46 protein-coding genes and 2 tRNA genes (2 of these 48 running past the window's edge) are annotated in these 57,671 nt (G+C 72.5%); 38 read left to right on the top strand and 10 right to left on the bottom strand.

Going from position 1 to position 57,671, the window contains the following annotated elements:
• Together ACIQ6R_RS05525 and ACIQ6R_RS05520 are read right to left on the bottom strand one after the other, a co-directional pair.
• Window positions 1-2,869 carry the 5' portion of a CDP-glycerol glycerophosphotransferase family protein gene (locus ACIQ6R_RS05525; RefSeq protein WP_404218917.1) on the bottom strand. 695 nt of this gene lie to the left of the window's left edge, so only the first 2,869 of its 3,564 coding nucleotides appear in the window; its start codon is at window positions 2,867-2,869; its stop codon lies beyond the left edge, outside the window.
• Window positions 2,870-2,892: 23 nt separating this feature from the next.
• Window positions 2,893-5,124, bottom strand: coding sequence for a CDP-glycerol glycerophosphotransferase family protein (locus ACIQ6R_RS05520; protein WP_404218915.1), 2,232 nt, complete (start codon window positions 5,122-5,124; stop codon window positions 2,893-2,895).
• Between the two features lie 344 nt (window positions 5,125-5,468).
• Between ACIQ6R_RS05520 and galE the strand changes: the two genes are divergently transcribed.
• A complete protein-coding gene (gene galE, locus ACIQ6R_RS05515; protein ID WP_404218912.1) occupies window positions 5,469-6,440 on the top strand; it encodes a UDP-glucose 4-epimerase GalE in 972 nt (323 codons plus the stop codon).
• Between the two features lie 262 nt (window positions 6,441-6,702).
• Here the strand turns inward: galE and ACIQ6R_RS05510 are convergent, their stop codons facing one another.
• Window positions 6,703-8,745 (bottom strand): hypothetical protein, encoded by a 2,043-nt coding sequence (locus tag ACIQ6R_RS05510; protein ID WP_404177693.1) that lies wholly within the window; start codon window positions 8,743-8,745, stop codon window positions 6,703-6,705.
• A 341-nt stretch (window positions 8,746-9,086) separates the two neighbouring features.
• Here ACIQ6R_RS05510 and proB point away from each other — a divergent pair, with 341 nt between their 5' ends.
• The 5 genes from proB (at window position 9,087) to ACIQ6R_RS05485 (ending at window position 14,124) form a co-directional block, all read left to right on the top strand.
• Window positions 9,087-10,211, top strand: a complete 1,125-nt coding sequence (proB, locus tag ACIQ6R_RS05505) for a glutamate 5-kinase (RefSeq protein ID WP_404177696.1) — start codon at window positions 9,087-9,089, stop codon at window positions 10,209-10,211.
• 144 nt (window positions 10,212-10,355) lie between these two features.
• Window positions 10,356-10,832 carry a hypothetical protein gene (locus ACIQ6R_RS05500; RefSeq protein WP_404178009.1) on the top strand — a complete coding sequence of 159 codons (477 nt, stop codon included), beginning with the start codon at window positions 10,356-10,358 and terminating at the stop codon, window positions 10,830-10,832.
• A 109-nt stretch (window positions 10,833-10,941) separates the two neighbouring features.
• Entirely contained in the window at window positions 10,942-12,228 is a 1,287-nt protein-coding gene (locus ACIQ6R_RS05495; RefSeq protein ID WP_404177699.1) for a glutamate-5-semialdehyde dehydrogenase, read from the top strand.
• 170 nt (window positions 12,229-12,398) lie between these two features.
• Entirely contained in the window at window positions 12,399-12,968 is a 570-nt protein-coding gene (locus ACIQ6R_RS05490; RefSeq protein ID WP_404218910.1) for a hypothetical protein, read from the top strand.
• A gap of 85 nt (window positions 12,969-13,053) precedes the next feature.
• The gene (locus ACIQ6R_RS05485; RefSeq protein WP_404218907.1) at window positions 13,054-14,124 is read left to right on the top strand and encodes a hypothetical protein; all 1,071 of its coding nucleotides are present in this window, start codon (window positions 13,054-13,056) and stop codon (window positions 14,122-14,124) included.
• 89 nt (window positions 14,125-14,213) lie between these two features.
• Here ACIQ6R_RS05485 and ACIQ6R_RS05480 read toward each other — a convergent pair whose 3' ends face one another.
• Window positions 14,214-15,392 (bottom strand): M48 family metallopeptidase, encoded by a 1,179-nt coding sequence (locus ACIQ6R_RS05480; RefSeq protein ID WP_404218904.1) that lies wholly within the window; start codon window positions 15,390-15,392, stop codon window positions 14,214-14,216.
• A gap of 142 nt (window positions 15,393-15,534) precedes the next feature.
• Here ACIQ6R_RS05480 and ACIQ6R_RS05475 point away from each other — a divergent pair, with 142 nt between their 5' ends.
• The 10 genes from ACIQ6R_RS05475 (at window position 15,535) to ACIQ6R_RS05430 (ending at window position 20,805) form a co-directional block, all read left to right on the top strand.
• Window positions 15,535-15,696 carry a hypothetical protein gene (locus ACIQ6R_RS05475; protein WP_404218902.1) on the top strand — a complete coding sequence of 54 codons (162 nt, stop codon included), beginning with the start codon at window positions 15,535-15,537 and terminating at the stop codon, window positions 15,694-15,696.
• Window positions 15,697-15,838: 142 nt separating this feature from the next.
• Window positions 15,839-16,006, top strand: coding sequence for a hypothetical protein (locus ACIQ6R_RS05470; RefSeq protein WP_121746983.1), 168 nt, complete (start codon window positions 15,839-15,841; stop codon window positions 16,004-16,006).
• A 58-nt stretch (window positions 16,007-16,064) separates the two neighbouring features.
• Window positions 16,065-16,772 carry a nicotinate-nucleotide adenylyltransferase gene (nadD, locus tag ACIQ6R_RS05465; RefSeq protein WP_375915193.1) on the top strand — a complete coding sequence of 236 codons (708 nt, stop codon included), beginning with the start codon at window positions 16,065-16,067 and terminating at the stop codon, window positions 16,770-16,772.
• Between the two features lie 16 nt (window positions 16,773-16,788).
• A complete protein-coding gene (locus ACIQ6R_RS05460; RefSeq protein ID WP_404218900.1) occupies window positions 16,789-18,582 on the top strand; it encodes an LCP family protein in 1,794 nt (597 codons plus the stop codon).
• A gap of 98 nt (window positions 18,583-18,680) precedes the next feature.
• On the top strand, window positions 18,681-19,127 hold the full coding sequence (gene rsfS, locus ACIQ6R_RS05455; RefSeq protein ID WP_404218898.1) for a ribosome silencing factor: 447 nt from the start codon (window positions 18,681-18,683) through the stop codon (window positions 19,125-19,127).
• Complete coding sequence (locus tag ACIQ6R_RS05450; protein WP_404177717.1) at window positions 19,124-19,795, top strand: histidine phosphatase family protein; 672 nt, start codon at window positions 19,124-19,126, stop codon at window positions 19,793-19,795. Before rsfS ends, ACIQ6R_RS05450 begins: the two co-directional genes overlap by 4 nt.
• A gap of 120 nt (window positions 19,796-19,915) precedes the next feature.
• Window positions 19,916-19,988 (top strand) — tRNA-Ala (locus ACIQ6R_RS05445).
• Between the two features lie 201 nt (window positions 19,989-20,189).
• Window positions 20,190-20,363, top strand: coding sequence for a hypothetical protein (locus ACIQ6R_RS05440; RefSeq protein ID WP_404177720.1), 174 nt, complete (start codon window positions 20,190-20,192; stop codon window positions 20,361-20,363).
• A 3-nt stretch (window positions 20,364-20,366) separates the two neighbouring features.
• On the top strand, window positions 20,367-20,600 hold the full coding sequence (locus tag ACIQ6R_RS05435) for a hypothetical protein (RefSeq protein ID WP_003976229.1): 234 nt from the start codon (window positions 20,367-20,369) through the stop codon (window positions 20,598-20,600).
• Window positions 20,601-20,732: 132 nt separating this feature from the next.
• A tRNA-Ala gene (locus ACIQ6R_RS05430) sits at window positions 20,733-20,805 on the top strand.
• A gap of 79 nt (window positions 20,806-20,884) precedes the next feature.
• Here the strand turns inward: ACIQ6R_RS05430 and ACIQ6R_RS05425 are convergent.
• Window positions 20,885-22,498: an NADH-ubiquinone oxidoreductase-F iron-sulfur binding region domain-containing protein gene (locus ACIQ6R_RS05425; protein WP_404177723.1), complete on the bottom strand. Its 1,614-nt coding sequence runs from the start codon at window positions 22,496-22,498 to the stop codon at window positions 20,885-20,887.
• A complete protein-coding gene (locus tag ACIQ6R_RS05420; RefSeq protein WP_404218896.1) occupies window positions 22,499-23,752 on the bottom strand; it encodes a cytochrome b/b6 domain-containing protein in 1,254 nt (417 codons plus the stop codon).
• A 553-nt stretch (window positions 23,753-24,305) separates the two neighbouring features.
• On the opposite strand from ACIQ6R_RS05420, the gene leuS reads away from it, so the two are divergent.
• The 9 genes from leuS to holA all read left to right on the top strand — a co-directional run bounded on the left by leuS (window position 24,306) and on the right by holA (window position 36,465).
• Window positions 24,306-27,206, top strand: coding sequence for a leucine--tRNA ligase (gene leuS, locus ACIQ6R_RS05415; protein ID WP_404218894.1), 2,901 nt, complete (start codon window positions 24,306-24,308; stop codon window positions 27,204-27,206).
• 214 nt (window positions 27,207-27,420) lie between these two features.
• Window positions 27,421-28,218, top strand: a complete 798-nt coding sequence (locus tag ACIQ6R_RS05410; protein ID WP_404218892.1) for a hypothetical protein — start codon at window positions 27,421-27,423, stop codon at window positions 28,216-28,218.
• A 93-nt stretch (window positions 28,219-28,311) separates the two neighbouring features.
• Window positions 28,312-29,157, top strand: a complete 846-nt coding sequence (locus ACIQ6R_RS05405; protein WP_404218890.1) for a DegV family protein — start codon at window positions 28,312-28,314, stop codon at window positions 29,155-29,157.
• Window positions 29,158-29,276: 119 nt separating this feature from the next.
• Entirely contained in the window at window positions 29,277-30,479 is a 1,203-nt protein-coding gene (locus ACIQ6R_RS05400; RefSeq protein WP_404218888.1) for a helix-hairpin-helix domain-containing protein, read from the top strand.
• Window positions 30,476-33,202, top strand: a complete 2,727-nt coding sequence (locus tag ACIQ6R_RS05395) for a ComEC/Rec2 family competence protein (protein WP_404218886.1) — start codon at window positions 30,476-30,478, stop codon at window positions 33,200-33,202. Before ACIQ6R_RS05400 ends, ACIQ6R_RS05395 begins: the two co-directional genes overlap by 4 nt.
• A gap of 4 nt (window positions 33,203-33,206) precedes the next feature.
• Window positions 33,207-34,034, top strand: coding sequence for an arylamine N-acetyltransferase (locus ACIQ6R_RS05390; protein ID WP_404177768.1), 828 nt, complete (start codon window positions 33,207-33,209; stop codon window positions 34,032-34,034).
• Between the two features lie 185 nt (window positions 34,035-34,219).
• Window positions 34,220-35,101 carry a YceI family protein gene (locus ACIQ6R_RS05385; RefSeq protein ID WP_404219608.1) on the top strand — a complete coding sequence of 294 codons (882 nt, stop codon included), beginning with the start codon at window positions 34,220-34,222 and terminating at the stop codon, window positions 35,099-35,101.
• 53 nt (window positions 35,102-35,154) lie between these two features.
• Complete coding sequence (locus tag ACIQ6R_RS05380; RefSeq protein ID WP_404218883.1) at window positions 35,155-35,400, top strand: hypothetical protein; 246 nt, start codon at window positions 35,155-35,157, stop codon at window positions 35,398-35,400.
• A gap of 75 nt (window positions 35,401-35,475) precedes the next feature.
• Window positions 35,476-36,465, top strand: coding sequence for a DNA polymerase III subunit delta (holA, locus tag ACIQ6R_RS05375; protein WP_404218881.1), 990 nt, complete (start codon window positions 35,476-35,478; stop codon window positions 36,463-36,465).
• A gap of 197 nt (window positions 36,466-36,662) precedes the next feature.
• Here the strand turns inward: holA and rpsT are convergent, their stop codons facing one another.
• Entirely contained in the window at window positions 36,663-36,929 is a 267-nt protein-coding gene (gene rpsT, locus ACIQ6R_RS05370) for a 30S ribosomal protein S20 (protein WP_121746971.1), read from the bottom strand.
• 330 nt (window positions 36,930-37,259) lie between these two features.
• Between rpsT and lepA the strand changes: the two genes are divergently transcribed.
• The 4 genes from lepA to hemW all read left to right on the top strand — a co-directional run bounded on the left by lepA (window position 37,260) and on the right by hemW (window position 45,098).
• On the top strand, window positions 37,260-39,128 hold the full coding sequence (gene lepA / locus ACIQ6R_RS05365) for a translation elongation factor 4 (RefSeq protein ID WP_404177780.1): 1,869 nt from the start codon (window positions 37,260-37,262) through the stop codon (window positions 39,126-39,128).
• A gap of 309 nt (window positions 39,129-39,437) precedes the next feature.
• Window positions 39,438-41,315, top strand: a complete 1,878-nt coding sequence (locus ACIQ6R_RS05360) for an AMP-dependent synthetase/ligase (protein ID WP_404218879.1) — start codon at window positions 39,438-39,440, stop codon at window positions 41,313-41,315.
• A gap of 200 nt (window positions 41,316-41,515) precedes the next feature.
• Entirely contained in the window at window positions 41,516-43,687 is a 2,172-nt protein-coding gene (locus ACIQ6R_RS05355) for a SpoIIE family protein phosphatase (RefSeq protein ID WP_404218877.1), read from the top strand.
• Between the two features lie 178 nt (window positions 43,688-43,865).
• On the top strand, window positions 43,866-45,098 hold the full coding sequence (hemW, locus tag ACIQ6R_RS05350) for a radical SAM family heme chaperone HemW (RefSeq protein WP_404218875.1): 1,233 nt from the start codon (window positions 43,866-43,868) through the stop codon (window positions 45,096-45,098).
• A gap of 126 nt (window positions 45,099-45,224) precedes the next feature.
• Here the strand turns inward: hemW and ACIQ6R_RS05345 are convergent, their stop codons facing one another.
• Window positions 45,225-46,046, bottom strand: a complete 822-nt coding sequence (locus ACIQ6R_RS05345; protein ID WP_404218873.1) for a DUF3097 domain-containing protein — start codon at window positions 46,044-46,046, stop codon at window positions 45,225-45,227.
• A gap of 34 nt (window positions 46,047-46,080) precedes the next feature.
• The gene (locus tag ACIQ6R_RS05340; protein WP_404218871.1) at window positions 46,081-46,815 is read right to left on the bottom strand and encodes an MBL fold metallo-hydrolase; all 735 of its coding nucleotides are present in this window, start codon (window positions 46,813-46,815) and stop codon (window positions 46,081-46,083) included.
• Between the two features lie 181 nt (window positions 46,816-46,996).
• Between ACIQ6R_RS05340 and hrcA the strand changes: the two genes are divergently transcribed.
• The 4 genes from hrcA (at window position 46,997) to ACIQ6R_RS05320 (ending at window position 51,127) form a co-directional block, all read left to right on the top strand.
• The gene (gene hrcA / locus ACIQ6R_RS05335) at window positions 46,997-48,013 is read left to right on the top strand and encodes a heat-inducible transcriptional repressor HrcA (RefSeq protein WP_404177798.1); all 1,017 of its coding nucleotides are present in this window, start codon (window positions 46,997-46,999) and stop codon (window positions 48,011-48,013) included.
• The gene (gene dnaJ, locus ACIQ6R_RS05330; protein WP_121746964.1) at window positions 48,014-49,150 is read left to right on the top strand and encodes a molecular chaperone DnaJ; all 1,137 of its coding nucleotides are present in this window, start codon (window positions 48,014-48,016) and stop codon (window positions 49,148-49,150) included. It begins immediately after the preceding gene.
• Between the two features lie 100 nt (window positions 49,151-49,250).
• Entirely contained in the window at window positions 49,251-50,381 is a 1,131-nt protein-coding gene (locus ACIQ6R_RS05325; RefSeq protein WP_404218869.1) for a nitronate monooxygenase, read from the top strand.
• A complete protein-coding gene (locus ACIQ6R_RS05320; RefSeq protein ID WP_404218866.1) occupies window positions 50,378-51,127 on the top strand; it encodes a 16S rRNA (uracil(1498)-N(3))-methyltransferase in 750 nt (249 codons plus the stop codon). The genes ACIQ6R_RS05325 and ACIQ6R_RS05320 overlap by 4 nt, the downstream gene beginning before the upstream one ends.
• On the opposite strand, the gene ACIQ6R_RS05315 is transcribed toward ACIQ6R_RS05320, so the two are convergent.
• Window positions 51,037-51,504, bottom strand: a complete 468-nt coding sequence (locus ACIQ6R_RS05315) for a hypothetical protein (RefSeq protein ID WP_404218864.1) — start codon at window positions 51,502-51,504, stop codon at window positions 51,037-51,039. The genes ACIQ6R_RS05320 and ACIQ6R_RS05315 overlap by 91 nt on opposite strands.
• A gap of 71 nt (window positions 51,505-51,575) precedes the next feature.
• Between ACIQ6R_RS05315 and ACIQ6R_RS05310 the strand changes: the two genes are divergently transcribed.
• The 5 genes from ACIQ6R_RS05310 to ACIQ6R_RS05290 all read left to right on the top strand — a co-directional run.
• Window positions 51,576-52,097, top strand: a complete 522-nt coding sequence (locus ACIQ6R_RS05310; protein WP_404218862.1) for a hypothetical protein — start codon at window positions 51,576-51,578, stop codon at window positions 52,095-52,097.
• Between the two features lie 77 nt (window positions 52,098-52,174).
• The gene (locus tag ACIQ6R_RS05305; protein WP_404218860.1) at window positions 52,175-55,384 is read left to right on the top strand and encodes a S41 family peptidase; all 3,210 of its coding nucleotides are present in this window, start codon (window positions 52,175-52,177) and stop codon (window positions 55,382-55,384) included.
• Window positions 55,385-55,437: 53 nt separating this feature from the next.
• Window positions 55,438-55,791, top strand: coding sequence for a histidine triad nucleotide-binding protein (locus ACIQ6R_RS05300; RefSeq protein WP_376672997.1), 354 nt, complete (start codon window positions 55,438-55,440; stop codon window positions 55,789-55,791).
• 15 nt (window positions 55,792-55,806) lie between these two features.
• The gene (locus tag ACIQ6R_RS05295) at window positions 55,807-56,712 is read left to right on the top strand and encodes a ribonuclease Z (RefSeq protein WP_404218858.1); all 906 of its coding nucleotides are present in this window, start codon (window positions 55,807-55,809) and stop codon (window positions 56,710-56,712) included.
• 20 nt (window positions 56,713-56,732) lie between these two features.
• A protein-coding gene (locus ACIQ6R_RS05290) for an adenosine deaminase (protein ID WP_404218856.1) crosses the window boundary here: on the top strand, window positions 56,733-57,671 show its 5' portion. It continues 54 nt past the right edge of the window; only the first 939 of its 993 coding nucleotides appear in the window; it begins with the start codon at window positions 56,733-56,735; the stop codon falls past the right edge of the window.

The raw sequence follows: 57,671 nt of genomic DNA, 5'->3' as shown, positions 1-57,671 counted from the left end.
AGCGGTTGGAGGAGACGAGCAGGCTCCACTGCTTGGCCTCCAGCGCCAGCTTCTCCTGGTAGCGCCGGTCGAAGTGCAGCGTGTCGATGTCGTGCCCGATCTTCTTCAGCATCGTGCCGTGCCAGGTCTGCACGATGGACTGGCCGGGCCGGCGCTCGATCCAGTCGGGAAGGTGGGCGTTGGTGACGATGTAGCGGCTGGAGGCCAGCGCCTCGTACCACTCCCGGCCCCACATGCGGACCGGCTCGACACCCTCCGGCAGCGCGACCTGGCCGTCGCGGACCGCCCACAGGTGCTTCAGGTCCGAGTCGCGGCGCTTCAGCTCCTCGTACATCGCGCGCGGGCTGTCCGAGAACTGCTTGCCGTTGTAGCTCAGGTAGAAGACCTGGTCCTTCAGCGGCTGCTGGAACAGCGGCTCGTACACCTCCTTGCGCAGCTGACGCTGACGGAACGGGCCGCGCTCCAGGTCGCTCAGCTCGGAGCGGGCGTTGAGCTGCGGGAAGTCGCCCCAGCGGTTCTCCAGCCAGTAGCGGCGGCCGCCGAGTTCGGCCTGGACCGGGAAGGAGTCCGCGGCCAGGCGGTCGACCACGAAGGGCACGTCGGGGGTGCCCTCCTCCTCGGTCCGCAGGAAGAGGTTCCAGCGGCCGGCGCGCAGCGGGACGTCGCCGTTGCCGCCGAGCCGGGAGGGGTCGAAGGCCACCTCGAAGCGGCCGTCCTCCAGCCAGCGGGTCTCGACGAACCGCTCCTCGTAGCGGTTGCGCGGCTTGAGCAGGAAGCGGGAGCCGGCCAGCCGCGGGTCGGCGTGACCGGTGAGGCTGATCCGACCGTCGCGCACGGTGGCGGTGTCGATCACGGCACGGCGGGTGCGGCCGGAGAACTTCAGGAAGCCGGTGTGGCCGGCCACCACGGCGAGCTGGACCAGGTGGGCCTGGCTGCCGAGCGACGCGGGCAGCGGGAACTCGGCGTCGGACAGCCCCTCCTGCATCACGGTGCCGAACCGGCGCTCCTTGCCCTGCGGGTCGGTCGCGACCAGCACCGTGGACCAGGTGCGCTTCTCCGGCTGGGCCTTCTCGTCGACGCCCTCGTGGAAGACGAGCGCCACGTCGGCCACCGGCACCTCGACCGAGAACGCCTGTCCGCCGCCCTCGCGGGTCACGGTGACGGGGTACTCGAGGGTCTCGGCGCCCTTCTGGTTCTTGACCCGCAGGGTCACCTGCTCGTCCGAGGCGAGGGGCTCGCGGATCTCACCGGTGACCTTGACCCGGTCGCCCTCCAGGGCGCGGCCGGTGATCAGGGCGCGGACCTTCTCGATGCGCAGCTTCAGGGCGCCGCGCTCGACGGACGGCAGCAGCCGGAAGTCGGGGCTCAGCCAGTGGTACGGCGGGAAGTTGCAGGACGCGCCGCCGCTGGAGTGGACGGCGTGGCGCCGCACCAGGCCGGAGGAGAAGATGCCGAGGCCCACGTGCCACACGGCCTCCTGCCACTCGCCGCCCTTGCGGAGCCGGGCGGGGTCGATGGTGACCTCCCAGCCGGCCCAGTCGTAGTTGTAGCGGTCCTGGCCGGAGTCGGTGGTGACCTCGGGGCGCGGCACGTTGCGGGCCGGCAGCAGGATGCGGCGGCGGGAGCGGTCCTTGCGCAGCTGGAGCACCTTGACCGAGGCCTTGCGCGACGGCTGCTCGATCTTGTCGATCCAGGCGTTGCCGGACAGCAGGAGCTTGCCCCCGGACCAGCTCACCGCCTGGAGCGGCGCGCGCATGTTCAGGTGCTGGTCGATGCGCAGCGCCCCCTTGGGCAGGTGCAGATCCGCACCCTCCAGGGAGGGGAAGGAGGCGTACTTGCGGACCAGGCCGCTGACCTCGGGGGTCTCCCGGCGGCGCTGGCCGGCCAGCAGGGCGATCAGCTCCTCCATCTGGTGCTTGCGCACCAGCAGCCACTGCACGCGCAGTTCGGCCGGGAGGTCCATGACGACCTTGGGGTCGATGCTGTCGAGGAAGCGGTTCGCCGAGCGCAGGAACTCGGTCCGGTACTCCTCGTCGCCGTCCGGCACCACGTTGAGGAACAGCCGCAGGTCGTCGCGGAGGACGCGGGTGTCGTACTCGCGCTTGAGGCGGGCGTAGGTCTCGCCGGGCTGCTCGGCGAGGAAGGCGCTGATCTCCATCACGGAGGTGACGCGGTCGCGTACGCCGGCCGGGTCGGTGCGGCGCTGCGTGATCGACGGGGCGGACTCGCCCTCGCGCAGCCGCCAGTAGTAGCAGGGCTCCGAGATGACGTCGACGCTCTCGGCCAGGTAGTGGGCCCGCATGGTGACGGGGGTGTCCTCGTACAGCCGGCCCTCGGGGAAGGCGAAGCCGTTCTTCTCCCAGAAGGTGCGGCGGAAGACCTTGTTGCACGCGATGCGGTCGGCGACGAGCTTGGCGTAGCGGGATATGTGGGTGCCCACCCGTGCCTCGCCGGCCAGCATCCGCATCAGCGGGACCTGCCAGGACTTCTCGCCCCTGAGGTGGAAGACGTTGCCCGTGGCGAAGTCCGAGCCGCTCTCGTCGAGGCTGCCGACCATGAGCCGGTAGGCGTCCGGCGGTATCAGGTCGTCGCTGTCGACGAAGGTCAGGAACTCCGACTCCGGCGCCAGGTGGGCCATGCCGGTGTTGCGGGCGGCGCCGAGGCCACCGTTCTCCTTGCGTATGAGCTTGAAGCGCGAGTCGCGGGAGGCGTACTCCTCGGCGATGGCGGCGGAGCCGTCCGGTGAACCGTCGTCCACCATCAGGACCTCGAAGTCGCGGAAGGTCTGAGCCGCGAGCGAGTCCAGACAGGCGGGGAGGTAACGCTCCACGTCGTAGATGGGGACGATGACACTGAGCCGAGGGGCCATGGCTTGGTGATCTCCTTTCGGGGTCAGGCCCGCTCGACCAGTTCGAGCGCCTGGGCGGGGGTCGGGGCGTGAGGGCGTTCGTCGAACGGGACGATGGGCAGCAGGCTCTCTTCACCGAGGAAGACGCGTCGCACGACGCGTTCGGCTGCGTGTCCGTCGTCGAATTCGCAGAAACGCCGGCGGAAGGCGTCCCGGCGCTCGGTCGTGTCCCGGCTGTCGTACTCGCCCGAGGCGAGCAGCCGCAGCAGCTCCGCCTGCGTGGTGGCCACCGCGCCGGGCGGTTCCTGGAGCAGGTCGAAGTAGGTGCCGCGCACCGCCGAGTAGACGTCCCAGTCGGGGACGTAGCTGATGATCGGGCGGTCCAGTACGGCGTAGTCGAACATCGCCGAGGAGTAGTCCGTGATCAGGGCGTCCGCGGCGAGGTACAGCTCCTCCACCCGGGTGTGCCCGGAGACGTCGACGATGCGGCCGGTGCGGCGCAGTTCGGCGACGTGCGGGGAGCTGCCGTAGAAGTAGTGGCCGCGCACCAGCAGGGTCACGTCCGGGCCGAGTTCGTCGGCGAGCCGCGCCAGGTCCAGCGGCGGGGTGAAGCCCGGCTGGTACTCGCGGTGGGTCGGCATGTACAGGAACGCCTTGGCGCCGTCGGCCAGTCCCAGTGCCGCACGCGCCGCGCGCACGTCCTCGGAGGTGGCGTTCACGAGGGCGTCGTTGCGCGGGTAGCCGGTCTCCAGCGTGGTGTAGGAGCAGGGGTAGACCCGCTCCCAGACCACGGTCGAGAACTGGTTGGCGCTGATGCTGAAGTCCCAGCGGTCGCACCGCTCCAGGAGCTTCTCGAAGTCCATGTCGGTGGAGGCCGGGAACTTCTGCTGGTCCAGGCCCATGGTCTTCAGCGGGGTGCCGTGGTGGGTCTGCACATGGACCTGGCCGTCCCGCTTCACCACGGAGTCCGCGAAGTTCACGTTGTTCACGAGGTACTTGGCGCGGGCCAGGGCCGCCCAGTACTCGCGCGAGCCCACCCGCACGACCCGCACGCCCTTGGGCACCTGGGCCGCGTTCTCCGCGCGGACCGCCCACACGCGGCGCATGTGCGGGGCCAGCCGGGCCAGTTCGGCGTCGATGGCGGCCGGGTTGCAGGAGACGCTGCGGCTCCAGTAGGCGGAGAACAGCACCAGGTTGTCGTCCAGCGGCAGCCTGAGCTGGGACTGGTAGAAGGCGCCCATCGCGCTGCGCTTGGACCGGTTGAGCGCGGTACGGGTGCGGGTCTTGACCCGCTGGCGGAACTTCACCGCCGCCAGCGCGCTCACCATGGTCGTGTACGCGTCACGCTCCAGCATCCCGTACTTGTGCCCGCGACCGCCGGCCGGCCGCGTGAACCCCTTGGGCAGGCGGGCGCGGTAGTCGGCCGAGGCGCGGTGGAAGAACTCCGCCCGCGCGTCCTGCGGCAGGCGGCCCGGGCGCTCCAGAACGGTCAGGTAGTGGTCGGCCATCTTGCGGAACAACGGGCCGCGCCACTCGGCGAGTTCCTCGTGCGCGTCGAGGTAGTCGAAGACCCGCTGGTACTGGTCGAAGACGTCGAAGTGCTTGCGGCTGACCGTCTTGAGGATGTTGCCGCCCTCGCGGCGCTGCCGGTAGCGCACGCAGACCCGGTCCAGTACGGCGATCCGCTCGGCGCTGATCAGGGAGCAGAACGTCCAGGGGGCGTCCTCGTAGTACCCGGGCGGGAAGGTGAGCCCGGTCCGGGCGACGAAGTCGCGCCGGTAGGCCTTGTTCCAGACGATCTGCAGCAGGTCGAGCAGCTTGGGGCGCTCGGCGAGGGAGAAGACGTCCGGGCCGTCCTCCCTGAGGAGATCGGCCCGCAGGTTCGGGCGGACCCTGCCGTCCCAGTAGGTGCGGGCGTAGTCGAAGACCAGAATCTCGGGATTGTCCGTGGCGTCGAGCCGGTCGCAAATGGCCGACAAGGCACCGTCGGACAACGTGTCGTCACTGTCCAGGAACAACACGTAATCGCCCGTGGCCTTTTCCAGTCCCGCGTTGCGCGCACGCCCCAGGCCCACGTTTTCCGTGAGGTGAATCACATGAATCCGGGAGTCCCGTTTCGCGTACTCGTCGAGAATGGCCCCTGACCCGTCCGGCGAACAGTCGTCGACCGCGATGATCTCGAAGTCCGCGCAGTCCTGACCGAGTACGGAGTCGAGGCACTCGGGCAGATAGCCCTGCACCTTGTACACGGGGACCACGAGAGAGAGTTTGGGCATCCTTACAACCTGTTCCGAGAACTGACCACGGGACCGCGGACTGGGACCGGAACGCGTTCCGGGCGTCGTTGGGGCCTGGAGCGCGCCGCCGCATCAGCGTAAAGGATTCACGCGGAGTTTCCGCTGGCACGGTAGTCGGACCGTCTGTGCCCTGTCACAGCGGGAAATGGCCGGGACGGGAGGCCCGAATCCATCGCTTCGAAGCGGCTGGAGAACTTCCTCACATTCGGCCCCCCTGTCCTCTTTATTGACTTCCGTCGCCTTCCGCCCCATGTGCCCGACTCGATTTTCCGAGGCGCACGGACGAGTCTGCACCCAGTGACGAAGACCTGGGAGGCATGAGGATGAGCTGGCTGGTCACGGGCGGAGCCGGGTACATCGGTGCGCATGTGGTGCGTGCCCTGGCCGACGGCGGTGAACGCGTGGTCGTCTACGACGATCTGTCCACCGGCAGCACCGACCGCGTGCCCGACGGGGTGCCGCTGGTCGTCGGCAGCGTGCTGGACCGGGCGGCACTGGAGGACGCGATTCGTGACCATGCTGTGACAGGTGTGGTGCACATCGCGGCCAAGAAACAGGTCGGGGAGTCGGTGGAGCTGCCGCTCCACTACTACCGGGAGAACGTGACGGGCCTGGCGACCCTCCTGGAGGCCATGACGTCGACCGGCGTCGGCCGCCTCGTCTTCTCCTCCTCCGCCGCCGTCTACGGCATGCCCGATGTGGACCTCGTCACGGAGGACACCCCCTGCCTGCCGATGAGCCCCTACGGCGAGACCAAGCTGATCGGCGAGTGGCTGATCAACGCCGCCGCCCGGGCCCACGGCATCCGCGCCGCGTCCCTGCGCTACTTCAACGTCGCGGGCGCGGCCGCCCCCGAGCTGGCCGACTCCGGCGTCTTCAACCTCATCCCCATGGTCTTCGAGCGCCTGGAGGCGGGCGACGCCCCGCGCGTCTTCGGCGACGACTACGCGACGCCGGACGGCACCTGCGTACGGGACTACATCCACGTGAAGGACATCGCCTCCGCCCACCTCGCGGCGGCCCGGCGCTTGACGGACGCCCCCGAGGGCACGTCGCTCATCCTCAACATCGGGCGCGGTGAGGGCAGTTCGGTCCAGGAGATGGTGGACCGCATCCTCAAGGTCACCGGCAGGCAGGACGTCGCCCCGCACGTGACCGAACGCCGCCCCGGCGACCCGGCCCGTGTGGTCGCCTCCGCCGACCGCGCCCACGCGGAACTCGGCTGGTCGGCCGGCCACGACCTGGACGACACGATCGAGTCCGCCTGGCAGGGCTGGCGCCACCACCACGGCTGACGTCCGTCGGTTCCGCACCCCGGGTCGGGCCGGGTGAGGTGACGGGGGCGCGGTGTGCGGGGCGCGGGGGCCGACGTGACCGCCCGCGGTGTCCGTCCGGTGGCGAACGGGGCAGGGCACGAGGCGCGCCCCGCGTGCCCCTTCCGGCGCGGGCTGGGCGTTCGGCGCCTGCGGGCGCCCGCGCCCCCCTGCCTCCGGGAGCCTGCCCCGGCGGACCAGGTCCCGCCTGGATCAGGTCCCGCCTGGATCAGGTCCCGCGTGATCAGGTCCCGACGTGGGGCCCGCCGCGGCTGCCCGCGGGCAGTGGCGTGGGCTGCTGTCGTGGGCCGGGGAGTGCCAGTTCCGTGGCGAGGCGCTCCGCCCGCCGCGTCCGGTGCTGCCCCGCCGCCGCGCACAGCGCCCCCACCGCCTCGGCGAAGCGCTCCTGGGACGGTGGCTCGGCCGGCCCCAGCAGGCGCAGGGCCAGCGCGGCGCGCGCCTCGGCCAGCTCGTCGCGTTCCGGGTGCCGGACCGCGTCCAGCAGTTCCGGCACCCCGGCCGCGTCCGGCGTCAGCACGGTCGCCGCCGCCACCGTCGGGAACGACTTGCGGAACCCGTCCTCGGCCAGCCCGCTGGTGTTGGCCACCGCGTACGGCTTGCCGCTCGCCAGGAAGTCGCTGATCACGCTCGACACGTCGCTGATGAGCAGGTCGGCCCGGTTGAAGCAGGCGTACAGCGGCGGCCGGGCGTCCGTGACGACCCGGTGCTCCCACTCCGGCAGCGAGGCCCAGTACGCCTCCTCCCAGGCCGCCGTCGCCCGCGTCACCTCCCCGGCCCGCCCGGGCTCCGGCGCGGACCGGCGCAGCATCCGCTCCGCCTGATCGGCGCCCGACCGGAAACCCGCGGCGGTGAGCCGGTCCAGCTCCGCCGTCCGCCGGGCCAGCTCAGCGGCCGCCGACGCCCCCGGCCGGGGCCCGCTCCGCTCCCGGTTCGCCGCCCGCACCAGCTCCCGGATCCGCAGATCGGCGGCCCCGGCCCGCGGATCCACCGATCCCGTCAGCGGATGCGGCTTGTACAGCAACCGCACCCCCGGGTCCGCGAGCAGCGCCCGTACGAGGTTCTCGCCGGCCTCGACCACCGACGTGTTGCCGGGGTTGCCGTCCCAGCCCTCCCACGTCGGCGCGTACAGGACGGTTGTGAACGCCCCCGGGGCGGGCGGTCCCGCGTACGGCCGTACGGCTTCCAGCTGCGGGCGGCCGATCTCCACCACGTCCTTGTCCTCGACGCCGACCTCCGCCAGCGCGTACCGCTCGCGCGCCGCCGGACCGGCCACCCACACCTCGTCGTACGCCTTCGCGTACGGGTTGCACGAGGACAGCTTGTCGCTCTCCCCGTGGTTGACGAAGGCGTGCTTGATCGTGGGGATGCGCAGGACCTGCGAGGTCTTCCCGGAGTTGGAGGGGTGCAGGAGGACCCGGAGCGTGGAGTGCTCCAGACGCATCAGCGTGGACACCTTCGGCAGACACACGACGGGGATGTCCGTCGCCGCGATCCGCTGCACCATGAACCGCTCCCGCAGCACGATCACCGGCCGCCCCTCCAGCCGCGCGAGAGGCTCCAGCCACATGTTGGCCTGGTAGGCCGAGGACGCTCCGCCCGAGAAGTACAGGCCGACGGTGGGCCGGTACTCCGCGAGCCACGCCTCGAACCAGTCGAGCACCTCCTGCTCGCCCGCCGGCCGGCGCCCCGGCAGCAGCCGCAGCAGCAGCGCGCCGAGGCCGCCCACCGCCACCGACAGGGACAACGCGAGGCCGGCCGCGCCGTACACCGGCGCGTCGGTGGCCGCCGTGGCCAGCAGCCCCGCCGTCGCCGGCAGCCCGAAGGCCGCCAGCCGGTGCCCGGGGCGGCGCAGCAGCACCGGGGGCGCCGGGGTCAGCCGCAGCGCGGAGGTGTCGATGTTCCGGGTCACCACGGGCAGCGTCCGAGTGCGCCGGACCAGCACGGACACCGCCTGGATCGCCCAGTGCAGCCCGTAGAAGGCGAGCAGCCCGGCGACGAGGGGGGCGTACACCGTCTCCCGGTGCTGCTCGCCGAGCCGCAGCAGGCCCACCACGAGCAGCAGGTCCCGCAGCACGTGCCGCACCGTGACGTCGGCGTGCGACTTGGCGAACAGCGACACCATGCCCCGCTGCCAGCGGTACAGCACCGCCTCGGCGGCCAGTGAACCGGCGGTCGCGGCCAGCAGCAGCGGCACGTGCGGCAGCAGCGCCCCCACGGCCTGCGCGGCGAAGGCGGCCGCCAGCACACCGAGGACGAGCAGCTTCACGACGGTCCGCCGGCGGGGGAGCGCGAGGCGGGGGAGACACGGGCGAGGGAGGGTGAACCGGACGGGGCCCCTGCGGGGAGCCGGGCGGCGGGGAAGACTGCGGCGGGGCAGGGATAGGGGCACTGCGGTCGCTCCAGGCTTGCTCGTCGCGCATCGGACATCCGGGTTAACGGCGGCCGACCTCCGGACGACACGCGCGTGTTGACGGCCCCTCGACGCGGTGGGCGCCGCCGCCCCTGTCCGCAGCCTGGACCGCGGCGCGGGACGTGCCCCCGTTCGCGTAGATTGCCTGGCGAGCGCCCGGATCGGCGCGCGTCGACGGGAGAGGGCGGACGGCAACAGTGGCTGGGGCAAGGCAGGCCGTGGGCGAGGCCCGCAGGATCGTCGTCAAGGTCGGTTCCTCCTCGCTGACCACCGCGGCGGGCGGCCTGGACGCCGACCGGGTCGACGCGCTCGTCGACGTCCTGGCCAAGGTGCGGGGCGCGGACAAGGAGGTCGTCCTCGTCTCCTCCGGCGCCATCGCCGCCGGGCTCGCCCCGCTGGGCCTGCGCCGCCGTCCCAGGGACCTGGCCCGCCAGCAGGCCGCCGCCAGTGTCGGCCAGGGCCTGCTGGTCGCCCGCTACACCGCCTCCTTCGCCCGCTACGGCGTCCGCGTCGGCCAGGTGCTGCTGACCAGCGACGACATGAGCCGCCGCGCCCACCACCGCAACGCCTCCCGCACCCTCGACAAGCTGCTGGCGATGGGCGCGCTCCCCATCGTCAACGAGAACGACACCGTCGCCACCGACGAGATCCGCTTCGGCGACAACGACCGGCTCGCCGCCCTCGTCGCCCACCTGGTCCGCGCCGACCTGCTGGTGCTGCTGTCCGACGTGGACGGCGTGTACGACGGCGACCCGAGCAGGCCGGGCACCTCGCGGCTGGCGGAGGTGCGGGAGACCGCCGACCTCGCGGGCGTCGACATGGGCAGCGCGGGCAAGGCGGGCGTCGGCACCGGCGGCATGGTCACCAAGGTCGAGGCGGCCCGGATCGCCGCCGCCGCCGGCATCTCCGTGGTGCTGACCAGCGCGGTCCACGCGGCCGACGCCCTGGCCGGCAAGGACACCGGCACCTACTTCCACACCACCGGCAAGCGCTCCGCCGACCGGCTGCTGTGGCTCCAGCACGCCTCCACCCCGCAGGGGGCGCTCGTCCTCGACGACGGGGCGGTGCGCGCGGTCGTCGAGGGCCGCAAGTCGCTGCTGCCGGCCGGGATCGCCGGCGTCGAGGGCGACTTCGCCGCGGGTGATCCCGTCGAGCTGCGGGACGGCGCGGGGCGCCCGGTGGCCCGGGGGCTCGTCAGCTTCGACGCCAAGGAGCTTCCCCGGCTGCTCGGCCGCTCCACCCGGGAACTGGCGCGGGAACTCGGACCGGCGTACGAACGCGAGGTCGTACACAGGGACGATCTGGTGATCCTGCACCCGTAATGGGTCGAAACGTCCCCGAATCGGTGGTGGACGTTCCGCAAAACAGCCCCGCGATCTTGCGCGGCCTGCTCAACTTTCCTCAGGGACAAGCCCGGCCGACCACCGGGCCGAGCCGTGTGCGTGAAGGAGGCCGTCGTGAGCGGAGTGCGCCCTGGAACGGCGGCGTCCCGCGGCCGCCCCGGCAGCGGCTCCCGCAACGCGTCCCGCGCGGCCGGCGAGGAGCGCGCCCTGACCAGCGTCGCGGCCGGCGACCGGTTCCGGGGCGAAGAGCCCGAGCACACCCCCCGCCTGTGGCACGTCACCCTCAGCGTCTCCGGCGCCCGGGCCCCGCTCACCGAGGTCCGGCGCGCCCTCGAGCAGCTCGCCCACGACCACCCCTTCCTGCTGACCAGCCGGTACGCCGACGACCACGCGGAGATCCGGTACTGGGAGGAGGCCCGCGACCTGCACGACGCCGCCGCCGTCGCCCTGCGCCTGTGGGGCGAGCACCGGCAGACCGCGGGGCTGCCGCCCTGGGAGATCGTCGGCCTGGAGGTCATCGACCGGGCGACCTACCACCAGCGCATCGCCGCGGGGTACGGACCGGCCCCGGCGACACCGGTCGGGGTGCACCCCTTTTAGCCGCCACCCCTTTTGGTCCGGAGTTCACCCTCTTTGTTGCCGTCCGGGCCGTGTCTCGGGGTTTGGGACGACCGGTGAACGGCCCCGTCCGGCCTACTACGCTTTCCCCATGACCACGCTCTCGCCGTACGACTCGATGTCCCCGGTCACCCGGGCCGCCTACCGGGCCAAGTCCGCCGCGGCCGACCTCGCGCCGCTGCCGCGGGCGGCGAAGGACGACGCGCTGCTCGCCGTGGCGGACGCGCTGGAGGTCCGTACGAGCGAGATCGTCGAGGCCAACGCCCAGGACGTGGCCAAGGCCCGCGCCGCCGGGACCAGCGAGGCCATCATCGACCGGCTCACCCTGACCCCGGAGCGCGTCCGCGCCATCGCCTCGGACGTACGCGACGTCGTCGCGCTGCCCGACCCGGTCGGCGAGGTCGTGCGCGGCTCCACCCTCCCCAACGGCATCGACCTGCGTCAGGTCCGCGTGCCGCTCGGCGTGGTCGGCATCATCTACGAGGGCCGGCCCAACGTGACGGTCGACGCCGCCGCCCTGTGCCTGAAGTCCGGCAACGCCGTCCTGCTGCGCGGCTCCTCCTCCGCCTACCAGTCCAACACCGCCCTCGTCCGGGTCGTCCGCGACGCCGTGGGCGGGGCCGGGCTGCCCGCCGACGCCGTGCAGCTGGTGCCCGGCGAGAGCCGCGAGAGCGTGCGCGAGCTGATGCGGGCCCGCGGCCTGGTCGACGTGCTCATCCCGCGCGGCGGCGCCTCGCTGATCAACACGGTCGTCCAGGAGTCCACCGTCCCCGTCATCGAGACCGGCACCGGCAACTGCCACGTCTACGTCGACGCGCGGGCCGACCTCGACATGGCCGTCGACATCCTGATCAACTCCAAGGCGCAGCGCGTGAGCGTCTGCAACGCCGCCGAGACCCTCCTGGTCCATCAGGACATCGCCGCCGACTTCCTGCCCCGCGCGCTGGACGCCCTCGCGGAGGCCGGGGTCACCGTGCACGCCGACGAGCGGGTGATGGCGTACGCCGCGGACTCCAAGGTGACGGCCGTCGAGGCCACGCCGGAGGACTGGGAGACGGAGTACCTGTCGTACGACATCGCCGCGGCGGTCGTCGACTCGCTCGACAGGGCCGTCGAGCACATCCGGCTGTGGACCTCCGGCCACACCGAGGCCATCGTGACGACCTCGCAGCAGGCCGCCCGCCGCTTCACCCAGCTGGTCGACTCCACGACGGTGGCGGTGAACACGTCCACCCGTTTCACCGACGGCGGCCAGTTCGGTTTCGGTGCCGAGATCGGTATCTCCACGCAGAAGCTGCACGCCCGTGGCCCGATGGGGCTGCCGGAGCTGACCAGCACCAAGTACATCGTCACCGGTGACGGGCACGTGCGGCGCTGATGTGAGGGGCGCGCGCCGAGGGGGCGGGGCGCGCGCCGCGGTGCACGCCGGGGCATATGCGAACGGCACGCTTCCCCGGCCGCGCCCCTGAACCGATCGGGGCATCTCGCCCACCGGATGAATTTCCCCGCCGTCTGCCCAAATCGACCCACCAGGTCTACTCTGGACCCGTGCCGGAGGACGTGGGGGGTAGGCCGTTCCCTGACGGCTGGGAGCCCGACGACGATCACGACCGCGGGGTGTCGGACGAAGAGTTCGCCTCCGTGGTCTTCGACGAGGCCTTCGTACAGGCGGCCGCGGTGCACGAGCCGACCGCCGTCGAACGCCTCCTGGCCGCCGCCCAGGCCAGAGCCGAGGCCACCGAGGCGGAAGCGGCCCGCCGAGGCCGCGGCCGGGCCGAGCGCTTCGACGACGGGTACGGCGATTTCGGCCATGATCCCGACCTCGACGACCCGGACGACGACCGCGACCCGCTCGACCGCCCCTACGGCGCTCCCGCGGCGTACGGCAGACAGGTGCGCTGGCACCGGCCCGTCGCCTGGGCGCTCGCCCTGGTGATGGGCATCGGCATGGTCGCGCTGGCCTTCGTGGCCGTCTACCGGGGCGCGTCCTCGGGCGGCGGCACGCAGCGGGTGCCGCCACCCGCCTCGACCGGCCCCGAGCAGGGCGGCACCGTGACCCCCTCGGCCTCCGCCGACTACTCCCAGCCGGCCGTCTCGGTGATCCCGCGCAGCCCCTGACCTGCCGTCCTGCCGTCGGGAACCTGGCCCAACTTGACCTGCACCGGCGCGTTTACGCGACCTTCCGCAGACCTACCCTGAAGGTATGGCAGGGCTTGGCGATCCGCCCGGAGGAACGCCCGAGGGCGCGTCCGGAGGCGGTGAGGAAGAGTACCGATCCGTCGTCTTCGACGAGTCGTTCGTCCGCGCTGCCCGCCTTCAGGAGTTCTCCGCCCAGGAGCGCCTGACCGACCACGCGCCCGCGGTACGCCGCCGCACACCGCTGCGCCGGGCCGGACTGTCCCGTCAGGCGCTGGTCCTCGTCATGCTGATCGCGGTCGCCTTCGGCACCGCCATCTACATGGGCGTACGGCACCCGTACCCGAGCGCCGACGCGCAGCGGGCCGCGGAGCCGGTGCGCATGACCGTCGTCCCGCTCGCCCCCGAGGGCAGGGTGCCCGGCGCCGACGACGCCGTGCACCTGTACGAACACAGCCCCGCGGCGCACTTCCGGACCGCGGCCGAGGGTGTCCCGCTGCCGGGGGCCCGGCGCACCGCGCACTTCTCGGACGACCAGGTGCTGAACGCGCTGACCACCGCCAAGAACTACATCGTCCGCTCGGCACTCGACCCGGACGTGCTCGGCGGCGGAGAGGTCCGCTCGGTGCGGGTGCTGCTGGACCCGGCCCAGCTCGACCAGTTCGACAGGAGCTTCGAGAGGCCCGTCGCGGACGGCCGGCACGCGCCCACCGGATGGCTGGTGCGCTTCGACCCGGCCCGGGCCGAGCTGGCCGACGCCGAGATCAGGGTGCACGGCAGCCTGCGGGCCGTGGAGAGCGACGCGTCCACGCTGGAGGTCACCGCCGACCACACCATGGTGTACCCGCTGCGGCCCGCCGGCGACGAGGGGGCCGAGGCGTCGCTGTTCACCGTCCGGCGCGAGCTGCACTTCCGCTTCGACCGGGACGACCTGCGGCTGCACCAGACACAGCTCGTCGCCGCCTACGTCCAGGCCGGGCCGCTCTCCTGTGCCGAGGGCTCGGCGAACCACCTCCGCCCGCTGCTCGCGGGCCAGGCGGCCGGGACCGGCGCCCCCGCCGGCACCGACCCGTACACCACGGACAACGCCACGGCCCTGTGCGGCACCCTCGCGGCCGACGCCCAGCCGAGGGTGTGAGCAGCGGGGCGCCGCCCTGAGCAGCGGGGGAGCGCCCCGAGCAGAGGGCTGAGCAGCGGGGGCGCCGCCTTCCGGTCCGTCCCGGAGGCTCAGACGCCGTCGCGCGGCGGGCGGTCGTCCGGAGCGCCCGGGCCGCCGGAACCCTCCGGTCCGTCGTTCCCGCCGCCCGGGCCGCCGGCCCCGCCGGACCCCTCGGTCCCGTCCGCGTCCTTGGACGGCCTCGGCTGGGAGGCCGCGAAGCCGCCGAAGCCCCGCCGCATCCGGCCGCCGAGGTCACCGGCGCCGCCCGCGATGTCGTTGACCAGCTTCATCAGGGGGTCCTTGGAGCCGCGTACGTGCGTGGCGTAACTGGACGCCGACTCGCGGAAGGAGTCCCGGACCGAGGTGTCCTCGTCCTCGTCGCGCCGCGGGTAGTGGCCGTCCATGATCCGCTGGTAGTCCCGGGAGGCCGCCCACTTCTTCAGCTCGGCGGCCCGCACCGTCGTGAAGGGGTGGGAACGGGGCAGCACGTTCAGGATCTTCAGCACGGAGTCGCGCAGGTCGCCCCCGGCCTCGTACTCGTCGGCCTGCTCCAGGAACGCGTCCACGTTCATCTCGTGCAGGTGGTTGCCGCCCGCGATCTTCATCAGGCCCCGCATGGAGGCCTGCGGGTCCTGGCCGACCAGCAGACCCGCGCGGTCCGCGGACAGCTCCGACTTGCGGAACCACTCGCGCAGCGCGGTCACGATCGCCATGATCGCCACGTTGCCCAGCGGGATCCAGGCGACCCGGACGGCGAGGGACGTCAGGAAGAGCAGGACGGTCCGGTAGACCGAGTGCCCGGACAGCGCGTGCCCGACCTCGTGCCCGACGACCGCCCGCATCTCCTCCTCGTCCAGCAGCTCGACCAGGCCCGTGGTGACGACGATGATCGGCTCGTCCAGACCGATGCACATCGCGTTCGGCTTCGGGTCCTGGTTGACGTACATCGCAGGGACCTTCTCCAGGTCCAGGATGTAGCAGGCGTCGCGCAGCATCACGTTCAGGTGGGCGAACTGCCGGTCCGAGACGCGCACCGAGTCGGACAGGAACAGCAGCCTCAGACTCCGCTCGGGCAACAGGCCGCTCAGCGTCTTGAAGACCGTGTCGAAGCCGCTCAGCCTGCGCAGCGCCACCAGGGCGGAACGGTCGGCCGGATGCTCGTACGCACGCGAGGAGATTCCGGGGAAGCGCCTGCGCTGCCTGCTCGGCACGTTCTCGTGCCCGTTGTGCTGGTGGCCTTCGGACATGTCTTCCCCCATGTGCGTGTGTGTGGCCTGTGCGTGTGTCTGGCCCTTTGCGAACCCTTGTGCGGCCCTTCGCGCCCCCGAAGCCGAGCCCAGCCTAGGCGGAGATACCGTGGACGGGCAGTGCAACGAAGGAGTCCACGTCATGGCGCACACCCCCCACACCGACTGGCTCGCCACCGCGGCGACGGCGGCCGAGGAGCAAGGGCCGGGGAATCTGCTCCGGGTCGTGCTGATCGTGATGGTGGTGGGCTGCGTGCTGACCGCGTGGTTCCTGCTGCGGGGGTACAAGCGGAAGGACGACTGAGGAGATCCGAAGGTTCCCCGGACCCCTCCGACCGGTCGTCGGCCGGTCACCAACGGCGGAGTCGGCGTGATCGCCCGTGAGGCGCCCGCATACGATGAGCGGACGTCTTTATCCCGCCCACACCGGATAGGTCCTGCCGAAGATGAGCTTCCACAGCACCGCTGCCCAGTTTGTCACCCTCGCCTCCGAGGGCGGCGAGGAGCACAGCGGCAACCACGAGAGCCTCAGCCCCTACGTCACCGGCATCGGCGCGTTCGTCATCCTGATGCTCCTGCTGTGGATCACCACCCGGTTCAACCGCGACCGCTGAGCGCGGGGGCCGTGGGCCCGGCAGGAGCCCTCGGGCCGGGCCGGTAGGGTCTGCACGCATGGGAGAGCAGGACATGCCTACCGGTCCGGCGCACGACACGGCGCACGCGCCGGTGCGTGGCACGCAGAACCGCGCGGTGCCCGCCCGTGCCACCGGCCGGGGCAACGGCCCGTCGTCGGGCAAGCGCCGCCTCGGTGTCATGGGTGGCACCTTCGACCCGATCCACCACGGGCACCTCGTGGCGGCCAGTGAGGTCGCCGCGCAGTTCCACCTGGACGAAGTGGTGTTCGTGCCCACCGGGCAGCCGTGGCAGAAGAGCCACCGCACGGTCTCCGCGGCCGAGGACCGCTATCTGATGACGGTCGTGGCGACCGTCGAGAACCCGCAGTTCTCCGTGAGCCGCATCGACATCGACCGCGGCGGTCCCACCTACACCGTGGACACCCTGCGCGACCTGAGCGAGCTCAACCCGGACGCCGACCTGTTCTTCATCACCGGCGCCGACGCCCTCGCCCAGATCCTCACCTGGCGCGACAGCGAGGAACTGTTCTCCCTGGCGCACTTCATCGGCGTCACCCGGCCCGGCCACACGCTGACCGACGCCGGACTCCCCAAGGGCGGCGTCTCACTCGTCGAGGTCCCCGCCCTCGCCATCTCCTCCACGGACTGCCGTGCGAGAGTCGCCAAGGGCGATCCCGTCTGGTATCTGGTGCCGGACGGGGTCGTGCGCTATATCGACAAGCGCCAGCTGTACCGCGGCGAGTGAGCCGAGAGGGGCACCGGTGAACGACGGATACGACGCGGGGTACGGCGGCGACCCGTACGAACTCGTGGGCTACGACGAGTACGGCCGGCCGGTGTACCGCCAGGCCCAGGGCCAGGCCCCGGCCCAGCCCGACGACCAGCAGGCATACGACCCGTACGCGCAGCAGCAAAGTCAGCAGAACCAGCAGAACCAGCAGAACCAGCAGTACGGGCAGCAGGGCTACGGCTACGACCTGTACGCCACCGGCGGACATCAGCCCGCCCAGCAGTCGTACGACACCTATGACGCCTACGGCTCGCAGGGCGGCTACGACACCGGTCAGCAGCCGCCCGCCCCCGGCTACGGCTCCTACGACTCCTACGACGGCTACGCCGCCGACCCGCACGCGCAGCCGGCGTACGACCCGTACGGACAGGCGGCCACCAGCGGCCGGCAGCCCCGGGTGGCCGAGCAGACCGCCTACATCCCGCAGCAGGCGGGCCCGCCCGGCGAACCGGAGACGGCAGGCCCCGCGGAGGCCGCGGACTCCGACCGGGAGTACCGGACCGAGCAGTTCGCCTTCGTCGAGGAGCCCACCGACGACTCCGAGGACGTCATCGACTGGATGAAGTTCACGGAGAACCGCACCGAGCGCCGAGAGGAGGCCCGGCGGCGCGCACGCGCGCGTGTCGTCGCCCTGGTGGTCGTCCTGGCGCTGGTCGCGGTCGGCGGTGTCGGCTACCTCTGGTACGCCGGAAAGCTGCCCGGGCTGTCCTCCTCGGACGACCCGGCGGGCGGCACGACGGCGGCGGGCGCCCAGAAGCGTGACGTGATCGCCGTCCACCTGCACGACACCAAGGGCGGCGGCACCTCCACCGCGCTGCTGGTCGACAACACCACCACCAAGCAGGGCACCGCCGTGCTGGTGCCCAACTCCCTCTCCCTGACCGGCGACGACGGCAGCACCACCACGCTCGCCAAGTCCGTCGACGACGACGGCCCCGACGCCACCCGGACCGCGCTCGACTCGGCCCTCGGCACCGACATCGAGGGCACCTGGCGGCTGGACACGCCCTACCTCCAGATCCTCGTCGACCTGGTCGGCAACATCGAGGTGGACACCGACGCCGACGTCCCCGACCCCGAGGCCAAGGACAAGGGCGCCGCACCCCTCGTACGCGAGGGCGAGGGCCAGACCCTCAGCGGCAAGATGGCCGTCGCCTACGCCACCCACCGCGGCTCCGGCGAGGAGGCGGACGCTCAGCTGCGGCGCTTCGGGCAGGTCATGCAGGGAGTGCTGCGCAAGCTGTCCTCGGACCCCTCGGCCGCGACGACCACCGTCCAGACCCTCGGGCTGATCCTCGACCCGCCGCTGACCGAGAAGGACCTCGGCACCTTCCTCGCCGGGCTCTCCGACCGCGCCAAGGGCGGCGACTACAAGACCGCGCTGCTGCCCGTCCAGGACGACGGCAGGCTCAGCGCCGAGGCGAGTGACAGCGTCGTCAAGGAGGTCCTCGGCGGCACCGCCAAGAGCCCCGACAAGGACGCGGCCGTCAGCGTCTCCGTCCGCAACGCCACCGGCGTCGAGGACCGCACCGGCAAGGCCCGCGTCGTCCTCCTCAACGGCGGCTTCACCTTCCTGGAGGGCGGCACCGCGTCCGGCACCGAGGCGACGTCGAAGGTCGTCTACGCCGAGGCCGCCGACCAGGAGAACGCCGTCCAGGTCGCCAAGACCCTGGGCCTGCCCACCGGCTCCGTCACCCAGGGCAAGGTCTCCGCGAACGCGAGGGTCTCCGTCGTGCTCGGCCAGGACTACGAACCGGCCTCCTAGAGATCGGCCTCCTGGCGGGCGGGTGATTATCACGTGGGCCGCCGTCGGCGGTCGTGAGACCCTTGAGGTCAACCGACCGCCGACCCGAAAGCCAGGCAGTGACCGCGACCGACCGCTCCATCGAACTCATCAACACCGCCGCGCAGGCGGCGGCCGACAAGCTCGCGCACGACATCATCGCCTACGACGTCAGCGACGTGCTGTCGATCACGGACGTCTTCCTGCTGGCCTCCGCCCCCAACGACCGCCAGGTCAAGTCGATCGTCGACGAGATCGAGGAACGGCTCAGCAAGGAACTCGGCGCCAAGCCGGTACGCCGCGAGGGCGACCGCGAGGCCCGCTGGGTCCTGCTCGACTACGTCGACATCGTCGTCCACGTCCAGCACAGCGAGGAGCGCGTCTTCTACGCCCTGGAGCGGCTGTGGAAGGACTGCCCCGAGCTGGAGCTGCCCGCCGACGCCAAGGAGACCCGCGGCAAGGCGGAGGAGCACGCCAGGCTCCGGGCCGCCGAGGAGGCGACGGAGACCGACGGGGACTGGCGATGAGCGCCACCGGCGAGGTCACGGCCGGGCAGCCCGGCCGCGGCCGTCGGATCATCCTCTGGCGGCACGGCCAGACCTCGTGGAACGTGGAGCGCCGCTTCCAGGGCACCACGGACGTCGAGCTCACCGAGACCGGCGTCGCCCAGGCCCGCCGCGCCGCCCAGCTGCTGGTGCACCTGCGGCCCGACGCCATCGTCGCCTCCGACCTCGCGCGCGCCGCGAACACGGCCGCCGAGCTGGCCGCGCTCACCGGCCTCGACGTGACTCTGGAGGAGGGCCTGCGGGAGACCTACGCGGGCGTCTGGCAGGGGCTGACACACGACGAGATCATCGCCCGGCACGGCGAGGAGTACGCCGCGTGGAAGCGCGGTGAGCCGGTCCGCCGCGGCGGCGGCGAGCTGGAGACCGAGGTGGCCGACCGCGCCGCCCCCGTGGTGCTCCGGCACGCCGAGAAGCTCGCCGAGGACGGCACCCTCGTCGTGGTCAGCCACGGCGGCACGATCCGCACCACCATCGGCCGCCTGCTCGGGCTGGAACCGCACAGCTGGGAGAGCCTCGGCGGCCTCACCAACTGCTGCTGGTCCGTCCTCGGCGAAGGTGCCCGCGGCTGGCGTCTGCTGGAGCACAACGCCGGCACGCTGCCGGAACCGGTGCTCGGCGACGACGACTGAGGAGCGGCAGACCGGACCCGGTACCCGGATTTCACTTTCCGGCAGGTCGCAGGCTAAAGTTCTTCTTGTTCGCCCCGCCGAGCGGAGCGAAAGACCATGCGGCCCAGCCGCGTGGCACCAGGGGCTATAGCTCAGTTGGTAGAGCGCCTGCATGGCATGCAGGAGGTCAGGAGTTCAATTCTCCTTAGCTCCACAGCCCACGGACGAATCCCGTCCCCCTCGGGGGGCGGGATTTTTCGCATCCGCCCGCTTGAGCAACAGGAGTCCCACAGGCGTATACCCCTGTGGGACTCCGTGGCCGGACTGGTACTGAGGCGTCGCTGACCGTATTGGCCCGGTCGTGGCAGAATCAAACGGCCGGAAGGGGACCGCGACCCGACGGGAGGGAGTGGCGATGCCTGCGAGCATCCACGAGGAGGTCGGTCACCTCCTCGGCGGAGCGGTGACACGGAACACGGTCACCCGTCTCAGCTGCCCTTCCTGCGGTTCCGGGCACGTCGCCCAAGTCCTCGGCGACAACGGCGGGATCTCGTACGTGTGCACGGCCTGCGGCCACAGCTGGAGCTGATCGATGGGTGCACACAGGCGGAAGTGCGACTGGTGCGGCAGCGGCACACCGATCGTGCGAGACATGGAGCCGGTCAATCCGGACTACCAGTACTGGTGCGAGGAGTGCGCGCGGGCGCTGATCATAAAGGGCGACCCGATCGAGACGTACCGCGAACTCGAGGGCGAGCCGATCTACGGCCGGCTCCTCGAGGAGCACTGCACGCTCAAGCGGTTCTATTCGTTCGTCACGGCGTAGCGGCCCGGGCCGTCACGGCGCAGCAGTCCTCGCAGGGGGCAGAACGGGCAAACCGGAAACGATTTGGTGTTGTGCCCGGTCGACCGTGTAATGTTGGCGTCGCCGCCGGGGAAACCGGGCGACGGACAGCAAGGGGCTATAGCTCAGTTGGTAGAGCGCCTGCATGGCATGCAGGAGGTCAGGAGTTCAATTCTCCTTAGCTCCACAGGAACACGGGAAACCCCCGGATCATCGATCCGGGGGTTTCCTCGTGCTCGGCGGCCGATCGCTCGGTGGCCGTGTGTTCAGCGGCCGAGCGCGCGGCGGCCGCGGCCCTGGGACAGCACCGGCAGGTTGGTGCGCGAGGACGGGGCCTGGCCGCGGGTGTCCTCCTCGATGCGCAGGGCGAGCGCCGGGCAGCGGCGCACCGCGCGGACCGCCTTGGCCTCCGCGAAGCGCGGTACGTCGGCCTGCGCGACGGTCGGGAAGCCGTCGGCGCCGAGCTGGAAGACCTCCGGGAGGATGTCCGCGCACAGGCCGTGGCCTCGGCACAGCGTCCAGTCGACGTAGATCTTCTGGCGGCTGGGCCCGTTCTCCTCCCCGCCGCCGCCCGGGATGCCCGTAGGGGTCCCGCCGCCCTCCAGGAGCGGCAGAACGCCCTGCACGGGCCGGCCGCAGCCGTTGCCGAGCACATGGGCGGCGAGGTCGTCCGTGAACGCCTTGACGGTCGACTCCAGGAACATCGCCGAGCCGTCCGGGTGCGAGCAGGCGCCGCGCCGCTTCACGTTCCGCGCGACCTGCTTGACCGCCTCCAGGGCCGCCGGGCCGCCGCCGTTCAGGATGTCCTCCAGGCCGCGCGCGGCGGCCGGCAGGCCCAGATAGCAGGGGCCGCACTGGCCCGCGCTCTCCTCCGCCAGCCACTGCGCCACCCGCAGCGACTCGCCCAGCGGGCAGGTGTCCTGACTGATCGGCAGGATCGCGCCCGCGCCCAGCGAGCCGCCCACCTGCTGCAGGGAGTTGCGGGAGACGATCGCCTCGTCGACGGTCGCCGCGTCGATCCACTTGCCGTGGTAGCCGCCGGTCAGCACGCCCTGCGGCACCGGCGGGGCGCCGGCGAGCTGGAGGACGTAGCGCAGCGGCACGCCCGTCGGCACCTCGATGACCATGGGGCGGGCCACCGCGCCGGAGACGGTGAGCATGACGGTGCCCGGCTCGTCGTACAGGCCGGTGTTGCCGTAGCGCTCCGGGCCGATGCGGGCGGCGATCGCCAGTTGGGCGAACGTCTCGGCGTTGGAGAGCAGTGTCGGCGCGCCGCCGACGCCGCTCCTGGAAGCGCTGACCTTGCGGCCGGGCGGGATCGCCGGGCCGCCGTCGATGGAGCGGATCAGCGAGGCCGCCGCGCCGGTGACCATGCGGACCGGGTTGCGCTGCACGCGCGCGCGGAGGGCCGAGCGGCGTCCGTTGCTCAGTCCGCGTTCGGCGAGGGCGGCCTCCATGGAGCGCTGGGTGGAGTCACGGGTGACCCCGATGACGAGCGTGCGGGCGCCCATGGCCTCGGCGCACAGCAGCGCGCCGTCCAGGATCAGGTGCGGGGCTCGGTTGATGAGCACCGTGTCCTTGCGGCAGGCCGGCTCGTCCTCGCTGCCGTTGACGACCACGACGGGCCGTACGCCGCGCTTGATCGCCGCTTCGGCGACTGAGCGCAGCTTCTTGTGGAAGGGGAAGCCCGCGCCGCCGCGGCCCTTCAGGTTGATGCGTTCGGAGAGCTGCGCGAGCTGCTCGCCGCCCAACGGTTCGAGCGGACCGTGCACCTTGAGGTGCATCGGCAGATCCAGGCGCTCGACAAGGTCGAAGCCCGACGTGAGCTGGGGAAGTCCGACCACGCGGACCTCGGGGACGTCGGGCAGGGCCTCGTTCACTTAAAAGCCTCCGGAAGGCGTGTTCCAAGGTTCGCCCGAACCCGGTGCGTCGAAGTCGTACGACGCGTCGTAGGGCGACGCACCGGGGGACGTACCGGGGGTTGGTTCAGTGGCGGGACCGCTGTTGTACGTGTCGTTGGGGTAGTACGTGTCGTAGACGGTGTTCGTCTCATTGGTGTCGTACACGTCACTCGAGCCGTAGCCCGACGCGTCCGTATTGCCGTAGACCGGGATGGTGTGTCCGGTGTCGTTGAGCGGGTCGTAGGCCGACGGGGGTGCCTCGCCGACCGGTGGTGGCGACGGGATGGGCCAGCTGCCCGAGGTGCTGCCGCCGCCGTCCACGAGGGGCATCGCCTCGGTGGGGCGCATGTCCGGCGGCAGTTGGGTGGACGCGGTCGCCTCGGCCGTCAGTGGCCTCCGGCGCGTGCCGGAGGAGCCGGACACGGCACGGTAGGCCGCCGCGAAGCCGCCCGCGGGCTCCGGAGGCGTCAGGCGCTCCGCGGACTCGTACAGGGGTGTGGCCGGGGGCGCCGCGCGCCGTTGCGACGCTCCGGCGCTCTCGTAGCCCGGCAGCGCGGACGACGCCGTCGTGCGGGTCCGGCTCTCCTCCAGCTCCTCGCGGGCCATCCGCTTCCCGGTCCCGAGGAACCCGGCGATCTTGTCGGCGACCCTGCGCTTGACCGGGCGGGGCGCCGCGCGCAGCGCCAGGGCCGCCATGACGCCGAGCATGGACAGGCCGTACAGGATCAGGAAGACCGGCTTCGCCGCGCGACCCGCGTAGAGCCCGTGCAGCAGGGCCAGGCACCACGCCGGGTAGGCCAGCATGTGCATGGCCCGCCAGCGGGAGGCCACCGGGGAGGCGGACGCGAAGCGGTTGCGCAGGGCGCCGGTGACGCCCACGAAGATCATGAGCATGCTGGCCAGGGTGCCGAAGCCGATGAGGACGCTCCGGCCGCCGAACGACTCGTCGTCCGTGGCCAGGAGCCCGAACGGGACCACCGCGGCCACCCAGGTGGTGTGGTCCAGGGCCAGCTTGACCCCGATGTGCACCAGCAGGAACACGACCGCGGCGACCGCGGTGATCCGGTGCACCGCCTGGGCCAGGATCCGCTGGCGGGTGTCGAGGACGATCCGGTCCTGGGCGACGAGTCCCCAGATCACCGAGCAGCTGAGGAGGACGAGGGAGAGGACGCCGGCACCGAAGTTGAGGAACTCCGCGAAGGTGTCGTCCGCGGTGCTGTCGTTCGTCACCACGGCAGGCCTCCCCACGTCGCGGACGTGAGGGGAGAGGGCGAGCTGTTGCTGCGGGGGTGGATCGAGGGAGGATTCGAGGGGTTCATGGGGCAACTCCGGAGCGGTTCGGGGTAGCGGTCCCGGTGCCGCACTCTAGGTGGCGCCATACCCGTGGGTACGAGGTTTGAGTTATTGCGCTGTTATCAAACGACAATGCGTTCGCACTGATGTCCCTTAGCGGTCGTTACGCGAAGTAACCTTTGACCTTGGTTCAGGTTCACCGGCCGTGAGCGGGGTGCGGGAGGCGCGGTGTGTGAGCGCGGTGCGGGTGGCCGGAAGCCCGTATGCCCGTCGCGGCCCGCTCGACGACTGCGGTACCCTGACGCCATGCGTGCCGTACGCCTTCTGCTTAGCGAGCCGCGCTGATCAGTCCCGACCCCGGTCGTAGTCCGGTGGCCGGAATCGGCGCGGCGTCCCCTCCTGTGCGAGGGGATTTTTCATTTCCCGGCATCGCAGCCGCTGGTCATGAATGTCGCAGCCGCTGGCAGAGACGATCGATGGAGCTTTGAGGATCATGAGCGAGACGAACCCCGCGGCGACCGCCCCTGTGTCGGCGGACGCCGCGCCGCACCGCTACACGGCTGCCATGGCCGCCGAGATCGAGGCACGCTGGCAGGACTTCTGGGACGCCGAGGGGACGTACGCCGCGCCGAACCCCAAGGGCGACCTGGCGGGCGACCCGGAGCTGGTCGCCAGGCCCAAGAAGTTCATCATGGACATGTTCCCGTACCCCTCCGGTGCGGGCCTGCACGTCGGCCATCCCCTGGGCTACATCGCCACCGACGTCTTCGCCCGCTTCCAGCGGATGACCGGCCACAACGTCCTGCACACCCTGGGCTTCGACGCCTTCGGCCTGCCCGCGGAGCAGTACGCCGTGCAGACCGGCACGCACCCGCGCGTGTCCACCGAGGCCAACATGAAGAACATGCAGAGCCAGCTGCGCCGGCTGGGCCTGGGCCACGACAAGCGCCGGTCGTTCGCCACGATCGACCCCGAGTACTACAAGTGGACCCAGTGGATCTTCCTGCAGATCTTCAACTCCTGGTACGACGACGAGGCGCGCAAGGCCCGTCCGATCGCCGAGCTGGTCGCGCAGTTCGCCTCCGGTGAGCGGGCGGTCCCGGGCCACCCCGGGCGTGCGTGGAGCGCCCTGAGCGAGGCCGAGCGCGCCGACGTGCTGGGCGGCTTCCGCCTGGCCTACGCCTCCGACGCGCCCGTCAACTGGTGCCCCGGCCTGGGCACCGTGCTGGCCAACGAGGAGGTCACCGCCGACGGCCGCTCCGAGCGCGGCAACTTCCCCGTCTTCAAGTCCAAGCTGCGCCAGTGGAACATGCGCATCACCGCCTACGCCGACCGGCTGCTGGACGACCTGGACGAGCTGGACTGGCCCGAGGCCATCAAGCTGCAGCAGCGCAACTGGATCGGCCGCTCCGAGGGCGCCCGCGTCGACTTCCCCGTCGACGGCGAGCGCATCACCGTCTTCACCACCCGCCAGGACACCCTGTTCGGCGCGACCTACATGGTGCTGGCGCCCGAGCACCCCCTGGTCGAGAAGTTCACCCCGGCCGCCTGGCCCGAGGGCACGCACGACGTGTGGACCGGCGGTCACGCGACCCCGACCGAGGCCGTGGCGGCGTACCGCGCGCAGGCCGCGTCCAAGTCCGACGTCGAGCGGCAGGCCGAGGCCAAGGACAAGACGGGCGTCTTCATCGGCGCCTACGCGACCAACCCGGTCAACGGTGAGCAGGTCCCGGTCTTCATCGCCGACTACGTGCTGATGGGCTACGGCACCGGCGCGATCATGGCCGTCCCGGCGGGCGACCAGCGCGACTTCGAGTTCGCGCGCGCCTTCGAGCTGCCGATCCGCTGCGTCGTCGAGCCGACCGACGGCCGGGGGACCGACCCGGCGACGTGGGAGGACGCCTTCGGGTCGTACGACGCGAAGATCATGAACTCGTCGAACGACGAGATCAGCCTGGACGGCCTGCCCGTGGTCGAGGCCAAGGAGCGCATCACCGAGTGGCTGGAGCGGACCGGCGCCGGCGAGGGCACGGTCAACTTCCGCCTGCGCGACTGGCTGTTCAGCCGCCAGCGCTACTGGGGCGAGCCCTTCCCGATCGTCTACGACGAGGACGGCATCGCGCACGCCCTGCCCGAGTCGATGCTGCCGCTGGAGTTGCCCGAGGTCGAGGACTACTCCCCGCGCACCTTCGACCCGGACGACGCCGACACCCGGCCCGAGACCCCGCTGTCGCGCAACGAGGACTGGGTGAACGTCACCCTGGACCTGGGCGACGGCCGCGGCCCGCGCCGGTTCCGCCGCGAGACCAACACCATGCCCAACTGGGCCGGCTCCTGCTGGTACGAACTGCGCTATCTGGACCCGCACAACAGCGAGCGGCTGGTCGACCCGGAGATCGAGCAGTACTGGATGGGCCCGCGCGAGGGCCTGCCGCACGGCGGCGTCGACCTGTACGTCGGCGGCGCCGAGCACGCCGTGCTGCACCTGCTGTACGCACGCTTCTGGTCCAAGGTCCTGTTCGACCTGGGACACGTCTCCTCGGCCGAGCCGTTCCACAAGCTGTTCAACCAGGGCATGATCCAGGCCTACGTCTACCGGGACAGCCGCGGCATCGCGGTGCCGGCCGCCGAGGTGGAGGAGCGCGACGGCGCGTACTACTACCAGGGCGAGCAGGTCTCCCGGCTGCTGGGCAAGATGGGCAAGTCGCTGAAGAACGCGGTCACTCCCGACGAGATCTGCGCCGAGTACGGTGCCGACACCCTGCGCCTGTACGAGATGGCGATGGGCCCCCTGGACGTCTCCCGGCCGTGGGACACGCGCGCGGTGGTGGGCCAGTTCCGCCTGCTGCAGCGGCTGTGGCGCAACGTCGTCGACGAGAACACCGGCGAGGTGACGGTGGCGGACGTCGCGGACGCCGACGTCGACGCGGACACCCTGCGCGCCCTGCACAAGGCCATCGACGGCGTACGGCAGGACCTGGAGGGCATGCGGTTCAACACCGCCATCGCCAAGGTCACCGAGCTGAACAACCACCTGACGAAGGTGGGCGGCGTGGTCCCGCGCCCGGTCGCCGAGCGCCTGGTGCTGCTGGTCGCGCCGCTGGCCCCGCACGTCGCCGAGGAGCTGTGGCGCAAGCTGGGGCACACGGACTCGGTCGTCCACCAGGACTTCCCGGTCGCCGACCCGGCCTACGTCGTCGACGAGACCGTGACCTGCGTCGTGCAGATCAAGGGCAAGGTCAAGGCGCGGCTGGAGGTCGCCCCCTCCATCTCCGAGGGCGATCTGGAGAAGGCGGCGCTGGCCGACGAGAAGGTGGTGGCCGCGCTGGGCGGGGCCGGGATCCGCAAGGTGATCGTGCGGGCGCCGAAGCTGGTGAACATCGTTCCGGCGTAGGGCCGCGCCGCCGCGGTACCGCTGAGCTCGGGGTGGTCCCCTACGGGGAGGCTCGGGGTCCGGTACGGGCAGGTTCGGGGTTCGGTGCGGGCAGGTTCGGGGTTCTGCTGGAACCCTGGGCCTGCCCGTTGCGTTTACCGTGGAAGAGCGGCGCGGCGGGTGCCGTGCCGCGGCCCTGCCGGTCCGCGGGCCGGACGCTCGGAGGAGGAGCTTCGTGGAAGCAGTGATCGCAGTCCTCGGTCTGCTTTTCGTGCTCGCCCTCGTACTGGGCGCCTACGCCACGGTGAAAGCCGTCGGCGCGGCGAAACGCAGCGTGGACCGCGGCATCACCCAGGCCCGCCGCACGGTCGAGGACCACACACTGCGGGCCAAATCCCTCGTCCAGGTGGGTCCGGCGGGCGAGCTCGCCCAGCTGCGGCTGAGGCTGCGCACGTCGATGCGGGCCACGCAGGACGCGCTGCACGCGGGCGTGGCCGAGGACGAGTCCCTCAAGGAGTCCCTCGCCCTCTTCGAGCGGCTCAGCGCGCACGGGTTCGAACTGGACGGCGAGCTCAGGCGGCTGGAGTCCGAGCCGGACCGCGCCACGCTCGGGGGGCGCCTTCCCGCGCTGCGCGAGCGCACCGAGCGCATCGTTCATTCGGCGGAGTCCCTGCGCTGGGCGGCCCGTGACCGGGCCCACCGTTTCGCCGGCGACGACCTGGACTCGCTGAGCGCGCAGATCGATGTCGAGGCCGGTGCCCTGCGGCACTGGACGGAGACGGAGCCCGCCGCCGCGCCGCCGCCCTGGCCCGAGGCGCCGGCCACCGACGCCCCGGCCGCCCGGCAGAGTTGGCCGGAGACCCCGCAGTCCTCGCAGCCTCCGCAGGCCTCGCAGTCCCCCCAGTCCTCGCAGTCCTCGCAGTCCTCGCGGCAGGAGACGGCGGAGGAACCCGCGCGGCCCGCCATCACACCGCCCGGCCCGAGCCCCGTGTACCCCTGGCAGAAGAAGGCCCGTCCGGAGAACACGACCTGACCCGACCTGACCCGACCCGACCACGGCCCTGTGAACGCCCGGTCGTCGGGGCCGGGCTGCCGTATGGGCGCTACGGCAGGTAACCTCCAGCCCATGTCCCGTCATGTCGCTATCGTCACGGATTCAACGGCCTACCTCCCGGCCCGGACGATGGAGCGGCACGGCATCACCGCGGTCCCCCTGACCGTCGTCCTGGGCGACCGGGCGCTGGAGGAGGGCACCGAGATCTCGACCCGCTCGCTGGCCCAGGCCCTGCAGAAACGGCGGCCCGTCACCACGTCCCGCCCCAGCCCCGAGCTCTTCGCCGAGACCTACCGCAGGATCGCCGAGACCGGCGCGGAGGGCATCGTCTCCCTCCACCTCTCCGCCGAACTCTCCGGTACGCACGACGCGGCCGTGCTCGCCGCGCGGGAGGCGGCGGTTCCGGTGCGTGTAGTGGACACCGGGATGATCGCGATGGCCCTCGGATTCTGCGCGCTCTCCGCGGCGGAGGCGGCGGAGGCGGGCGGGACGGTGGACGAAGCGGTCACGGCCGCGGAGAAGCGGGCCGCGGGGACGTCCGCCTACTTCTACGTCGACACCCTCGACTATCTGCGGCGCGGCGGCCGGATCGGGGCGGCCCAGGCACTGTTCGGTTCCGCTCTCGCGGTGAAGCCTCTGCTGAGGCTGGACGGCGGCCGCATCGAGCCCCTGGAGAAGGTCCGGACGGCGTCCAAGGCCATCGCCCGGCTGGAGGAGATCGTCGCCGACCGGGCGGGGAGCGCACCCGTCGACATCGCCGTCCACCATCTCGCCGCCCCCGAACGGGCGTCGGCCCTGGCGGACCGTCTGCGGGACCGGATGCCCGGGCTGGCCGACCTGCACGTGAGCGAGGTCGGCGCGGTGATCGGTGCGCACACCGGGCCCGGGCTGCTGGGGGTCGTGGTCTCGTCGCGGTGAGGGGCGGTCGCTCTTGTGCGGCACCCGTGCGGGGGGCGGAGTTATCCACAACCCGGGGGTAGTCCCCGGGAATTGAGCATGATCGTCGCGGGTGTGCCGAGGTGCCCGATCCTCGTCGCATGGTTCTTCGATCAGGCTCACGCACAGCTGCCGCCACCAGCGGCCCGGGCCGCGGACCGGCCTCCGACGGCCGTCTCCGCCGCCACCGCCCGCCCCGCCCCCGCCGCCGAGCACGGCACAGGCGCCGTCCCACGCCGACGGAGGAGCTTCGACGGCGCGCGGAGGCGCTTCTCGCCGGGCGGGTCGGGCACGCCGGGCCCGGCGTGCCCACCGAACACGCCGGCCCCGTCGGGCCTGTCGGGCCTGTCGGACAGGGGAGCGAGTCGGGGAAGGGGCCGCCGCCGTCCTGGACCCACGGTGCCGCGCGCCCGCAGGGGCCCGGCGAGGGTGGCACGGCCCGGAGCGAGGTAGCGGGTGCGCATGGAGGGGGTGCGCGAGGAGGGAGTGCGCAAGAGGAGCGTGCTCAGGAAGGGGGAGTGCCATCGGACGCCGGCGATGGCACCGCGGCGACCTGGCGGGAACGGGCCGGGCAGGCGCTGCGGGAGCGGATGCCGGTATGGCTCCAGACGCGGTGCGGGCTGGAACGGCGCAGCGTGGCCGCGCTCACCGTGCTGCTCGTCGTCGCGGCGGTCTTCGCCGCGCAGCACTTCTGGACCGGCCGCACCCAGCCCGTGTCGGCACCGGAGATGGTGCGGGAGGCGGCGGCGTACGGCGCGGGGGGTGAGGGCGAGGCGGCGGGAGAGGGCCCGGGCCCCGCGGCCGGCGGGCGCGGGGGCGCGGCCGAGGGCACTGCCACGGCCACGGTCGGGGCCGAGATCGTGGTGGACGTCGGCGGCAAGGTCCGCAAGCCCGGAATCCACCGCCTTCCGGCAGGGTCACGTGTCGCGGACGCCCTGCGTGCCGCGGGAGGCGTCCGATCCGGTACCAAGACCGACGGGCTGAACCGGGCGCGCTTCCTGGTGGACGGCGAGCAGGTGATCGTCGGCGCTTTCGCGCCGGTCGCGGCGGCCGGCCCGGGCGGCAGCGCTCCCGGCGGGCCCGGCGCCCCGGCAGCGGGGGCCGCACCCGCGGCTCCGGTTCCCCTCAACACGGCGACCGCCGACCAGCTCGACACGCTGCCGGGCGTCGGCCCCGTGCTGGCGCAGCACATCATCGACTACCGCACCCGGCACGGCGGTTTCCGCTCGGTGGACGAACTGCGCGAGGTGAACGGCATCGGCGAGCGCCGCTTCGCCGACCTGCGCGACCTCGTGCGGCCATGAGCGTGCGGACGAGCCCGCCGGGCGGGCGGACGGAGCCCACCGACCGGGCGGCGCCGCCGCGCGCAGCCGTGCACGTCGCCTCCGGGCATCGGCTCGGTGCGGCGCATCCCCGGCAGGACGGGCCCGTGGACCTGCGGCTGGTGCCGCCCGCGCTCGCGGCCTGGGCGACGGCGGCGCTGATGCCGGACGTGCCGGCCGGGTGGGCCGTGGGCCTCCTGATCGGCGCTCTGACCCTGTCCGGCGTGCTGCTGCTGGGGGTGCGGAGGCAGCGCACGTCGCGCGGTCGGCACCGCGCGACGGTCGCCGCCCTGCTCCTCTGCGTCGCCGCGTCCGCCACCTCGGCCGCACTGCACGGTGCGGATCTGCACCGCGGGCCCGTGCCGGTGCTGGCACGGCAGTACGCCACCGTCACCGCCGAGTTGGAGATCACCGCCGACCCCCGCCTCACCCGGCCCCGCGTCCGGGGAAACCGGGCCGTGCCGCCCACCGTGCTGATCGAAGCAGACGTACGACGGGTGACGGAGGCGGGCGGAAGGGAGGTGACGACGCGGACGCCGGTGCTGTTGCTCGTGGACGTGGCCGGGGGCGAGGGCGGGGGCGGGGGCGAGAAGGAGAGGGCATCGGACGAGGGCGGGAGGGCGTCGGGCGAGGGCGCGAGGGCATCGGACGAGGGCGGGAGTGAGGGGGTATCGGGCCGGGCCTCCGCGGGGGACGGGGACGACGCGCGGCTCAGCCGTGCCGGGCCCGGCACCTCGCGCTGGCTGGGACTGCTGCCGACGACGCGGCTCCTCGTCACCGCCCGGTCGGAGCCTCCGAGGGCGAGCGGGGACCGGATCGCCGCCGTGCTGAGGGTACGGGGCGGTAGGGAGGCGCCGGAGGTGGTGGCCGAGCCGTCGGGGGCGCAGCGGCTGGCGGGACGACTGCGGGCCGGGCTGCGGGAGGCCACCGAGGGGCTGCCGGCGGACGCGCGGGCGCTGCTGCCGGGCCTGGTCGTCGGGGACACATCGCGTATCACGCCGGAACTGGAGGAGGCGTTCAAGGAGACCGACCTCGCGCACACGCTGGCCGTGTCCGGGGCCAACTTCACGATCGTGCTGGCCCTGCTGCTCGGGCCGCCCGGACTGGCCCAGCGCAGCGAGCGCCGGGGGCTGGCGCCCCGTCTCGGTATCTCGCTGCGGACGACCGCGGTGCTCGGCGGGGTGCTGGCACTCGGCTTCGTCATCGTGTGCCGGCCCGACCCGAGCGTGCTGCGGGCCGCCGCCTGCGGGGCCGTGGCCCTGCTCGCCCTGGCCACCGGTCGCCGCAGATCCCTGCTCCCGGCGCTGGCGACGGCCGTACTGCTCCTGGTGCTGTACGACCCGGGGCTGGCCCGCAGTTACGGCTTCCTGCTCTCCGTGCTGGCCACCGGAGCGCTGCTCACGCTGGCCCCGCACTGGAGTGTGGCGTTGCGCCGGCGCCGGGTTCCTCCCCGGCTTGCCGAGGCGCTGGCCGCCGCGGGTGCGGCCCAGGCCCTGTGCGCGCCGGTCGTCGCCGTGCTGTCGGCGCGGGTGAGCCTGGTGGGGGTGCCGTGCAACCTGCTCGTGGAGTTCGCGGTCGCGCCGGCCACGGTGCTGGGATTCGCGGCGCTGGCGACGGCACCGGTGGCGATGCCGGTGGCCGAAGGGCTGGCCTGGTGCGGAGGTTGGCCGGCCGAGTGGATCGCGTCGATCGCCCGCACCGGGGCCGCGCTACCCGGCGCGGGAGTGGACTGGCCGGGCAGCTGGGCCGGGGCGGCGCTGCTCGCCCTGGTCACGGTGGGCGTACTGCTCGTGGGCCGACGGTTGCTGAGGCATCCCTGGTGGTGCGGTGTGTGCGCGGTGCTGCTGGTGCTGGCGGTGGTGCGGCCACCGCCACTGGCCCGGGTGATCACGGGGTGGCCTCCGCCGGGCTGGCGGATGGTGATGTGCGACGTGGGACAGGGCGATGCCTTGGTACTCGCGGCGGGTGAGGGCGCGGGCGTCGTGGTGGACACCGGACCCGACCCGGCGCTGGTCGACCACTGTCTGCGCTCCCTCGGCATCACCCGCGTCCCGCTCGTGGTGCTGACCCACTTCCACGCCGACCATGTGGCGGGCTTGCCGGGGGTGTTGCGGGGGCGTTCGGTGGGCGCGATCGAGACGACCGCCCTCGAAGAGCCCGCGGGCCAGGCCCAATCCGTCGGCGGACAGGCGGCGGCACGGCGGATTCCCCTGCGCCACGCCTCCGCCGGGGAACAGCGGCGGTCCGGCCCACTGTCCTGGCAGGTGGTGTGGCCGCCCCCGAGCCCGCCGACGACGACCGCGGTGCCGGCCTCTCCGACGAGCCCGGCGAGCCCGGAAGGGCCCAACGACGCCAGCGTCACCCTCCTGGTGCGGACGGCGGGGCTGCGTCTGCTGCTGCTCGGGGACCTGGAACCCCCGGCACAGCGGGAGCTGGCGAGATCACCGGCGGGAGCGGCGCTGGAGGGGGTCGACGTGCTGAAGGTGGCCCATCACGGCTCCGCTCACCAGGATGCCGACCTCCTACGGAAGGTGGCCCCACGCCTGGCGCTCATCAGCTGCGGAGAGGACAACACCTACGGGCACCCGGCCCCCGGCACCGTCGAGGCGCTGCGGGCCCAGGGCGCGACGGTGCTGCGGACGGACCGGGACGGGGCGCTGGCGGTCACCGGCACGGGCAGGGCCTTGCGGGTGGCGCGAGACTGAGGGCATGGACGCACCACAGATCGACGCCTACCTCCGCCGTCTGGGAGCCGAGTACCCGGCGTGGCCCACCGCCGACGCCCTGCGTGACCTGCACCTCCGCCATCTGCGGACCGTGCCGTTCGAGAACCTGTCCGTCCATCTGGGCGAGGAGATCGTGCTGGAGGAGGGGCGGCTGCTGGACAAGGTGGTGGGCGCGCGGCGGGGCGGGTTCTGCTACGAACTCAACGGTCTCTTCGGCGCGTTGCTCGCGGCGCTCGGGTACGAGGTCACGCTGCTCGCGGCGCGGGTGTACGGGGACGGGGGCCGGCTCGGGATCCCGTTCGACCATCTGGCGCTGCGGGTGCGGACGGTGGACGGGGGCGACTTGCTGGCGGACGTCGGGTTCGGGGCGCACAGCCACGGTCCGCTGGCCTTCGCGGAGCGGGGTGAGCAGAAGGATCCGGGAGGCACGTTCCAGGTCGTCGAGGCCGGTCCGGACGCGGCCGGGGTGCGCGGCGGGCACGACTCGGCCCGGGCGGCCGACCTGGACGTGCTGCGCGACGGGAAGCCCGTGTACCGGGTGGAACCGCGCCCGCGGGTGCTCGGCGACTTCGAGTCCGGCGCGTGGTGGCACAGCACCTCGCCCCAGTCGCACTTCGTCCAGTCGCCGGTCTGCTCGCGGGTCACGGAGGGCGGAGGGAGGATCACGCTCAGCGGCCGCAGGCTCGTGTCGACGGCCGCCGACGGCAGCCGGGAGGAGCGTGAGCCGGCCACGGACGAGGAGGTACTCGCGGCCTACCGGGAGCACTTCGGCATCCACCTCGACGAGGTGCCGCCCGTGCCCCGGCTGTGAGGATGCGCGGCGTCCGGTGGTGCGGCGATATCGGGTCACACAGGGCTACTCGTGCCACTCGTGAGCACTCCCAGCACATGTGCCGGTTTCGCGTGAAGTGGCCCCGTGTTGCCTCGAAACCCCCATCGGTGATCGAATATTTCTTCGTCAACTAGTTTTCTCGCGTCGTGCAGAGGGTGTCGCAGATGATCGGCCGCTGGCTGGGAAGCCGAACGAAGCGGATGCAACGGACGGATCCCCTGGCGGCGGTGCGGACCCCGCCCAACGCGGGAGTGCTGAGCTGCCGGGTCCTCAACCCCGTCGACGAGGCGATTCCGCAAGCGGAGTTCACGGTCAGCGACACCACGGGGCGCAAGGTGGTCAGCGGCGGGACGGACCCCTTCGGGTCGTTCGTGGCGACGGTGCCCACGGGGGAGTACAGGATCGCGGTGTCCGCCGAGGGCTACACGCCGTACCGGGCGTCCGCGACCGTCACCGAGGACGCGCCGGCCTCGCTCGGCGACGTGACCCTCCAGGTGGCCCAGCCTCCGGAGCTGCCCGCGCCGGGCGACTGGGAGATCGAGCCGGCGCACTCGTCGATCGCCTTCACCGCACGGCACATCGGGCTGGCCCGGATCCACGGCCGGTTCAACTCCTTCGCGGGCGCGGTGCGGATCGGCGAGGACATGGAGCGGTCGGCGATGCACGTGGTCATCGACGCGGCGTCCATCGACACCAACGTGAAGATGCGCGACGACCACCTGCGGTCGGGTGACTTCCTGGACGTGCAGCGGTTCCCGACCCTGGAGTTCTACAGCGACCGGTTCACGCACCGGGGCGGCAACCGGTGGGCCGTCACGGGAGCGCTCTCCCTGCACGGCGTGACGCGCACGGTCACCCTGGACGCCGAGTATCTGGGCCTGGGCAACGGCATGGAGGGCGAGGCGCGGGCGGCCTGCCGCGCCACCACCGAGCTGCACCGCGACGACTTCACGGTGAGCTGGCAGACGATGCTCGCGCGCGGTATCGCCGTGGTCGGGCCCAGCATCAGGATCGCCCTGGACATCCAGATCGTGCCCAAGGGCTGACCCGGCACCGGCCTGACGCTCCGCCTGCCGCGCGGTGTCCGACAATGGCCCCCGTGAGTGATGTGAGACATGTGCTGGTGCTGCCCGACCGCGACGCCGCCGAGGAGGCGGCCCAGGCGCTCGGGGAGCGCTTCGGGCTCGACGAGGAACCCCGACTGCTCCGGGACGCCCTGGCCGGCGAGGACGACGCCGAGGACGCCCAGTGGCTCGTCGTCCTGCGCGACGAGAAGGAGCGGCTGGATCCCGGCGAGCTCGACGAGTTCGCCGGGGAGTGGGAGGGCTGGCGCGAGGAACCCTAGGCCCGTGGCCCCGGCGGCGACATCCGTTGCCGGTGGCGAAGTCCGTTGTCGGTGGCGCGTGCGATGCTTGTCGCGATGGCCAGGAAGACTGCGAATGACGACCCTCTCGCCCCGGTGACCCTTGCCGTGGGCCAGGAGGACCTCCTGCTCGACCGTGCCGTGCGGGAGGTGGTGGCCGCCGCGAAGACCGCCGACGCCGACACGGACGTACGCGACCTGACCCCCGACCAGCTGCAGCCCGGCACACTCGCCGAGCTCACCAGCCCCTCGCTCTTCGCCGAGCGCAAGGTCGTGGTCGTACGCAATGCGCAGGACCTGTCCGCCGACACGGTCAAGGACGTGAAGGCCTACCTCGGCATGCCCGCCGAGGAGATCACCCTCGTTCTGCTGCACGCGGGCGGAGCCAAGGGCAAGGGCCTGCTGGACGCCGCCCGCAAGGCGGGGGCACGCGAGGTGGCGTGCCCGAAGATGACCAAGCCCGCCGACCGGCTGGCCTTCGTACGGGCGGAGTTCCGCACCGCCGGGCGGTCGGCCACCCCCGAGGCGTGCCAGACACTGGTCGACGCCATCGGCAGCGACCTGCGGGAGCTGGCCTCGGCGGTGTCCCAGCTGACCGCGGACGTCGAGGGCACGATCGACGAGGCGGTCGTCGGGCGGTACTACACGGGGCGGGCCGAGGCCTCCAGCTTCACGGTCGCCGACCGGGCGGTCGAGGGAAGGGCCGCGGAGGCACTGGAGGCGCTGCGCTGGTCGCTGGCGACCGGAGTCGCACCGGTACTGATCACCAGCGCGCTGGCACAGGGCGTACGGGCGATCGGCAAGCTGTCCTCCGCCCGCGGCGGACGCCCCGCCGACCTCGCCCGTGAGCTGGGCATGCCGCCGTGGAAGATCGACCGCGTCCGGCAGCAGATGCGCGGCTGGACACCGGACGGAGTCTCCGTGGCCCTGCGCGCGGTGGCCGAGGCGGACGCGGGGGTGAAGGGCGGCGGGGACGATCCCGAGTACGCCCTGGAGAAGGCCGTGGTGACCATCGCGCGCGCGGCGCGTTCGCGGGGACGGGCGTAGGGGCGTAAGGCCTCGCACAGACCGAAGGCCCCGGCGTCCGTCCTGGGGAAGGACGGTCACCGGGGCCTTCGGATCAAGCTCGGGGATCCGTGCCCGCGTGGCGAACGCAGGCCGCGCACGGATCCTGGGTGCCGGACGGGAGCGGATGAGAGAGGGCCCGCTCTGGGTCCTTCCGGCGATCAGACCAGATGAGGGGTTCAGCCCTTGAGGGCGCCGACCTTCTGCGACAGCGCCGACTTCTTGTTGGCGGCCTGGTTCTTGTGGATGACGCCCTTGGAGACGGCCTTGTCGAGCTGGCGCGAAGCGACGCGCTGGTACTCGGTGGCCTTCTCGACGTCACCCGCGGCAGCAGCCTCACGGGCCTTGCGGATCGCGGTCTTCAGAGAGGACTTGACGGCCTTGTTGCGCAGCCGGGCCTTCTCGTTGGTCTTGTTCCGCTTGATCTGGGACTTGATGTTCGCCACGAATGAGCCTTTGCAGGTTCAGGCACGAGGCCGCGAGGGTCCCGTGCCGATGATTTCTTGAAGGAGTGCCTCGCGCTGAGAGGGCAAGAGACACAGCCCCCCACACTACCAGCGGCCCACCGGGCCACCCAAACCCGGCCTCGGTCCGGCCCCGATCCGGCCCTGGCCCGCCTCCGATCCGGCCCCGGCCCGCCCCCGATCCGGCCCTGCTCCCGCCCCCGGCCCGTCCCCGACCCATCCCAGCTCCCCACCCGTGGGACGATGGAAGCTACGTATCGATCCGACCCGAGACCGCAGACACTGCGGACGCCTCAAGAATCAGGACCCTGCGTGCCCGCGATCCCCAGCCATGTGCCCGAGCCGAGCCGCACCGACCCGGCGCTGATCCGCAACTTCTGCATCATCGCGCACATCGACCACGGCAAGTCCACGCTCGCCGACCGGATGCTCCAGCTGACCGGTGTGGTGGAGCAGCGGCAGATGCGCGCCCAGTACCTCGACCGCATGGACATCGAGCGCGAGCGCGGCATCACGATCAAGTCCCAGGCGGTGCGATTGCCGTGGGCCCCCACCCACGACAAGAGCAGCACGCACATCCTCAACATGATCGACACGCCGGGACACGTCGACTTCACCTACGAGGTCTCGCGGTCGCTGGCCGCGTGCGAGGGCACCATCCTCCTCGTCGACGCCGCCCAGGGCATCGAGGCCCAGACCCTCGCCAACCTCTACCTGGCGATGGAGAACGACCTCACGATCATCCCCGTGCTGAACAAGATCGACCTGCCGGCCGCCCAGCCCGAGAAGTTCGCCGAGGAACTCGCCAACCTGATCGGCTGCGACCCCGCCGACGTGCTCAAGGTCTCCGCCAAGACCGGCCTCGGGGTCGAGGCGCTGCTGGACAAGGTCGTCGCCGAGGTCCCGGCCCCGGTCGGCGTCAAGGACGCCCCCGCCCGCGCGATGATCTTCGACTCCGTCTACGACTCCTACCGGGGTGTCGTGACGTACGTCCGTGTCATCGACGGCCAGCTCAACAGGCGCGAGCGGATCCGGATGATGTCCACCGGCGCCACGCACGAGCTGCTGGAGATCGGCACCAACTCGCCGGAGATGCTCTCCGCCGACGGCCTCGGCGTCGGCGAGGTGGGGTATCTGATCACCGGTGTGAAGGACGTCCGCCAGTCCAAGGTCGGTGACACCGTCACCAGCATGCACAAGGGCGCCGAGGAGGCGCTCGGCGGCTACAAGGACCCCAGGCCCATGGTCTTCTCCGGTCTGTATCCGCTGGACGGCTCGGACTACCCCCTGCTGCGCGACGCGCTGGACAAGCTCCTGCTCAACGACGCCGCCCTGGTCTACGAGCCGGAGACCTCCGCTGCCCTCGGTTTCGGCTTCCGCGTCGGCTTCCTGGGCCTGCTGCACCTCGACGTGATCCGCGAGCGGCTGGAGCGCGAGTTCGGCCTCGACCTGATCGCCACCGCGCCCAACGTGGTCTACCGCGTGATCATGGAGGACGGCGTCGAGCACACCGTCACCAACCCGAGCGAGTTCCCCGAGGGCAAGATCAACGAGGTGTACGAGCCGGTCGTGCGCGCCACGATCCTCGCGCCGACCGAGTTCATCGGCGCGATCATGGAGCTGTGCCAGACCCGGCGCGGCACCCTGCTCGGCATGGACTACCTCTCCGAGGACCGGGTGGAGATCCGCTACACCCTCCCGCTCGCGGAGATCGTCTTCGACTTCTTCGACCAGCTGAAGTCGAAGACGCGTGGTTACGCGTCGCTGGACTACGAGCCCACCGGCGAGCAGACCTCCAGCCTGGTCAAGGTCGACATCCTGCTGCACGGCGACAAGGTCGACGCCTTCTCGGCGATCACCCACAAGGACGCGGCGTACGCCTACGGGGTGCGGCTCGTGGCCAAGCTGCGCGAGCTGATCCCGCGCCAGGCCTTCGAGGTGCCCATCCAGGCCGCCATCGGCTCCCGGGTGATCGCCCGCGAGACCATCCGCGCCATCCGCAAGGACGTCCTCGCCAAGTGCTACGGCGGCGACATCTCGCGCAAGCGGAAGCTGCTGGAGAAGCAGAAGGAAGGCAAGAAGCGGATGAAGATGGTGGGTTCCGTGGAGGTCCCGCAGGAGGCCTTCATCGCGGTCCTGTCCAGTGATGACAACGCGGGGTCGGGCAAGGGCAAGAAGTAACCGGGACCGTCCTCGCGGCGCGTCCCGCCCGCCCCGGCAAAACGGACACGTAGGGCCCGCCGCGCGAAAGCGCGGCGGGCCCCTTCGCATGTCACGGGAGTGCGTCCGTACGAAGTGACAGGGCGCGGAGACTTACGCACGGGCCGGTCGCCCTTTACTCTGATGCCTGCTCGCTAGTTACTCGCGAGTTAAACAACGCCTGAACCACCGCCCGAGAGTGAACCAGCCGCACCTGAACCAGCCGCACCCGAGCCGGCCGCAACGAACAGAACGAGCAGGCCGCACCGTCGCGGGCCCACGGAGGATGTCGTGAGCGACACACAGACACTGATCGAGAACCGTCCGCCCTCCGTGGCGGGACTCTTCCTGGAGCGGGTGGCGGCCACGCCGGACGCCGAGGCCTACCGCTACCCGGTCCCGTCGGCCTCCGGCGAGGGGCCGGACGACTGGAAGTCGCTGACCTGGGCGCAGGCGGCCGAACGGGTCCACGCGATCGCGGCCGGCCTGATCGAGCTGGGCCTCCAGCCGCAGCAGCGCGTGGCGCTGGCCTCCGCCACGCGGCTGGAGTGGATCCTGGCCGACCTCGGCATCATGTGCGCGGGCGCGGCGACGACCACGGTCTATCCGCAGACCAACGCCGACGAGTCGGCGTACATCCTCTCCGACTCCGAGAGCAAGGTGCTGATCGCGGAGGACGCCGCGCAGCTGGCCAAGGCGAAGAAGAAGCGCGGCGAGCTGCCCGAGCTGACTCACGTCGTGGTGATCGACGCGACCGGCGCCGACACCACCGAGGACTGGGTCCTCACCCTCGGCGACCTGGAGGCCCTCGGCGCGGCCCGCCTGGAGAAGGACCCGGAGCTGGTCACGAAGCGGGTCGGCGCCCTCACCAAGGACCACCTCGCCACCCTCATCTACACCTCCGGCACCACCGGCCGGCCCAAGGGCGTTCGCCTCCCGCACGACAACTGGTCGTACATGGCGAAGGCGATCGCCGCGACCGGCCTGGTCACCGGCGACGACGTGCAGTACCTGTGGCTGCCGCTCGCGCACGTCTTCGGCAAGGTGCTGACCTCCGGCCAGATCGAGGTCGGTCACGTCACCGCCGTCGACGGCCGCGTCGACAAGATCATCGAGAACCTGCCGATCGTCCAGCCGACCTACATGGCGGCTGTGCCGCGCATCTTCGAGAAGGTCTACAACGGCGTCGCGGCCAAGGCCCGGGCGGGCGGCGGAGCCAAGTACAAGATCTTCCAGTGGGCCGCGGGCGTCGCCCGCGAGTACGCCAAGGTCACCCAGGACAACTTCAAGCGCACCGGCACCGCGAGCGCGCCCGCCGGACTGCGCACCAAGCACGCCGTCGCCGACAAGCTCGTCTACGCCAAGATCCGCGAGGCCTTCGGCGGGCGCCTGCGCGCCTGCGTCTCCGGCTCGGCCGCCCTCGCCCCAGACATCGGCTACTTCTTCGCGGGCGCCGGCATCCACATCCTGGAGGGTTACGGCCTCACCGAGTCCTCCGCCGCGTCCTTCGTCAACCCCGGCGAGGCCTACCGCACCGGCACCGTCGGCAAGCCGCTGCCCGGCACCGAGGTGCGGATCGCGGACGACGGCGAGATCCTGCTGCGCGGCCCCGGCATCATGGAGGGCTACCACAAGCTGCCCGAGAAGACCGCCGAGGTGCTGGAGGCCGACGGCTGGTTCCACACCGGCGACATCGGCGAGCTCTCGCCCGACGGCTACCTGCGCATCACCGACCGCAAGAAGGACCTCATCAAGACCTCGGGCGGCAAGTACATCGCGCCCGCCGAGGTGGAGGGCCGGTTCAAGGCGGTCTGCCCCTACGTCTCCAACATCCTGGTGCACGGCGCCGACCGGAACTTCTGCACCGCGCTCATCGCCCTCGACGAGATCGCGATCACTCAGTGGGCCGAGGAGAACGGCCTGGCGGGCAAGCCGTACGCGGAGATCGTCGCGGCGCCCGCGACCGTCGAGATGGTCGACGGCTACGTCAAGCAGCTCAACGAGGGTCTCCAGCGCTGGCAGACCATCAAGAAGTTCCGCCTGCTGCCCCGCGACCTCGACGTCGAGCACGGGGAGATCACGCCGAGCCTGAAGCTGAAGCGGCCGGTCGTGGAGCGGGAGTACAAGCACCTGATCGAGGAGATGTACGACGGCTCGCGCGAGGCGTAGTGCGGGTCGGCCCGGCGTCGGGGTCCGCACGGCCGATGCCCGGAACTGTCCGTCTTCCGGCTGTCTTCGAACGTTCGCCTAGCACGGTTCTCACTCATGGAGGCCCACTTCGGTAACTCCGCGCTTATGGACGGGATCGGTCTGTCACTCTGTCGGCATCGACTGCGAGGTATTCGCACGAACTGCCCGGGGAGCCGTCCATGGGGGCCATTCCGACGCAACGGGAGACCGTCTCCCGCGCCAGTGGGGCGCCCGCGCTCACTGCTGAGGCATACGCCCAGGAGTGCGCGCGGGCGCACGTGACCCTGCTCGGCAGCTCCCTGGCGCCCGGCGCGGCCCGGGAGATGGTGCGGGTCGCGCTCGCCGACTGGGCCGAACTCGGCCTGCCCGGCACGGAACGGCTGACCGAGCATCTCGCCGCCGACGCCCTGGTGGTCGTCAGCGAGCTTGTCACCAACGCCGTCGTGCACGCCGGCACCGACGTCGAGGTGGGCTGCCGGCTGGAGGAGACGGGCACCCTCGTCGTCGAGGCCACGGACCACCACCCCTCCCGCGCTCCGAGGAGCGGCGACCACGAGACGCCGCACGAGATGCCCGAGTACGGGCGCGGTCTGCGGCTCGTCGCCGCCCTCTCGGAGGCCTGGGGCATCACGTACCGCCCGGGCACCAAGACGGTGTGGGCCCGGCTCCCGGCCGCGGGCGCCGAGACCGCCGAACAGATCGAGGCGTACGCCGGGGGCCGTGGGGCCCGACGCCCCGAGCCGGCGGGCACGGAGCCGTCGGGGGAGGGGGGCGGGGGTTCGGCGGGGCTGGGCGGCCCGGGGGCTCCGGCGGGCCCGGGTGTCTCGGGGGACCAGGGTGTCCCGGGCGGTGAGATGGCTCCCGACGGACAGACGGCCCTGGAGAGCCGGCCGGTGCTGGAGGGCCAGCCAGTGCTGGAGGGACCAGTGGTCCTGGAGGGGCCTACGGTCCTGTACGGCTCGGAGAGCCAGAGGGGCGGCGACCGGCGGGACGGAACGGCCAGGACCGTTCGGCGCGGTGTTCGTGACCGGGAGTGGCTGGGGCGCGGTGCGCTGTCCTTCCTCGCCGAGGCCTCCGACCTCCTGGCCGGACAGCTCGACGAGGATCTGGTCGCCTCCCTCGCCGGGCAGCTGATCGTGCCTCGGCTCGCCGACTGGTGCGCCGTGTGGCTGGAGGACGAGTCCCTGGGCCGGGGAGCCTGGAGCGACGACCCCGGGGCGGCCGTGGGAGCGCGGCTGGCCCGCGTCTGGCACGGCAGCGAGAGCCACGTCGAGGAGCTGCGCCGGGCCCTGGAGAAGGACCCGCCCCGCCCGCGTGACCCGTGGCGCTCCGGCCCCGTCGCCCACCCCTGGCCCGGCGTGGCGCTCGGCCCGGACGGCACGCACGGTGCCGCGCTCGCCTACCGCCTGGTGGCCGGCGGCCGGCCCCTGGGCACCCTGGTCATCGGGCGGGCCGGTGCCCCCGGCTTCCCCGGTTTCCCCGACGAGATCACCGGCCTGGTCGAGGACCTCAGCCGCCGGGTGGCGCTCGCCATCGGCGCCGCCCGCCAGTACGCCCGGCAGGCCACCATCAGCGCCGTCCTCCAGCGCGGCCTGCTGCCCGGCGCGGTCGCCGAGATCCCCGGCGTGCGCAGCGCCCTCGTCTACGAACCGTGCGACAAGGGCGGCCCCAGCGGCGACTTCTACGACCTCTTCCCGGCCGGCGAAGGCCGCTGGTGCTTCGCCGTCGGCGACGTCCAGGGCAAGGGCCCCGAGGCCGCCGTCGTCATCGGCCTCGCCCGGCCCTGGCTGCGGCTGCTGGCCCGCGAGGAGTACGGCGTCCCGGACGTCCTCGACCGCCTCAACCAGCTCCTCCTCGACGACGCCACCGAGGCCGCGGACGCCGCCGCCCGCGCCCTGGTCGCCGTCGCCCCTCCGGTTGCCCCGGGCGACGGACCGCAGACCCGCTTCCTGTCCCTGCTCTACGGCGAACTCGTCCCGTTCGACGGCGGCGTCCGCTGCACCCTCGCCAGCGCCGGGCATCCGCTGCCGCTGCTCCTGGACCCCGACGGCACGGTGCGCACGGTCGCGCAGCCGCAGACCCTGCTCGGTGTCGTCGAGGACGCGACGTACACCAGCGAGACCTTCGAGCTGCGGTCCGGCGACACTCTGCTCTGCGTCACGGACGGGGTCACCGAGCGGCGCAGCGGCTCCCGCCAGTTCGACGACGGGGAAGGGCTGGCCACTGCCCTCGCCGGTTGCGTGGGACTGGACGCCGGGCTGGTCGCCGAGCGCATCAGGCGGCTGGTGCACGAGTTCGGGCCCCGGCCCCCGGAGGACGATCTGGCGCTGCTGGTACTCCAGGCGGATTGAGCGCGCGGGCGGATCGAGCGCGCGGGCGGGGACCACGCGCGGGCGGGGCCACGCGCTGGCAGGGGCCACGCGCTGGCAGGGACCACGCGGGGCGGGGGACCAGGCAGGGCGGGGGACCAGGCGGGGCGGGGACACACGCGGGGCAGGGACACATGCGGGGTACGGGACAATGGAACGCATGCCCTCCGCACTCCCTGACGGTGAGCCCGTCCCCGCCGACGGCGCCCTCCCGGCGTCCGCGCTCGCCGGCGCCGCCGACCGCCCCCTCGGCTTCTACCTGCACGTGCCGTACTGCGCGACCCGCTGCGGTTACTGCGACTTCAACACCTACACCGCGACGGAGCTGCGCGGCACCGGCGGCGTCCTCGCCTCCCGCGACAACTACGCCGAGACGCTCACCGACGAGGTCCGCCTGGCCCGCAAGGTGCTCGGCGACGACCCCCGCGAGGTCCGCACGGTCTTCGTCGGCGGCGGCACGCCCACGCTGCTGGCCGCCGGCGACCTGGTGCGGATGCTGCACGCGATCCGCGACGAGTTCGGCCTGGCGGCGGACGCGGAGATCACGACGGAGGCCAACCCGGAGTCGGTCGACCCGGCGTACCTCGCCACCCTCCGTGAGGGCGGCTTCAACCGGATCTCCTTCGGCATGCAGAGCGCGAAGCGGCACGTCCTGAAGGTGCTCGACCGCACCCACACCCCGGGCCGCCCGGAGGCCTGCGTCGCCGAGGCCCGCGCGGCCGGCTTCGACCACGTCAACCTCGACCTGATCTACGGCACCCCCGGCGAGACGGACGACGACTGGCGCGCCTCCCTGGACGCGGCGCTCGGCGCCGGACCCGACCACGTCTCGGCGTACGCCCTGATCGTCGAGGAGGGCACCCAGCTCGCCCGCCGCATCCGGCGCGGCGAGGTACCCATGACCGACGACGACGTCCACGCCGACCGGTACCTGATCGCCGAGGAGACCCTGTCGGCGGCGGGCTTCGACTGGTACGAGGTGTCGAACTGGGCCACCTCGGACGCGGGGCGCTGCCTGCACAACGAGCTGTACTGGCGGGGCGCCGACTGGTGGGGCGCGGGGCCGGGCGCGCACTCCCACGTGGGCGGGGTGCGCTGGTGGAACGTGAAGCACCCCGGCGCGTACGCGGGGGCGCTGGCGGCGGGGAAGTCGCCGGGGGCCGGGCGGGAGGTCCTCACGGACGAGGACCGCCGCGTGGAACGCGTCCTGCTGGAGCTGCGGCTGCGGGAGGGGGTGCCGCTGTCCCTGCTGCGGGAGGCGGGGCTCGCGGCGTCGCGGCGGGCGTTGTCGCAGGGGCTCCTCCAGGAGGGGCCGTACGAGGACGGGCGCGCGGTGCTGACGCTGCGCGGGCGGTTGCTGGCGGACGCGGTGGTGCGGGATCTGGTGGACTGAGGGGTCATCCCCGCTCCGGCGGGGAGCAAGACCTGCTCGGCCGCGTGGACGAGCTGATCGACGGACCATCTCCGCGGCGGCGGAGAGCGGTCCACCAGGCCCGACCTGTCGACGACCGGACGAAGCTCATGGCACGGTCACGTGATCGATGAGTCGTTCCACGCTGCCCAGCAGATCCGGTTCCAGGTCCTTGTACGAGCCCACCCGTGCCAGGATCGCCTGCCACACCGCCCCGGTGTTCTCGGACGGCCACCCCAGCGCCCGGCACACCCCCGTCTTCCAGTCCTGCCCGCGCGGCACCCGGGGCCAGCCGTCGATCCCCAGCGACGACGGCTTCACGGCCTCCCAGATGTCGATGTACGGGTGACCGACGACCAACGCGTGCTCGCTCGTGACCGCCTCCGCGATCCGCCACTCCTTCGAACCCGGCACCAGGTGGTCCACCAGGACGCCGAGCCGCGCGTCGGGCCCGGGCGCGAAGTCGGCGACGATCGACGGCAGGTCGTCCACGCCCCCCAGGTACTCCACGACCACGCCCTCGATGCGCAGGTCGTCGCCCCAGACCTTCTCGACCAGTTCGGCGTCGTGCCGCCCTTCGACGTAGATGCGCCCGGCGCGGGCCACCCGCGCGCGTGCGCCCGGGACGGCCACGGACCCGGACGCCGTACGGGCGGGACGCACCGGACCGGATGCGCCGGACGAACCGGACGACGGCCGGACCAGCGTCACCGCCCGCCCCTCCAGCAGGAAGCCGCGCGGCTCCATCGGGAACACCCGCTGCTTGCCGAAGCGGTCCTCCAGCGTCACCGTGCCCGCCTCGCAGCCGATCACCGCGCCGCAGAAACCGGTGCCGGGCTCCTCGACCACCAGGCCGGGATCGGCCGGGACCTCCGGTACCGGCTGCGGCTTCTTCCACGAGGGGGTCAGGTCGGCGGAGTACTGGCGCATTCTGATGACGATACGAGGAGCGGCCGCGCCGTGATCAGTGCGACACGCCGAAGCGGGCGGCCAGCGCGTCCCGTTGGGCCCTGACGAACGCCGCGTCCACCACCGCTCCGTGACCGGGGACGTACAGCGCGTCCTCGCCGCCCAGGTCGAGCAGCCGGTCCAGGGCTGCGGGCCAGTGCGACGGTACGGCGTCGGGGCCCGCCTGCGGCTCACCCGACTCCTCGACCAGGTCGCCGCAGAAGACGACCTCCGGGTCGCCCGGCACCAGCACCGCGAGGTCGTGGCCGGTGTGCCCCGGACCCACGTTGGCGAGCAGGACCTGCCGGCCGCCGCCCAGGTCGAGCGTCCACTCGCCGCAGACCTCGTGGCGGACGCGGACGAGCGCGTCGACCGCCTCCTCCGCCGACCGCGCGTCCAGCCCCTCCGCCACCGCGTCCGACCTCAGCGCCTCCCGCCCGTGTCCGCTCCGCGCGAACAACGATGCCGTGCCCACCGCGCCGTACACCTCCGCGCCCGCGAACGCCGCGGCGCCGAGGACGTGGTCGAAGTGCGGGTGGGTCAGCGCGAGATGTGTCACACGGTGACTGGCGAGCCTCTGCGCCTCCGCGCGCAACCGGGCGCCCTCACCGAGGCTCGACCCCGCGTCCACCATCAGGGCCGCGCCGGCGCCGACGACCAGCCCCGCGGTGCAGTCCCACACCGGCAGCCGGCGCCGTCCCACCCCGGCCGCCACGCGCTCCCATCCCAGGTCTTCCCAAGTCACCGTCACGACGACGACGCTAGCGCCGCGACGTCCCCGTTCACGGCGGCGTGGCCCCGGCCTTGCCGGGGGCGTACCCCACGGCCGTACACTGGGCCGGGGAAGTCTGGCACTCGCACGCCGTGAGTGCCAGGACAGGCAGTGAGACAGGCAAGACGCCGGGCGGACGACATCCTGGAGGTGCGCGCGAATGCTCAGTGAACGCAGGCTTCAGGTGCTGCGCGCCATCGTCCAGGACTACGTCGGCACCGAGGAGCCGGTGGGCTCCAAGGCGCTCACCGAGCGGCACAATCTCGGCGTCTCCCCGGCCACCGTGCGCAATGACATGGCGGCCCTGGAGGACGAGGGGTTCATCGCGCAGCCGCACACCAGCGCCGGGCGCATCCCGACCGACAAGGGCTACCGGCTCTTCGTCGACAAGCTGGCCGGCGTCAAGCCGATGACCCCGCCCGAGCGGCGTGCCATCCAGAGTTTCCTGGAGGGCGCCGTCGACCTCGACGACGTGGTGGCCCGCACGGTGCGGCTGCTCGCGCAGCTGACCCGGCAGGTCGCCGTCGTGCAGTATCCGTCGCTGACCCGCTCGACCGTGCGGCACGTGGAGTTGCTCGCGCTGGCGCCCGCGCGCCTGATGCTCGTGCTGATCACGGACACCGGCCGGGTCGAGCAGCGGATGGTCGACTGCCCGGCGCCGTTCGGCGAGGCGTCCCTCGCCGACCTGCGCGCGCGGCTGAACAGCCGGGTCGCCGGGCGCCGTTTCTCGGACGTGCCGAGCCTGGTGGAGGAGCTGCCGGAGGCCTTCGAGGCCGAGGACCGCGGTACGGTCTCGACGGTGCTCTCCACCCTCCTGGAGACGCTGGTCGAGGAGAACGAGGAGCGGTTGATGATCGGCGGCACCGCCAATCTCACCCGCTTCGGGCACGACTTCCCTCTGGTGATCCGACCCGTCCTCGAGGCGCTGGAGGAGCAGGTCGTGCTCCTCAAGCTGCTCGGCGAGGCGAAGGATCCGGGCGTGACCGTCCGTATCGGTCATGAGAACGCCCACGAAGGACTCAACTCCACGTCCGTCGTGTCGGTGGGCTACGGTTCGGGCGGCGAGGCGGTTGCCAAGCTCGGCGTGGTCGGACCGACCCGCATGGACTACCCGGGAACGATGGGAGCGGTACGCGCAGTGGCACGGTACGTCGGACAGATCCTGGCGGAGTCGTAGGTGGCCACGGACTACTACGCCGTACTCGGCGTACGCCGCGACGCGTCCCAGGACGAGATCAAGAAGGCGTTCCGGAGGCTCGCCCGCGAGCTGCACCCGGACGTCAACCCCGATCCGAAGACCCAGGAGCGGTTCAAGGAGATCAACGCCGCCTACGAGGTGTTGTCGGACCCGCAGAAGAAGCAGGTCTACGACCTCGGCGGCGACCCCCTCTCGCAGGCCGCCGGCGGTGGCGCGGGCGGCTTCGGCGCGGGTGGCTTCGGGAACTTCTCGGACATCATGGACGCGTTCTTCGGTACGGCGTCGCAGCGCGGGCCGCGCTCGCGCACCCGCCGGGGCCAGGACGCGATGATCCGCATCGAGGTCGAGCTGGACGAGGCGGCCTTCGGCACGACCAAGGACATCCAGGTCGACACCGCGGTCGTCTGCAACACCTGCAACGGCGAGGGCGCGGCGCCCGGCACGTCGGCCCAGACGTGTGACATGTGCCGCGGTCGCGGTGAGGTCTCGCAGGTCACCCGGTCCTTCCTGGGCCAGGTCATGACCTCGCGGCCCTGCCCGCAGTGCCAGGGCTTCGGCACCGTGGTCCCGACCCCGTGCCCCGAGTGCGCGGGCGACGGCCGGGTCCGCTCCCGGCGCACCCTGACCGTGAAGATCCCGGCCGGCGTCGACAACGGCACCCGGATCCAGCTCGCGGGCGAGGGCGAGGTCGGCCCCGGCGGCGGCCCCGCCGGCGACCTGTACGTCGAGATCCACGAGCTGCCCCACTCGACCTTCCAGCGGCGCGGCGACGACCTGCACTGCACGGTCACCATCCCGATGACGGCGGCGGCCCTCGGCACGAAGGTGCCCCTGGAGACGCTCGACGGCATGGAGGAGGTCGACATCCGCCCGGGCACCCAGTCCGGCCAGTCGATCCCGCTGCACGGCCGCGGCGTCACCCACCTGCGCGGCGGCGGCCGGGGCGACCTCATCGTCCACGTCGAGGTCATGACCCCGAGCAAGCTCGACCCCGAGCAGGAACGCCTCCTGCGAGAGCTGGCCGCGCTACGCGGCGAGGAGCGCCCGACGGGGCAGTTCCAGCCGGGGCAGCAGGGGCTGTTCTCGCGGCTGAAGGACGCCTTCAACGGGCGCTGATGTCGGCCGGCGCCAGGGGCGTTCCGATGCGGATGCTCCTGGCGTATGCCAACGGAAGCCTGGATTCGGACTTGTGCGGAGGACGTGACAACATGCCGTCATGTCCTCCGCACTGACCGATCTTTTCCCCTACCCGATCGTGCAGGCGCCCATGGCGGGCGGCGTCTCCGTGCCGCAGCTCGCCGCCGCGGTCTGTGAGGCGGGCGGGCTGGGATTCCTCGCCGCCGGGTACAAGACCGCGGACGGGATGTACCAGGAGATCAAGCAGCTGCGCGGACTGACCGGCCGCCCCTTCGGCGTCAACCTCTTCATGCCGCAGCCCGAGGCCCCCGGTGCGGGCACCGGCTCCACCGGAGCGGCCGACGCCGCGCCCTCGAATGCCGCCGCCGTCGGCCTCTACGCCCACCAGCTGGCCGGCGAGGCCGCCTGGTACGAGACGGAGCTCGGCGACCCCGAGTGCGGCCGGGACGACGGCTACGACACCAAGCTCGCGGTGCTGCTGGACAACCCGGTACCGGTGGTGTCGTTCCACTTCGGCGTGCCCAGCCGCGAGGTCGTCGACTCGCTGCACCGCGTCGGCACCTTCGCCCTGGTCGCCGCGACCACCGCGGAGGAGGCCAGGGCCGTGGAGCTGTCCGGCGCCGACGCGGTGATCGCGCAGGGCGCCGAGGCCGGCGGACATCAGGGCACCCACCGGGACCACGTCGAGACGGGCGGCGCCGGCACCGGGCTGCTGTCGCTGGTCGCCCAGGTCCGGGAGGCGGTGAGCCTGCCGATCGTCGCCGCCGGCGGCATCATGCGCGGCGGCCAGATCGCCGCGGTCCTCGCGGCCGGCGCGAGCGCCGCCCAGCTCGGCACGGCCTTCCTCGCCACCCCCGAGTCCGGCGCGCACGCCCTGCACAAGCAGGCGCTGACCAACCCCCTGTTCGTCCGCACCGAACTGACCCGTGCCTTCTCCGGCCGCCCCGCCCGCGGCCTGGTCAACCGCTTCCTGCGCGAGCACGGCCCCTACGCCCCCGCCGCCTACCCGGAGGTGCACCACCTCACCGCCCCGCTGCGCAAGGCGGCGGCGAAGGCGGGCGACGCGCAGGGCATGGCGCTCTGGGCGGGACAGGGCCACCGGATGGCCCGGGAGCTGCCCGCCGGGCAGCTGGTGGAGGTGCTGGTGGCCGAACTCGCCGCCGCGGGGACAGCGTTGTCAGCGTTCGTGACGGGAGGTACGGGCCGATGACGGCGCCGGTGTTCGTGGTCGACTCGCTCCAGCCGGGGGACCTGCCCGGAGGCGAGTACGTCCTGGACGGCTCCGAGGGACGGCACGCCGTCTCCGTGAAGCGGCTGCGGGCCGGCGAGGACGTCGTCCTCACCGACGGGCGCGGACGCTGGGCCGAGGGCGTGGTGAAGGCCGCCGAGGGCAAGGACCGCCTGGTCGTCACGGACCTGGAGAGCGTCCGGGAGGAGCCCGAGGCGCGACCCCGTATCACCGTCGTCCAGGCCCTGCCCAAGGGTGACCGCGGGGAGCTGGCCGTCGAGACGATGACCGAGGTCGGTGTGGACGCGATCGTGCCCTGGGCGGCGGCCCGCTGCGTCACGCAGTGGAAGGGCGACCGCGGCCTGAAGGCGCTCGGCAAGTGGCGGGCGACGGTCCGGGAGGCGGGCAAGCAGTCCCGCCGGGTCCGCTTCCCCGACGTCGCGGACGCGGCGACGAGCAAGCAGGTTGCCTCACTTCTGGCCGACGCCGACTTCGCCGCCGTACTCCACGAGAGCGGCGAGGAGCCACTGGCCGCCACCGAACTCCCCACCGCCGGGGACATCGTCCTGGTCGTCGGTCCCGAAGGCGGGGTCTCACCGGAGGAGCTGGCCCTGTTCGCCCAGGCCGGCGCGAAGCCCTACCGTCTGGGGCGCAGCGTCCTTCGCACCTCCACCGCCGGCACCGCGGCGACGGCGGTACTCCTGGCCCGCACCGGCCGCTGGTCCTGAGCCCGGTCAGGCCGCCGGCCCCACGCGGGAAACAACTCCCAGCCGTTCAGTTCCACCGGCCCGCCCCCGGCCCCGGGCAGCAGCCCGCGCCGTCCGGCCTCGTCCACCAACTGCCGTACGACACCGGGTTCGCGCAGGTTGAGCAGGTTGCCGCGGCCGTCGGCCACGCAGCCCTCGTACCAGTAGCCGCCCTCGGAGGTGTACCGGCCCGAGTCCGGACCGCCCGCGAGGAAGACGAACCGGACGCGGATCCCGTCCCGGTAGAGGGTGAGCGCGTCCCGCCAGACACCGTCACGTCCCCGTTTCTGCCGGTGGCTCCAGAGGTATGCCGTCCGCTCGTCCACGACGAGCCTGCGCAGCCTGCGGTCGTTGCCCATCCGCCCACGGTAGTGAGGAGTGGCCGTATGCGCCCTACCGCCCGCCCCGCACCGGTGGCAGGCTGCCCCTCATGGGGGCATTGAGGCGGATTCGGCGCGCGGCTCCGGTGGTCGTCGGCGCGGTCGTCGCCGTCGGCGGTGTCGGCGCGTGCGACCCGGGCGGGCTCAGCTCGGCGTCCGTGGCGTACACGACCGACCAGACCGTGACGCGCGAACTGGAGCGGCAGAAGGCGGAGGTGCGGTGGCTCACCTGCACCGCCTCCTTCGGCGACGACGGCGACAGGAAGTCGGCCTCGGCCGGCGAGGACACCGTCGCCTCCGTCGACTGCGAGGGGAAGACCGACGGCGGACAGGACATCACCGTCGACGGCGAGGTGACCCGCGTCGTCAACGGCGCCTGCGTGCGCGGCGATCTGACCGCGAAGGTGGACGGCAAGGAGTGGTTCCGCGTCAAGGGGCTGGGGAACTGCGACGCGACGAGCGCCCCGCCCGCGAACCGGCCCACCCGGCACCAGCCGGGGCCCACCGTGACCGTCACCCGGACCATCTGGTGCCCGGACGACCCGCACTGCCGGCCGGTGGAGGGCAAGTAGCCGCACGCGCGCGTGCCGTGGCCGGTAAGTGATCCAAACCTCTGTCGGCGGGCCACGCCCCTGCATAGGGTGAGAGGGTGACACAGCCCGCAGCGCCTGCCTACCTCCGCTTTCCGCACCCGCACGGCGAGTTGGTCGCCTTCACCGCCGAGGACGACGTGTGGCTCGCCCCGCTCGACGGCGGCCGGGCCTGGCGGATCAGCGCCGACAACGTGCCCGTCAACCACCCCCGCGTCTCGCCCGACGGCACCACGGTCGCCTGGACCTCCACCCGCGACGGCGCACCCGAGGTGCACATCGCCTCCGCCGACGGCGGCCGGGCCGAGCGCCTCACGCACTGGGGCAGTCTGAGGACCCAGGTGCGCGGCTGGACCCCGGAAGGGCAGGTCCTCGCCCTCAGCACCTACGGGCAGGCCAGCCTGCGCCGCAGCTGGGCCCGTGCCGTCCCGCTCGACGGCGGACCGGCCACCACCCTGCCGTACGGGCCCGTCGGCGACGTCGCGTACGGCCCGCGCACCGTGCTGCTGTCCGCGCCGATGGGTCGCGAGGCCGCCTGGTGGAAGCGCTACCGGGGCGGCACGGCGGGCAAGCTGTGGATCGACGACACCGAGGGCGACGGCGAGTTCGTCCGGCTGCACAGCGACCTCGACGGCAACATCGAGTACCCCTTCTGGGTCGGCGACCGGATCGCGTTCCTCTCCGACCACGACGGCACCGGCGCGCTCTACTCCTCCCTCGCCGACGGCTCCGACCTGCGCCGCCACACCCCTCTCGACGGTTTCTACGCCCGGCACGCCGCCACCGACGGCACCCGCGTCGTCTACTCCTGCGCCGGTGAACTGTGGGTGCTGGACGACCTGGACGCGGCCGAACCGCGCCGGCTCGACATCCGGCTCGGCGGCTCGCGCGTCGACCTCCAGGCGTACCCGGTGAACGCCGCCCGCTGGTTCGGCTCCGCGTCCCCCGACCACACCGCGCGCGGCAGCGCCGTCGCCGTCCGCGGCGGCGTGCACTGGGTCACCCACCGCGCCGGACCGGCCCGCGCGCTGGCCGCGCGGCCCGGTGTACGCACCCGGCTGCCGCGCACCTTCCGCGCCGACGGCGAGGAGTGGGTGGTGTGGGTGACGGACGCCGAGGGCGACGACGCCCTGGAGTTCGCGCCCGCCACCGGACTCGCGCCCGGCGCCACCGCGCGGCGCCTCGCCGCCGGGCAGCTCGGCCGGGTGCTCGCCCTCGCCATGGCACCGGACGGCAGCCGCGCCGCCGTCGCCTCGCACGACGGGCGGGTCCTGCTCGTCGAACGCGAGACCGGCGAGGTCCGCGAGGTCGACCGCAGCGACAACGGCGACGCGTCCGGGCTGGTCTTCTCACCCGACTCCGCCTGGCTCGCCTGGTCCCACCCCGGCCCCGACCCGCTGCGCCAGCTGAAGCTCGCCAACACCACCGACCTGTCGGTGAGCGAGGCGACCCCGCTGCGCTTCAAGGACTACTCGCCGGCCTTCACCCTGGACGGCAAGCACCTCGCCTTCCTGTCCACCCGCTCCTTCGACCCGGTCTACGACGAGCACGTCTTCGACCTGGCCTTCGTCGAGGGCGCCCGCCCGTACCTGATCACGCTCGCCGCGATCACCCCGTCGCCCTTCGGTCCGCAGCGCCACGGCCGCCCCTTCGAGACCCCGGACCGGGACGAGACCCCCGACAGCGAGGGGACCCCGACCACCCGGATCGACATCGAGGGCCTCGCCGACCGCATCGTGCCGTTCCCCGTCGAGGCCGCCCGCTACACCGGGCTGCGCGCCGCCAAGGACGGCGTCCTGTGGCTGCGCCACCCGGTCACCGGCGTGCTCGGCGCCTCCCGCGCCACCCCGGACGCCCCCGACCCGCACACCGAGCTGGAGCGCTACGACCTGGCCCAGCAGCGCGTCGAGCACCTCGCCGCCGACGCCGACCACTTCGAGGTCAGCGGCGACGGCAAGCGGGTGCTGCTGTGGACCGACGGACGCCTCAAGGTGGTCCCCAGCGACCGGCGGGCCTCCGGCGACGAGGACAGCGACACCAACATCACCGTCGACCTGAGCCGCGTGCGGCAGACCGTCGACCCGGCCGCCGAGTGGCGGCAGATGTACGCCGAGACCGGCCGCATCATGCGGGACCACTTCTGGCGGCCCGACATGAGCGGCGTCGACTGGGCCGGCGTCCTCGACCGCTACCGGCCGGTCCTCGACCGCCTCGCCACCCACGACGACCTGGTCGACCTCCTGTGGGAGGTGCACGGCGAACTGGGTACCTCGCACGCCTACGTCACCCCGCGCGGCGGCCACGGCGGCGGCGCCCGGCAGGGCCTGCTCGGCGCCGATCTCTCCCGGCACGAGGACGGCACCTGGCGCATCGACCGCGTCCTGCCCTCGGAGACCTCCGACCCCGACGCCCGCTCCCCGCTCGCCGCGCCCGGTGTCGCCGTGCGCGCCGGGGACGCGATCGTCGCGGTCGCCGGACAGTCCGTCGACCCGGTCACCGGTCCCGGTCCGCTGCTGGTCGGGACGGCGGGCAAGCCCGTCGAGCTGACCATCTCACCGTCCGGCGGCGGCGAACCGCGGCACGCCGTCGTCGTCCCGCTCGCCGACGAGGAGCCCCTGCGCTACCACGCCTGGGTCGCCGATCGCCGTGCCTACGTCCACGAGCAGTCCGGCGGCCGGCTCGGCTACCTCCACGTCCCCGACATGCAGGCACCCGGCTGGGCCCAGATCCACCGCGACCTCCGCGTCGAGGTGGCCCGGGAGGGCCTGGTCGTCGACGTCCGCGAGAACCGCGGCGGCCACACCTCCCAACTGGTCGTGGAGAAGCTCGCCCGGCGCGTCGTCGGCTGGGACCTGCCGCGCGGTATGCGGCCGACCAGCTATCCGCTGGACGCGCCCCGCGGCCCGGTCGTCGCCGTCGCCAACGAGTTCTCCGGCTCCGACGGCGACATCGTCAACGCCGCGATCAAGGCACTCGGCATCGGCCCGGTCGTCGGCACCCGCACCTGGGGCGGCGTCATCGGCATCGACAGCCGCTACCGCCTGGTCGACGGCACGCTGATCACCCAGCCCAAGTACGCCTTCTGGCTGGAGGGTTACGGCTGGGGCGTGGAGAACCACGGCGTCGATCCGGACGTGGAGGTGCCGCAGCGTCCCCAGGACCACGCGGCGGGCCGGGACCCCCAGCTGGACGAGGCGATCAGGCTCGCGCTGGCGGCGCTGGAGGAGACCCCGGCGAAGACCCCGCCGAGCCTGCCGGCCTCGGACTGAGCGCCCGATCGATACGATGCCCCTGTACAAGATCACCAGCGTGAGGAGGCCCCATGACCGGGGAACCGCAGGACGACTGTCTGTTCTGCAAGATCGTCGCGGGGACGATCCCGGCGACCATCGTCCGTGAGACCGAGACGACCGTCGCCTTCCGGGACATCAACCCCCAGGCGCCCACCCACGTCCTGGTGATCCCCAAGGCCCACTACCGGGACGCCGCCGCGCTCGCCGCCGGCGCCCCGGAACTCGCCGCGGACGTCCTGCGCGAGACCCAGGCGATCGCGGACCAGGAGAAGCTGGACAGCTACCGCACGATCTTCAACACCGGCACCGGCGCGGGCCAGACCGTCTGGCACACGCACGCCCACGTGCTCGGCGGCCGCGGTCTCGAATGGCCCCCCGGATAACCCGGAAGAGCCACGATGTCCGTACGTGAACTGGTGGTCCTCGGCACCGCCAGCCAGGTCCCGACCCGGCACCGCAACCACAACGGCTACCTGCTGCGCTGGGACGGCGAGGGCATCCTCTTCGACCCCGGCGAGGGCACGCAGCGCCAGATGCTGCGCGCCGGGGTCGCCGCCCACGACCTGAACCGGATCTGCGTCACGCACTTCCACGGCGACCACAGCCTCGGCCTGGCCGGCGTCATCCAGCGCATCAACCTCGACCAGGTGCCGCACGAGGTCACCGCCCACTACCCGCGCTCCGGCCGGCGCTTCTTCGACCGCCTGCGGTACGCCACCGCCTACCGCGAGACGGTCACCCTCACCGAGGCCCCGGTCGACTCCGACGGCGTCCTCGCGGTCACTCCCGCCTACACCCTGGACGCCCACCGCCTCTCCCACCCCGTCGAGTCCTACGGCTACCGCCTCACCGAGCCCGACGGCCGCCGCATGCTGCCCGAACGGCTGGCCGCGCACGGCATCAAGGGCCCCGACGTGGGCCGCGTCCAGCGCGAGGGCTCGCTGAACGGCGTCCCGCTCGACGCCGTCAGCGAGATCCGGCGCGGGCAGCGGTTCGCGTTCGTCATGGACACCCGGCTCTGCGAGGGCGTGCACGCGCTCGCGGAGGGCTGCGACCTGCTGGTCATCGAGTCCACGTTCCTCGACGAGGACGAGCGCCTCGCCACCGACCACGGCCACCTCACCGCCGGCCAGGCGGCGCGGGCGGCCCGGGACGCGGGCGTACGGCACCTGGTCCTCACCCACTTCAGCCAGCGCTACTCCGACCCGGAGGAGTTCGAACGGCAGGCACGGGCGGCGGGCTACGAGGGGGAGCTGACCGTGGCCCACGACCTACTGAGAGTCCCGGTTCCGAAACGTCGGTAATGCGGTCGTACGATTCTCTGATGCCGCTGCCCAAAGCTGAACTGCACCTGCACATCGAAGGCACCCTGGAGCCCGAGCTGGCCTTCGCGCTGGCCGCCCGCAACGGCGTGTCCCTGCCGTACGCGGACGAGGACGCGTTGCGCGAGGGGTACCGGTTCGAGGACCTCCAGTCCTTCCTGGACCTGTACTACGAGCTCATGGCCGTCCTGCGCACGGAGCGGGACTTCGAGGACCTCGCCCATGCCTACCTCGCCCGCGCGGCCGCACAGGGCGTGCGGCACGCGGAGATCTTCTTCGACCCGCAGGCGCACCTCGCCCGGGGCGTGGAGATGGGCACGGTCGTGGAGGGACTGTGGCGGGCGCTGGGCACCAGCCGCGAGAACCACGGCGTCTCCACCCGCCTGATCATGTGCTTCCTGCGCGACGAGTCCGCCGAGTCGGCGCTGGCGACCCTCGGCGCCGCGAAGCCCTACCTCGACCGGATCACCGGCGTCGGCCTGGACTCCGCCGAGGTCGGCCACCCGCCGGTCAAGTTCCGCGAGGTGTACGAGGCCGCCGCCGCCCTCGGGCTGCGCAGGGTCGCGCACGCGGGCGAGGAGGGGCCGCCCGAGTACGTCATCGAGGCCCTGGACGTCCTGGGTGTCGAGCGGGTCGACCACGGCCTGCGCTCGGTGGAGGACCCGGCGCTGGTCGAGCGGCTGGTGCGCGAGCGCGTCCCGCTGACCCTGTGCCCGCTCTCCAACGTCCGGCTGCGCACGGTCGACACCCTCGCCGACCACCCGCTGCCCGCGATGCTCGACGCCGGGCTGCTGTGCACGGTCAACTCCGACGACCCTGCCTACTTCGGCGGCTACGCGGGCGACAACTTCGACGCCGTGCGCGAGGCCCTGGGACTCACCGAGGAGCGGTTGCGGGAGCTGGCCCGCAACTCCTTCCTCGCGTCCTTCCTGGAGGACGAC

Source organism: Streptomyces sp. NPDC096048, assembly GCF_044763415.1.
Classification (GTDB): domain Bacteria; phylum Actinomycetota; class Actinomycetes; order Streptomycetales; family Streptomycetaceae; genus Streptomyces.
This window is presented reverse-complemented; position numbering and strand designations above follow the sequence as displayed.

Excerpts from the sequence above, each read along its gene's own strand:
- ACIQ6R_RS05520 (WP_404218915.1), bottom strand. The coding sequence starts at position 5,124 with ATGCCCAAACTCTCTCTCGTGGTCCCCGTGTACAAGGTGCAGGGCTAT.
- galE (WP_404218912.1), top strand. The coding sequence starts at position 5,469 with ATGAGCTGGCTGGTCACGGGCGGAGCCGGGTACATCGGTGCGCATGTG.
- ACIQ6R_RS05495 (WP_404177699.1), top strand. The coding sequence starts at position 10,942 with ATGACCACGCTCTCGCCGTACGACTCGATGTCCCCGGTCACCCGGGCC.
- ACIQ6R_RS05485 (WP_404218907.1), top strand. The coding sequence starts at position 13,054 with ATGGCAGGGCTTGGCGATCCGCCCGGAGGAACGCCCGAGGGCGCGTCC.
- ACIQ6R_RS05480 (WP_404218904.1), bottom strand. The coding sequence starts at position 15,392 with ATGTCCGAAGGCCACCAGCACAACGGGCACGAGAACGTGCCGAGCAGG.
- ACIQ6R_RS05475 (WP_404218902.1), top strand. The coding sequence starts at position 15,535 with ATGGCGCACACCCCCCACACCGACTGGCTCGCCACCGCGGCGACGGCG.
- ACIQ6R_RS05470 (WP_121746983.1), top strand. The coding sequence starts at position 15,839 with ATGAGCTTCCACAGCACCGCTGCCCAGTTTGTCACCCTCGCCTCCGAG.
- nadD (WP_375915193.1), top strand. The coding sequence starts at position 16,065 with ATGGGAGAGCAGGACATGCCTACCGGTCCGGCGCACGACACGGCGCAC.
- ACIQ6R_RS05450 (WP_404177717.1), top strand. The coding sequence starts at position 19,124 with ATGAGCGCCACCGGCGAGGTCACGGCCGGGCAGCCCGGCCGCGGCCGT.
- ACIQ6R_RS05440 (WP_404177720.1), top strand. The coding sequence starts at position 20,190 with ATGCCTGCGAGCATCCACGAGGAGGTCGGTCACCTCCTCGGCGGAGCG.
- ACIQ6R_RS05435 (WP_003976229.1), top strand. The coding sequence starts at position 20,367 with ATGGGTGCACACAGGCGGAAGTGCGACTGGTGCGGCAGCGGCACACCG.
- leuS (WP_404218894.1), top strand. The coding sequence starts at position 24,306 with ATGAGCGAGACGAACCCCGCGGCGACCGCCCCTGTGTCGGCGGACGCC.
- ACIQ6R_RS05405 (WP_404218890.1), top strand. The coding sequence starts at position 28,312 with ATGTCCCGTCATGTCGCTATCGTCACGGATTCAACGGCCTACCTCCCG.
- ACIQ6R_RS05400 (WP_404218888.1), top strand. The coding sequence starts at position 29,277 with ATGGTTCTTCGATCAGGCTCACGCACAGCTGCCGCCACCAGCGGCCCG.
- ACIQ6R_RS05395 (WP_404218886.1), top strand. The coding sequence starts at position 30,476 with ATGAGCGTGCGGACGAGCCCGCCGGGCGGGCGGACGGAGCCCACCGAC.
- ACIQ6R_RS05390 (WP_404177768.1), top strand. The coding sequence starts at position 33,207 with ATGGACGCACCACAGATCGACGCCTACCTCCGCCGTCTGGGAGCCGAG.
- ACIQ6R_RS05385 (WP_404219608.1), top strand. The coding sequence starts at position 34,220 with ATGATCGGCCGCTGGCTGGGAAGCCGAACGAAGCGGATGCAACGGACG.
- holA (WP_404218881.1), top strand. The coding sequence starts at position 35,476 with ATGGCCAGGAAGACTGCGAATGACGACCCTCTCGCCCCGGTGACCCTT.
- ACIQ6R_RS05355 (WP_404218877.1), top strand. The coding sequence starts at position 41,516 with ATGGGGGCCATTCCGACGCAACGGGAGACCGTCTCCCGCGCCAGTGGG.
- hemW (WP_404218875.1), top strand. The coding sequence starts at position 43,866 with ATGCCCTCCGCACTCCCTGACGGTGAGCCCGTCCCCGCCGACGGCGCC.
- ACIQ6R_RS05345 (WP_404218873.1), bottom strand. The coding sequence starts at position 46,046 with ATGCGCCAGTACTCCGCCGACCTGACCCCCTCGTGGAAGAAGCCGCAG.
- hrcA (WP_404177798.1), top strand. The coding sequence starts at position 46,997 with ATGCTCAGTGAACGCAGGCTTCAGGTGCTGCGCGCCATCGTCCAGGAC.
- ACIQ6R_RS05325 (WP_404218869.1), top strand. The coding sequence starts at position 49,251 with ATGTCCTCCGCACTGACCGATCTTTTCCCCTACCCGATCGTGCAGGCG.
- ACIQ6R_RS05320 (WP_404218866.1), top strand. The coding sequence starts at position 50,378 with ATGACGGCGCCGGTGTTCGTGGTCGACTCGCTCCAGCCGGGGGACCTG.
- ACIQ6R_RS05315 (WP_404218864.1), bottom strand. The coding sequence starts at position 51,504 with ATGGGCAACGACCGCAGGCTGCGCAGGCTCGTCGTGGACGAGCGGACG.
- ACIQ6R_RS05310 (WP_404218862.1), top strand. The coding sequence starts at position 51,576 with ATGGGGGCATTGAGGCGGATTCGGCGCGCGGCTCCGGTGGTCGTCGGC.
- ACIQ6R_RS05300 (WP_376672997.1), top strand. The coding sequence starts at position 55,438 with ATGACCGGGGAACCGCAGGACGACTGTCTGTTCTGCAAGATCGTCGCG.
- ACIQ6R_RS05295 (WP_404218858.1), top strand. The coding sequence starts at position 55,807 with ATGTCCGTACGTGAACTGGTGGTCCTCGGCACCGCCAGCCAGGTCCCG.